The sequence below is a fragment of the Mesorhizobium sp. WSM4904 genome (assembly GCF_029674545.1).
GTDB lineage: Bacteria > Pseudomonadota > Alphaproteobacteria > Rhizobiales > Rhizobiaceae > Mesorhizobium.
The window spans coordinates 5,968,462-6,026,132 of record NZ_CP121354.1; the positions used below are offsets into that span (position 1 = coordinate 5,968,462).

At 64.7% G+C, this 57,671-nt stretch carries 51 protein-coding genes; 41 read left to right on the forward strand and 10 right to left on the reverse strand.

Going from position 1 to position 57,671, the window contains the following annotated elements:
- Window positions 1-4: 4 nt before the first annotated feature.
- Both QAZ47_RS29025 and QAZ47_RS29030 read right to left on the reverse strand, forming a co-directional pair.
- A complete protein-coding gene (locus tag QAZ47_RS29025; RefSeq protein WP_278231660.1) occupies window positions 5-682 on the reverse strand; it encodes a methyltransferase domain-containing protein in 678 nt (225 codons plus the stop codon).
- A gap of 165 nt (window positions 683-847) precedes the next feature.
- Window positions 848-1,429 (reverse strand): TetR/AcrR family transcriptional regulator, encoded by a 582-nt coding sequence (locus QAZ47_RS29030; protein ID WP_278231661.1) that lies wholly within the window; start codon window positions 1,427-1,429, stop codon window positions 848-850.
- 248 nt (window positions 1,430-1,677) lie between these two features.
- On the opposite strand from QAZ47_RS29030, the gene QAZ47_RS29035 reads away from it, so the two are divergent.
- From QAZ47_RS29035 to QAZ47_RS29075, 9 genes are all read left to right on the forward strand, one after another.
- Window positions 1,678-1,914: a hypothetical protein gene (locus QAZ47_RS29035; protein WP_278231662.1), complete on the forward strand. Its 237-nt coding sequence runs from the start codon at window positions 1,678-1,680 to the stop codon at window positions 1,912-1,914.
- Complete coding sequence (locus QAZ47_RS29040) at window positions 1,908-5,102, forward strand: multidrug efflux RND transporter permease subunit (RefSeq protein WP_278231663.1); 3,195 nt, start codon at window positions 1,908-1,910, stop codon at window positions 5,100-5,102. Before QAZ47_RS29035 ends, QAZ47_RS29040 begins: the two co-directional genes overlap by 7 nt.
- A gap of 14 nt (window positions 5,103-5,116) precedes the next feature.
- Window positions 5,117-6,271 (forward strand): efflux RND transporter periplasmic adaptor subunit, encoded by a 1,155-nt coding sequence (locus QAZ47_RS29045; protein ID WP_278231664.1) that lies wholly within the window; start codon window positions 5,117-5,119, stop codon window positions 6,269-6,271.
- Between the two features lie 156 nt (window positions 6,272-6,427).
- Window positions 6,428-7,117, forward strand: a complete 690-nt coding sequence (locus QAZ47_RS29050) for a GntR family transcriptional regulator (protein WP_278231665.1) — start codon at window positions 6,428-6,430, stop codon at window positions 7,115-7,117.
- 26 nt (window positions 7,118-7,143) lie between these two features.
- Window positions 7,144-8,247 carry a mandelate racemase/muconate lactonizing enzyme family protein gene (locus QAZ47_RS29055; protein WP_278231666.1) on the forward strand — a complete coding sequence of 368 codons (1,104 nt, stop codon included), beginning with the start codon at window positions 7,144-7,146 and terminating at the stop codon, window positions 8,245-8,247.
- A gap of 281 nt (window positions 8,248-8,528) precedes the next feature.
- The gene (locus QAZ47_RS29060; RefSeq protein WP_278231667.1) at window positions 8,529-10,193 is read left to right on the forward strand and encodes an ABC transporter substrate-binding protein; all 1,665 of its coding nucleotides are present in this window, start codon (window positions 8,529-8,531) and stop codon (window positions 10,191-10,193) included.
- 70 nt (window positions 10,194-10,263) lie between these two features.
- Window positions 10,264-11,217 (forward strand): ABC transporter permease, encoded by a 954-nt coding sequence (locus QAZ47_RS29065; RefSeq protein WP_278233906.1) that lies wholly within the window; start codon window positions 10,264-10,266, stop codon window positions 11,215-11,217.
- The gene (locus tag QAZ47_RS29070; RefSeq protein ID WP_278204373.1) at window positions 11,214-12,098 is read left to right on the forward strand and encodes an ABC transporter permease; all 885 of its coding nucleotides are present in this window, start codon (window positions 11,214-11,216) and stop codon (window positions 12,096-12,098) included. The genes QAZ47_RS29065 and QAZ47_RS29070 overlap by 4 nt, the downstream gene beginning before the upstream one ends.
- On the forward strand, window positions 12,091-14,118 hold the full coding sequence (locus QAZ47_RS29075) for an ABC transporter ATP-binding protein (RefSeq protein WP_278231668.1): 2,028 nt from the start codon (window positions 12,091-12,093) through the stop codon (window positions 14,116-14,118). Before QAZ47_RS29070 ends, QAZ47_RS29075 begins: the two co-directional genes overlap by 8 nt.
- A 47-nt stretch (window positions 14,119-14,165) precedes the next feature.
- Here QAZ47_RS29075 and QAZ47_RS29080 read toward each other — a convergent pair whose 3' ends face one another.
- Window positions 14,166-14,948 carry an SDR family oxidoreductase gene (locus tag QAZ47_RS29080; RefSeq protein WP_278231669.1) on the reverse strand — a complete coding sequence of 261 codons (783 nt, stop codon included), beginning with the start codon at window positions 14,946-14,948 and terminating at the stop codon, window positions 14,166-14,168.
- Window positions 14,945-15,268: a nuclear transport factor 2 family protein gene (locus QAZ47_RS29085; RefSeq protein ID WP_278231670.1), complete on the reverse strand. Its 324-nt coding sequence runs from the start codon at window positions 15,266-15,268 to the stop codon at window positions 14,945-14,947. The genes QAZ47_RS29080 and QAZ47_RS29085 overlap by 4 nt, the downstream gene beginning before the upstream one ends.
- Window positions 15,269-15,322: 54 nt before the next feature.
- On the opposite strand from QAZ47_RS29085, the gene QAZ47_RS29090 reads away from it, so the two are divergent.
- Entirely contained in the window at window positions 15,323-15,712 is a 390-nt protein-coding gene (locus QAZ47_RS29090) for a helix-turn-helix domain-containing protein (protein ID WP_278204377.1), read from the forward strand.
- A gap of 10 nt (window positions 15,713-15,722) precedes the next feature.
- Here the strand turns inward: QAZ47_RS29090 and QAZ47_RS29095 are convergent, their stop codons facing one another.
- On the reverse strand, window positions 15,723-16,631 hold the full coding sequence (locus QAZ47_RS29095) for a LysR family transcriptional regulator (protein WP_278231671.1): 909 nt from the start codon (window positions 16,629-16,631) through the stop codon (window positions 15,723-15,725).
- Between the two features lie 125 nt (window positions 16,632-16,756).
- Here QAZ47_RS29095 and QAZ47_RS29100 point away from each other — a divergent pair, with 125 nt between their 5' ends.
- The 5 genes from QAZ47_RS29100 (at window position 16,757) to QAZ47_RS29120 (ending at window position 23,170) form a co-directional block, all read left to right on the forward strand.
- Window positions 16,757-18,412: an ABC transporter substrate-binding protein gene (locus tag QAZ47_RS29100; protein WP_278231672.1), complete on the forward strand. Its 1,656-nt coding sequence runs from the start codon at window positions 16,757-16,759 to the stop codon at window positions 18,410-18,412.
- 2 nt (window positions 18,413-18,414) lie between these two features.
- Window positions 18,415-19,305 carry a DUF427 domain-containing protein gene (locus QAZ47_RS29105; RefSeq protein ID WP_278204380.1) on the forward strand — a complete coding sequence of 297 codons (891 nt, stop codon included), beginning with the start codon at window positions 18,415-18,417 and terminating at the stop codon, window positions 19,303-19,305.
- A 331-nt stretch (window positions 19,306-19,636) separates the two neighbouring features.
- Entirely contained in the window at window positions 19,637-20,959 is a 1,323-nt protein-coding gene (locus QAZ47_RS29110) for a homoserine dehydrogenase (RefSeq protein WP_278231673.1), read from the forward strand.
- Window positions 20,960-21,026: 67 nt separating this feature from the next.
- Window positions 21,027-22,511 carry an FGGY family carbohydrate kinase gene (locus QAZ47_RS29115; RefSeq protein WP_278231674.1) on the forward strand — a complete coding sequence of 495 codons (1,485 nt, stop codon included), beginning with the start codon at window positions 21,027-21,029 and terminating at the stop codon, window positions 22,509-22,511.
- Window positions 22,512-22,579: 68 nt separating this feature from the next.
- Window positions 22,580-23,170, forward strand: coding sequence for a hypothetical protein (locus QAZ47_RS29120; RefSeq protein WP_278231675.1), 591 nt, complete (start codon window positions 22,580-22,582; stop codon window positions 23,168-23,170).
- An 11-nt stretch (window positions 23,171-23,181) separates the two neighbouring features.
- Here QAZ47_RS29120 and QAZ47_RS29125 read toward each other — a convergent pair whose 3' ends face one another.
- Complete coding sequence (locus QAZ47_RS29125; RefSeq protein ID WP_278204383.1) at window positions 23,182-24,144, reverse strand: sugar-binding transcriptional regulator; 963 nt, start codon at window positions 24,142-24,144, stop codon at window positions 23,182-23,184.
- A gap of 308 nt (window positions 24,145-24,452) precedes the next feature.
- On the opposite strand from QAZ47_RS29125, the gene QAZ47_RS29130 reads away from it, so the two are divergent.
- The 22 genes from QAZ47_RS29130 to QAZ47_RS29235 all read left to right on the forward strand — a co-directional run bounded on the left by QAZ47_RS29130 (window position 24,453) and on the right by QAZ47_RS29235 (window position 45,014).
- Window positions 24,453-25,370, forward strand: coding sequence for an ABC transporter permease (locus QAZ47_RS29130; RefSeq protein ID WP_278233907.1), 918 nt, complete (start codon window positions 24,453-24,455; stop codon window positions 25,368-25,370).
- 113 nt (window positions 25,371-25,483) lie between these two features.
- Window positions 25,484-26,422 carry a sugar ABC transporter substrate-binding protein gene (locus tag QAZ47_RS29135; RefSeq protein WP_278204384.1) on the forward strand — a complete coding sequence of 313 codons (939 nt, stop codon included), beginning with the start codon at window positions 25,484-25,486 and terminating at the stop codon, window positions 26,420-26,422.
- A gap of 33 nt (window positions 26,423-26,455) precedes the next feature.
- Complete coding sequence (locus QAZ47_RS29140; protein WP_278204385.1) at window positions 26,456-27,964, forward strand: sugar ABC transporter ATP-binding protein; 1,509 nt, start codon at window positions 26,456-26,458, stop codon at window positions 27,962-27,964.
- Between the two features lie 133 nt (window positions 27,965-28,097).
- Window positions 28,098-28,865 (forward strand): SDR family oxidoreductase, encoded by a 768-nt coding sequence (locus QAZ47_RS29145; RefSeq protein WP_278231676.1) that lies wholly within the window; start codon window positions 28,098-28,100, stop codon window positions 28,863-28,865.
- Between the two features lie 8 nt (window positions 28,866-28,873).
- Complete coding sequence (locus QAZ47_RS29150; RefSeq protein WP_278231677.1) at window positions 28,874-29,659, forward strand: glucose 1-dehydrogenase; 786 nt, start codon at window positions 28,874-28,876, stop codon at window positions 29,657-29,659.
- Between the two features lie 212 nt (window positions 29,660-29,871).
- Window positions 29,872-30,066: a hypothetical protein gene (locus QAZ47_RS29155; RefSeq protein ID WP_278204388.1), complete on the forward strand. Its 195-nt coding sequence runs from the start codon at window positions 29,872-29,874 to the stop codon at window positions 30,064-30,066.
- 72 nt (window positions 30,067-30,138) lie between these two features.
- Window positions 30,139-30,576, forward strand: a complete 438-nt coding sequence (locus QAZ47_RS29160; protein ID WP_278204389.1) for a type II toxin-antitoxin system HicB family antitoxin — start codon at window positions 30,139-30,141, stop codon at window positions 30,574-30,576.
- Between the two features lie 145 nt (window positions 30,577-30,721).
- Complete coding sequence (locus QAZ47_RS29165) at window positions 30,722-31,444, forward strand: XRE family transcriptional regulator (RefSeq protein WP_278231678.1); 723 nt, start codon at window positions 30,722-30,724, stop codon at window positions 31,442-31,444.
- Between the two features lie 303 nt (window positions 31,445-31,747).
- A complete protein-coding gene (locus QAZ47_RS29170) occupies window positions 31,748-32,035 on the forward strand; it encodes a hypothetical protein (RefSeq protein WP_278073420.1) in 288 nt (95 codons plus the stop codon).
- A gap of 11 nt (window positions 32,036-32,046) precedes the next feature.
- The gene (locus tag QAZ47_RS29175; protein ID WP_278204391.1) at window positions 32,047-32,424 is read left to right on the forward strand and encodes a hypothetical protein; all 378 of its coding nucleotides are present in this window, start codon (window positions 32,047-32,049) and stop codon (window positions 32,422-32,424) included.
- A gap of 15 nt (window positions 32,425-32,439) precedes the next feature.
- Complete coding sequence (locus tag QAZ47_RS29180; protein ID WP_278204392.1) at window positions 32,440-32,601, forward strand: hypothetical protein; 162 nt, start codon at window positions 32,440-32,442, stop codon at window positions 32,599-32,601.
- Window positions 32,602-32,615: 14 nt separating this feature from the next.
- Entirely contained in the window at window positions 32,616-34,019 is a 1,404-nt protein-coding gene (locus QAZ47_RS29185) for an amino acid permease (protein ID WP_278204393.1), read from the forward strand.
- Between the two features lie 47 nt (window positions 34,020-34,066).
- A complete protein-coding gene (locus QAZ47_RS29190; protein ID WP_278204394.1) occupies window positions 34,067-34,756 on the forward strand; it encodes a hypothetical protein in 690 nt (229 codons plus the stop codon).
- Window positions 34,753-35,085: a hypothetical protein gene (locus QAZ47_RS29195; protein WP_278231679.1), complete on the forward strand. Its 333-nt coding sequence runs from the start codon at window positions 34,753-34,755 to the stop codon at window positions 35,083-35,085. The genes QAZ47_RS29190 and QAZ47_RS29195 overlap by 4 nt, the downstream gene beginning before the upstream one ends.
- Window positions 35,086-35,170: 85 nt before the next feature.
- Entirely contained in the window at window positions 35,171-36,067 is an 897-nt protein-coding gene (locus QAZ47_RS29200; protein ID WP_278204396.1) for a glutamine amidotransferase family protein, read from the forward strand.
- Between the two features lie 19 nt (window positions 36,068-36,086).
- Complete coding sequence (locus tag QAZ47_RS29205; RefSeq protein WP_278207979.1) at window positions 36,087-36,803, forward strand: GXGXG domain-containing protein; 717 nt, start codon at window positions 36,087-36,089, stop codon at window positions 36,801-36,803.
- Window positions 36,804-36,811: 8 nt separating this feature from the next.
- Window positions 36,812-38,140 (forward strand): FMN-binding glutamate synthase family protein, encoded by a 1,329-nt coding sequence (locus QAZ47_RS29210; protein WP_278073426.1) that lies wholly within the window; start codon window positions 36,812-36,814, stop codon window positions 38,138-38,140.
- 60 nt (window positions 38,141-38,200) lie between these two features.
- The gene (gene glnT, locus QAZ47_RS29215) at window positions 38,201-39,508 is read left to right on the forward strand and encodes a type III glutamate--ammonia ligase (protein ID WP_278204397.1); all 1,308 of its coding nucleotides are present in this window, start codon (window positions 38,201-38,203) and stop codon (window positions 39,506-39,508) included.
- 72 nt (window positions 39,509-39,580) lie between these two features.
- The gene (locus QAZ47_RS29220) at window positions 39,581-40,834 is read left to right on the forward strand and encodes a sarcosine oxidase subunit beta family protein (protein WP_278204398.1); all 1,254 of its coding nucleotides are present in this window, start codon (window positions 39,581-39,583) and stop codon (window positions 40,832-40,834) included.
- Window positions 40,835-40,899: 65 nt separating this feature from the next.
- A complete protein-coding gene (locus QAZ47_RS29225; RefSeq protein WP_278204399.1) occupies window positions 40,900-41,175 on the forward strand; it encodes a sarcosine oxidase subunit delta in 276 nt (91 codons plus the stop codon).
- Between the two features lie 241 nt (window positions 41,176-41,416).
- Window positions 41,417-44,395: a sarcosine oxidase subunit alpha gene (locus QAZ47_RS29230; RefSeq protein WP_278204400.1), complete on the forward strand. Its 2,979-nt coding sequence runs from the start codon at window positions 41,417-41,419 to the stop codon at window positions 44,393-44,395.
- Window positions 44,388-45,014, forward strand: a complete 627-nt coding sequence (locus QAZ47_RS29235; protein WP_278231680.1) for a sarcosine oxidase subunit gamma family protein — start codon at window positions 44,388-44,390, stop codon at window positions 45,012-45,014. The genes QAZ47_RS29230 and QAZ47_RS29235 overlap by 8 nt, the downstream gene beginning before the upstream one ends.
- 83 nt (window positions 45,015-45,097) lie before the next feature.
- Here QAZ47_RS29235 and QAZ47_RS29240 read toward each other — a convergent pair whose 3' ends face one another.
- The 4 genes from QAZ47_RS29240 to QAZ47_RS29255 all read right to left on the reverse strand — a co-directional run bounded on the left by QAZ47_RS29240 (window position 45,098) and on the right by QAZ47_RS29255 (window position 52,400).
- Window positions 45,098-48,247, reverse strand: a complete 3,150-nt coding sequence (locus QAZ47_RS29240; RefSeq protein WP_278231681.1) for an efflux RND transporter permease subunit — start codon at window positions 48,245-48,247, stop codon at window positions 45,098-45,100.
- Between the two features lie 248 nt (window positions 48,248-48,495).
- A complete protein-coding gene (locus tag QAZ47_RS29245; RefSeq protein WP_278231682.1) occupies window positions 48,496-49,647 on the reverse strand; it encodes an efflux RND transporter periplasmic adaptor subunit in 1,152 nt (383 codons plus the stop codon).
- 57 nt (window positions 49,648-49,704) lie between these two features.
- Window positions 49,705-50,310: a TetR family transcriptional regulator gene (locus QAZ47_RS29250; protein ID WP_278073434.1), complete on the reverse strand. Its 606-nt coding sequence runs from the start codon at window positions 50,308-50,310 to the stop codon at window positions 49,705-49,707.
- 449 nt (window positions 50,311-50,759) lie between these two features.
- Window positions 50,760-52,400: an acyl-CoA synthetase gene (locus QAZ47_RS29255; RefSeq protein WP_278231683.1), complete on the reverse strand. Its 1,641-nt coding sequence runs from the start codon at window positions 52,398-52,400 to the stop codon at window positions 50,760-50,762.
- A 204-nt stretch (window positions 52,401-52,604) separates the two neighbouring features.
- On the opposite strand from QAZ47_RS29255, the gene QAZ47_RS29260 reads away from it, so the two are divergent.
- The 4 genes from QAZ47_RS29260 (at window position 52,605) to QAZ47_RS29275 (ending at window position 57,643) form a co-directional block, all read left to right on the forward strand.
- Window positions 52,605-53,570 (forward strand): sugar-binding transcriptional regulator, encoded by a 966-nt coding sequence (locus QAZ47_RS29260; protein WP_278231684.1) that lies wholly within the window; start codon window positions 52,605-52,607, stop codon window positions 53,568-53,570.
- An 81-nt stretch (window positions 53,571-53,651) separates the two neighbouring features.
- Complete coding sequence (locus QAZ47_RS29265) at window positions 53,652-55,706, forward strand: bifunctional aldolase/short-chain dehydrogenase (protein WP_278231685.1); 2,055 nt, start codon at window positions 53,652-53,654, stop codon at window positions 55,704-55,706.
- Window positions 55,707-55,927: 221 nt separating this feature from the next.
- Window positions 55,928-56,542, forward strand: a complete 615-nt coding sequence (locus QAZ47_RS29270) for a hypothetical protein (protein WP_278231686.1) — start codon at window positions 55,928-55,930, stop codon at window positions 56,540-56,542.
- Window positions 56,543-56,566: 24 nt separating this feature from the next.
- Entirely contained in the window at window positions 56,567-57,643 is a 1,077-nt protein-coding gene (locus QAZ47_RS29275; protein ID WP_278233908.1) for a D-alanine--D-alanine ligase family protein, read from the forward strand.
- Window positions 57,644-57,671 lie beyond the last annotated feature (28 nt).

Consider the following 57,671-nt stretch of genomic DNA (forward strand, 5'->3'; position numbering starts at 1 on the left):
GCGCCTAGCCTTTGGCTGTCACCAGATTGGAGCTGAGTTCGAAAGCGACTCCCGATCCATCGGCGTGGGACTGGAGCACGGACGCACTGCCGCTCACGATGTCCTCCACGATGCGCTGGCGCTCCTGATCGGCCATTGCCTTGCCGGCGGCACTCATGCCGACCAGCGCCATCGTGTTCAATCGCAGGAGCGGCGCCCCGTCGTCAAAGCGTATCCTGCGCGAGATCGTCCTTGATCGAACGTCATGGAAGCCGGCGTCCCGCAGCAGCGCCTCGATCGGCGCCGCGTTCCCAAAGCTGTGGCGCAGGTCCACGATCGGGCCGAGGAGTCGCTCGGCGACGCGGCGGAGATCGCGAAAGAAGGGGATTTCCTCATCGGGGCGCCAAGTGGCAACTGCCAGCCGGCCGCCCCGCGACAGCGCCCGCCGCATCTCCGCCGTCGCAGCGGGCTTGTCAGGAAAGAACTGCAGCCCCTGCTGACAGACGATCACGTCGAACTGCTCTCCGTCATGGAGAGGCAGCGCGCCGGCATTGCCTACGCGCCAATCCATGTCTGGCGCCACGGCGCGCGCGACGGCGAGCATATCGGCATTGATGTCGACGCCGACGACATAGCCGGCGGCGCCGAGCCTTTCCCTGGCAACGCGGGCAACTATTCCCGTGCCACAGGCGATGTCCAGCACACGGTGGCCTAGAGAGAGCTTCAGCTCTTCGAAGGTCACTTCAGCCCAGGGGCGGAAGAGAGGCCCCACGAGCCAGCGCTCATACATCTCCGGAAAACTTGCCTGACCCATCGTCTAGCGCCCGTTTCCGGAACAGCATAACAGAATCAGGACGAGGCGAAGAGATCAGCGCGCCCTGAACGAAGCGATAAGGCTCTCGGCCATGCGCACGAACTGCGCGCTCGGGCCCTCGGCGCCGACGCTCTGCATCGAGACGCGCGCGCCTTCGAGCAGCAGCGACAGCGTGTCGGCGAGCAGCTCGGCCTGGCCGATGCCGGCGTCGCGGCACAGTGCAACCAGCTTTTCGCGCTGGGCTTCCTTCAGTTCCTTGATGACGCGCCTGGCCGGGTGATCGCTCTCGCTAAGCTCGACGGCGGCATTGGCCATATCGCAGCCGCGGCTGTCGGCGCTGAGCAGTTCCGAAGCCTTGTGAACCCAGGCATGCAGCTGGGCGAGCTTGTCGCCGGGGTGCTCGGCCTCGAACTCGTCCCATATCCTTGAAGCCTTCGCCGCGGTGGCGCGCAGGCATTCGATGATCAGCTCGTCCTTGGATTCGAAGTGACGATAGAGCGTCATCTTGTTGGTGCCGGCAGCCTCGGTGATGGCGTCGACGCCAACACCCTTGATGCCGTGCTTGTGGAACATGTCCTGCGCCGTCTCCAGAATCCGATCCCGTGGGCGGGAGCGCTCCACGACGCCGTCTGCCATCATGCTCTCCTTTCGTTTCCAAAAAACCCCGGCACACCTCTTGACTAGGGTGTTACCGATCTGTAACTTCCAGATGTTACTTACTGGTAACACCTATATCGCTCCGCGTCAACGACAAGGGTTCCACCGATAGGCCCTGCCAGAGCGAGATGGGGACAGAACTCTGCCCGTCATGCGGCTTCGGCCGGTGAAATCGAGAAAACGGTTCGTGATCATGCGATGCGAGCCGCAAGCAAGGAGCTTCTCCTATGCAAAAGCGTAAAGACCTGACGATCGACGAAGCCATCCGGGATCCGATGATCCGGCTGGCGATGAAGGCTGACGGGATCGATCCCAAAGCCTTCGAACGGATGCTGCGCTCGCGCGCGGCAGACAAGGCGCCGGACGGTGTGCCGCCGTCCTTCCTGGAAGACTCCGGCTCCGGCCGGTCCCGGCGCCTGCGCCATTTTGCAAAACCGTTCGGCGAGGCATCCGTGTCATGGTGAACTTCTTCATCCACCGCCCGATCTTCGCGTCGGCGATCGCCATCATCATGGTGCTCGCCGGCGGGATCGCCTATTTCCTGCTGCCCGTCTCGCAGTTCCCCGACATCACGCCCCCGCAAGTCGTGGTCAGCGCCCATTATCCCGGCGCCAGCGCGCAAGTCGTGGCCGATACGGTCACCACGCCGCTCGAGCAGCAGATCAACGGCGTGCAAGGCATGACCTACATGTCGTCGACGAGCTCGAATGACGGCTCCTCGACCATCACCATCACCTTCGATGTCGGCTATCCGCTGAGCACCGCGGCGGTCGACGTGCAGAACCGCGTCTCGCAGGCCGCATCCTCCCTTCCGGCGATCGTCAACCAGGGCGGCGTGACGATCAAGAAACAGAACCCCAATTTCGTTTTGATCGTCGACCTCACATCGCCGGACGGCTCCGTCGATCCGGTGGCGCTGAGCAACCTCGCCTATCTGCAGGTGGTCGACCCGCTGAAGCGGCTGCCCGGCGTCGGCGACGTGCAGATCTTCGGCGAACGCCGCTATTCGATGCGCGTCTGGCTCGACCCGGACAAATTGGCCAATCTCGGCATCACCGCGGTCGACGTGCAGAACGCCATTTCGGAGCAGAACGTGCAGGTGGCGGCCGGCAAGATCGGCCAGTCGCCGGCGCCGGCCGGCACCGCCTTCGAAATGCAGGTCAACGCGGTCGGCCGTTTGAGCGATCCGAAGGAATTCGGCGACATCGTCGTGCGCGCCAATTCGCAGAACGGCTCGCTGGTGCGGCTGCGCGACGTCGCCCGCATCGAGCTCGGCGCGCTGCAATATTCGTCGTCCGCCTTCTTCGGCAAGGACCCGACCGTGGTGCTCGCCGTCTACCAGATGCCCGGCTCCAACGCGCTCGACCTGCAGCAGCGGGTCAAGGACAAGATGCAGGAGCTTTCGCAGCGCTTCCCGAAGGGCGTCAGCTACGCCATGCATTACGACACGACGCGCTTCGTCTCGGCCTCGATGCATGACGTGCTGATCACGCTCGGCGAGGCGCTGGTGCTGGTCGTGGCGGTGGTCTTCATCTTCCTGCAGAGCTGGCGCACCACCATCATCCCGACCATCGCCATCCCCGTGTCGCTGATAGCGACGCTGGCGGTGATGTACATGCTGGGCTTCTCGCTCAACATGCTCTCGCTGCTCGGCATGGTGCTGGCGATCGGCCTCGTCGTCGACGACGCCATCGTCGTGGTCGAGAACGTCGAGAGACAGCTCGAAGCCGGCCTGGCGCCGCTCGCCGCGACGCGCGCGGCCATGGCCGAGGTGACCGGGCCGATCATCGCCACCACCGCGGTGCTCGGGGCGGTGTTCATCCCGGTCGCCTTCATTCCCGGCGTTTCGGGGCGGCTCTACAACCAGTTCGCGCTCACCGTCGCGATCTCGGTCGGCATCTCTGCCTTCAATTCGCTGACGCTGAGCCCGGCGCTGAGCGCCGCGTTCCTGCGCCATCGCGGCGAGACGCAGTTCTTCCTGTTCCGCTGGTTCAATGCCGGCTTCGACTGGCTGTCGCATGCCTATGCCCATGGCGTGCGCATCCTGATCAAGCTGCGCTGGGCCATGCTCGGCCTGTTCGCGGCCGGCCTGGTCGCGACCTATTTCGTCTGGCAGAAGCTGCCCTCGACCTTTTTGCCCGTCGAGGACCAGGGCTATTTCTTCGTCGTCATCCAGCTGCCCGACGGCGCTTCGCTGGAGCGCACGGACGCGGTTGCCCAGAAGGCGCGCGACATCCTGCAGAGCACGCCCGGCGTCGACATCGTCGGCTCGATCAGCGGCCTGAACTTCCTGACCAGCGCCGCGCAGTCGAATTCGGCGGTGGAGTTCGCCATCCTGAAGCCGTGGGACGAGCGCGGGCCAGACCAGAACGCCTCGAAGCTGGTCGAGCAGGTGCGCGGCAAGCTGTTGCAGATGCCGGAAGCCTTCGCGCTGTCCTTCGATCCGCCCTCGATCCCGGGCCTCGGCACCACCGGCGGCTTCGAGTTCCAGGTGGAAGACCTCTCGGGCCGCGGCAGCGCCGCGCTGAACGAGGTCACACAGGCGCTGATCGCCGAGGCGCGCAAGCAGCCCGAGCTCAACCCGCAGCAGCTGTTCTCGTCCTTCTCGACCTCGACGCCACAGTTCAACTACGACCTCGACCGCAACAAGGCGAAGCTTCTCGGCCTCAACCTGCCGGACGTGTTCAACACGCTGCAGATCTATCTCGGCTCGCTCTACGTCAACGACTTCAACCTGTTCGGCCGCACCTTCCGTGTGACCATCCAGGCCGACAAGGACGCGCGCGGAAATGCGAACGACATCTCGCGCCTCTATGTGCGCAACGCGTCGGGCGGCATGGTGCCGCTGAGCACGCTGGGCAAGCTGATGCCGATCGTCGGTCCGGAGACCGTACCGCACTACAACAACAATGCCTCGGCTCTCATCAATGGCGGCGCCGCTCCGGGTTTCTCGTCCGGACAGGCGGTGGCGGCGATGGAGCGGGCGGCGGCAAACGTGCTGCCGAGGGACTTCGGCTATGAGTGGACCGGCATCACCTATCAGGAGCTCAAGGCCGGCTCGATCGCCTCGGTCGTGTTCGGCCTGGCGATCGTCTTCGTCTTCCTGATCCTGGCGGCGCAATATGAAAGCTTCGCCATGCCTTTCATGGTGCTGCTTGCCGTCCCGCTCGCTCTGTTCGGCGCCTTCGTCGTGCTCCTGCTGCGCGGCATGCAGATCGACGTCTACTCGCAGATCGGCTTCGTCATGCTGATCGGCCTGGCGGCGAAGAACGCGATCCTGATCGTCGAGTTCGCCAGGCGGCGGCGCGAGGAAGGCCTGACCATCGTCGAGGCGGCGATGGAGGCCGCTCGGCTGAGGCTGCGGCCGATCCTGATGACGGCCTTCGCCTTCATCCTCGGCGTGCTGCCGCTGATGTTCGCGACGGGCGCGGGTGCTGCCAGCCGGCAGTCGATCGGCACCACCGTCTTCGGCGGCATGGTGGCGGCGACCATCCTGTCGCTGGTCTTCGTGCCGGTCTTCTACGCGGTCATCGAGAAGCTGCGCGAGCGCGGCGGCGAGAACGAACCTGCCGCGGGGCATCAGTATGCCCCGCACCAACAAGAGATTGAACCGACCGCCGAGCCAGTGCGGCTCGCCGATGCGGCCGAATAGGATTGGAGACCAACATGCGTAAATGGAAAATCGCTTTAGGAACGGCCGTCGCGCTGGGCGCGATTTCGGTGGCAAGCGTCCACCTGCTCGACATGGGCAATCTCAGCCTCAACGCCAGCACGGCAGGTGCCGCACCCGCGCCCAAGGCCTTCGTCATGCCGGTGCCGGTGGTGAACGTCGTCAAGAAGACGCTGCCGATCTATCTCGACTACGCCGCGCGCGTCGAGCCGATCCGCAGCATCACGCTGCAGGCGCGCGTGCCGGGCTATCTGCAGGAGCAGACCGCGGCGGACGGCAGCGACGTCAAGCAGGGCGACCTGCTCTACAAGATAGCACGCGAGGACTATCAGGCAGCGCTCGACCAGGCCAAGGCGCAGGTCGAGCGCGACACGGCGACGCTCGACTATGCGCGCTCCAACCTCGGCCGCGGCAGCGAGCTCGCCAAGAGCGGCTATCTCGCCAAGGACAGTTTCGACCAGCGCACCAGCACCTTGCGCGGAGCCGAAGCGGCGCTGCTGCTCGACAAGGCGGCGGTGCGAACGGCCGAGCTCAATCTCGGCTATGCCGAAATCAAGGCGCCGTTCCCGGGACGCATCGGCCGCAACCAGGCCTCGGTCGGCACGCTGGTCAGCGTCGCCGGCACAGTGCTCAACACGCTGGTGCAGCTCGACCCGATCTACGTCACCTTCAATCCGAGCGAGACCGACTTGGTCCAGATCGAGGAAGCGAAGGCGGCCGGTCCGATCGCGGTCGACGTGCTTCTGCCGGGTGAGACCGAGCCAAGCCAGAAGGGCCAGCTCACCTTCATCGACAACACGATCGACCATTCGACCGGCACGATCACCGCCCGCGCCACGATCGGCAACGCCAAGTTCAGGCTGCTGCCCGGCCAATATGTGCGCGTGCGGCTGCATGTGAAGGAGCAGCCCAACACGCTGATGGTGCCGCAGGTGGCGCTGGGCTCCAGCCAGCTCGGCAAATACCTCTACGTGCTCGGCAAGGGCAACACCGTGGACCAGAAACTGGTCTCGCTCGGGCCGACCGACGGCGACCTGATCTCCGTCACCTCCGGCATCTCCGAGAGCGACCAGGTGATCACAGGCAATTTGCAGAAGATCGGACCCGGAATGCCGGTTTCTCCCTTGCCGCAACCGAAACCGGCCAGCTGATAACCCCCATCAGTCCCGGTCCGACGGCGCCCTCGGCTCCCACGCCGAGGGCGCCGTTTTTCTTTGCGCGCCGCAATCAGCAAAAAATCGATCGCCGCCCCTTGTTGGATTGTCGACAATCTGCTTGTCTTGCAGCCGGTTCATCCGGAGGGACACATGGCGAAGCTGGATTTCAGTCCGATCGCGGATACGACGCGCAGGGCGGAGATCATCGCGCTGCTCAGGCGCGCCATCCTGACGGGCCAGCTGGAACCCGGGCAAAAGCTCAACGAGCTCAGGATTTCCGAACAGATGCGGGTGAGCCGCGCGCCGCTGCGCGAGGCGATGCGCGAGCTGGTGCAGGAAGGCATCCTGACCAGCATCCCCTATGCCGGGACCTTCGTGATCGACGTCACCGCCAAGGACATCATCGACGCCTATTCCCTCAACAAGGTGCTGGAAGAATTCGCCATCGAGCTCGCCTGGCCGCAGCGCGACCAGCGTCTCTTCGACGAGCTCGACCGTCGCCATGAAGCGGTCAAGCAGGCGACGCGGGCGCTCGACACCACGCGCCAGATCGAGACGGCGCTGCGGCTGCACGGGCTGATCTACGAGTGGGCCGACAATTCGGTGCTGCTGGAGACCTGGCAGCGGCTGACCAGCCGGCTGCAGATGTATTTCGCGCTGCATCAGCGCGCGCGCAACGAGCCAGTGCCGTCCGAGGACCTGCACGAAACCTATGTGGCGCTGCTCAAGGGCTCGGACATGCGCGCCGCCCAGCGGCATGCGCGCGAGCATATCGACGGCGATTTCGAAGAGCTTCTTGCCTATGCGCGCGGCCTCGAGAAGCGCGCCTCGAAGAACTGACCCACTCGCGGACAACGGACAGCAACGTGAAGATCAAGAGCATCAAGGCCTATCATGTCGTGCAGCCCTTCGTCGACGGCCCCTACCGCATGTCCAAAGGGCGGGTCGCCGACTGTTTCGACGCGGTGATCGTCGCCATCACCTCCGACAGCGGCGTGACCGGCTGGGGCGAGATGGCGCCGCTCGGCAATTTCTATTCGGCCGCGTTTCCGGCGGGAACGCGCGCGGGCGTGCCGGAGATCGCGCCGCATCTCATCGGCCACGATCCGCGCGGACTGGCCGGCATCGTCAGGCTGATGGACACGGTGTTCAAGGGCCACCCTTATGTGAAGGCCGCGCTCGACATGGCCTGCTGGGATCTGGCGGCGCGCGCGGCCGACGTGCCGCTGGTGACGATGCTCGGCGGCCGCGAGAGCGAGACGGCGGAACTCTACCGGGTCGTCACGCACGGCACGGTCGATCAGATGGCGGCGCTTGCCAAACGCATCGTCGCGGAAGGCTACCACCGGCTGCAGGTCAAGGTCGGCGGCAATGTGCGTGACGACATCGAGCGGGTGACCGCGGTCGCCGCGGCCGTGCCGAAAGGCACCGTGATCTTCTGCGACGCCAATGCCGGCTGGACGCCCTACCAGGCGCGCCAGTTCGCCGACGCCACACGCGGCATCGACTACACGTTCGAGCAGCCCTGCACGACGATAGAGGAGAACATGTCGGTGCGCCGCATGCTCGACAAGCCGATGGTGCTCGACGAATCCGTCACCTCGCTGCAGGAGATGCTGGAAATCCATCGCTGCGGCGCGGCCGACGGCCTGACGCTGAAGATCTCGCGGCTGGGCGGCGTGACGCAGACCCGGTTGATCCGTGACGTTGCGGTCGATCTCGGTTTCATGATCACGGTCGAGGATACCGGCGGCGCCGAGATCGACACCGCCGCCATGGCGCATCTGTCGCTGTCGACGCCGGAGGAGCGCCGGCTGCACGCCATCGCCTTCCACGAATGGGTGACGGTGCGCACCGCTTCCAACAAGCCGCCGGTGACGGGCAGCCGCATGGGCATCCCCGATGGGCCCGGCCTCGGTATCGACGTCGACCCCGACCTGCTCGGCAAGCCCTTCTTCGAGATCGGCTGAGATGAAGGCCGGCCGCATTGCACCGGGCGGACGTGAAGAAAGGAGGCGACAGACCGGGTAGATGAAGCGGCCCCGATTTCGATTGGGCCGCAAGACCGAACAAGGCATGCATCAAGAAAATCTGACCTTCCCGGTTCAAGGAGCGGATGGACCAGACCAAACTGCATGCTAGAGTTCGACCAACTGAAATTGTTGACGACGGCCGGGACAGGAGAACTCCACGGAATTCGTCAACCGGAATGCACTCGCCAACCACAAAAACTGGGGAAGGGTTTAAACCCATGAGCAAGAACTATCGCATTCTCGATCTCATCAGGCGCAACGGCACGCCGCTCGAAAATCATCTCATCGACGGCCTGGTCGACGGCCGCGTCAGCCGCCGCGATTTCGTCCGCCACGGCAGCCTGCTCGGCCTGTCGCTGCCGCTTCTCGGCCGCATCGGCATGGCGGCGGGCTTCGGCGCCGCGCCCTCGCTTGCCCGCGGGCAAGGGGCCCCCGGCGCCACCATCCGCGTCGGCAGCAACGTGCCGTCCGCCGCGATCGATCCGGTCACCATCGCCGACGCCGGCGGTCTGCTGGTGCTGCAGCAGGTCGCTGAATTCCTCTGCATCGACGGTCCCGACCTGGTGCTGAAGCCGGCGCTGGCGGAAAGCTGGAAGCCGAACGCCGACGGCACGGTTTGGACCTTCAAGCTGCGCAAGGGCGTCAAGTTCCACAGCGGCGGCGAGATGAAGGCCGACGACGTGGTGGCCAGCATCGACCGTCTCGCCGACCCCGCCAACTCGTCCAACGCGCTGTCGGTGTTCAACGGCATCCTGAAGAAGGGCGCGACCAAGAAGGTCGACGATTATACGGTCGAGTTCCACCTCGACGCACCGAACGGCAACTTCCCCTACATGGTGTCGTCCGACAACTACAACGCCGTCATCATCCCGGCGAGCTACAAGGGCGGCTACGAGCAGAGCTTCGACGGCACGGGTCCGTTCAAGCTCGAAAAATACACGGCCAAGGTCGGCGCCTCTTTCGTCCGCAACGAGGATTACTGGGGCGAGAAGGCCTTGCCGGAACGCACCGAGTTCACCTTCTTTTCCGACATGCAGGCCCAGATCCTTGCCTTGCAGGGCGGCCAGATCGACATCATCAACCAGATGCCGGTGCTGGCCGGCGTCGGCCTGCTCAACGATCCGAACGTCTCCATCATCAGCCTGAAGTCGGTGGCGCACCAGCAGCTGCACATGCAGTGCGATTCCGATCCGTTCAAGGATCCGCGCGTGCGCCGGGCGATTGCGCTCAGCATCGACCGCAAGAAGCTCGTCGCCGGCCTCATGAAGGGCCGCGCCCAGGAGGGCAACGACAGCCCGTTCGCGGGCGTCTATCCGTCGACCGACGCCAGCGTGCCGCAGCGCGAGCAGGATATCGCGCAGGCCAAGCAGCTGATGGAAGCGGCGGGCGCCGGCAAGGGCTTCAAGGTGACGCTGACCACCGAGCGCTATCTCGAAATCCCGGAATACGCGCAGCTCATCCAGAACTGGGTCAAGGAGATCGGCATCGAGCTCGAGCTCAACATCCTCGACCAGGGCGCCTATTACGGCGATGCCGTGTTCGGCAAGTCGAACTGGCTGGATTCGGTGATGGGCATCACCGACTACGGCCACCGCGGCGTGCCGAACGTCTATCTCGCCGCGCCGCTGAAGAGCGACGGCACCTGGAACGCAGCGCACTTCAAGAACAAGGACTATGACCAGCTGGCGACGAGCTATATCGCGGCTCTCGACCTCGAGGCGCAGAAAGCCACCGCCGGCAAGATCCAGAAGCTGCTGCTCGAGGAAACGCCGGTCATCTTCGGCTATTTCTACGACTACCTGACGGCGACGGCGAAAGGCGTGGCGGGCGTGCAGCCCACCGCCATGTCGCAGTTGTTCCTCGAGAAGGCTTCGAAAGCCTGACAAGAGCGAACAAGCTTATCCCTGACGGCCGGCTGTCCACGGAGAGCCGGCTCCAATAGGAGTATTCGCCATCCTCGCTTTCCTCGTCCGGCGCCTCGCCCTGTCGCTCATCACGCTGTTCCTGCTCAGCGTCATGGTGTTCCTCGGCGGCCAGGTGCTGCCCGGCAATGTCGGGCGCGCCATCCTCGGACCGTTCGCCGATCAGCGCGCCGTCGACGCGCTCGACCACTCGCTCGGCGTCGACCGGCCGCTGCTCGTCCAATACGGCAGCTGGATCTGGAATTTCCTGCATGGCGACATGGGCACGTCCTACATTTTCCGCGCGCCGGTGGCGCCCTTCGTCGTCGACGCGCTCGGCAATTCGATGAAGCTGGCGCTCGTCGCCTTCGTGCTGGTGGTGCCGATCGGCATCCTCGGCGGCGTCATCGCCGCGCTCAACCTCAACCGGCCGCTCGACCGCATCATCAGCCTCGGCGGCCTGTCGGTGACGGTGCTGCCGGAATTCGTCACCGGCATCATCCTGATCCTGATCTTCGGCGTATGGCTGCGCTGGCTGCCGATCGCCGCGGCCTGGCCGAAAAGCGCCGGCTTCTTCACCCAGCTCTATTATCTCATCCTGCCGTCGCTGCCGCTGTTTCTGGTGCTGTTCGGCTATATCGCGCGCATGGCGCGGTCCGGCATGATCGAGGCGCTCGATTCCGACTATACGCGCACCGCCGTGCTGAAGGGCCTGCCGTGGCGCACGGTGATCTGGCGGCATGTGCTGCGCAATGCGCTGCTACCGACCATCACCGTCATCGCCACGCAGACCGGCTATCTGATCGGAGGGCTGGTCGTGATCGAGACCCTGTTCCGCTACCAGGGCATCGGCTCGCTGATCTTCACCGCCGCGCGCGGCAAGGATTTCCCGATGCTCGAGGCCGGCATCCTCACCATCGGCATCGTCTATGCTGTGGCTACTTTGGTCGCCGACTTCCTCTATTCCGTGCTCAATCCGCGCATCCGGCTGGGAGCAGAGCAATGAGCGCGACGGACACTCCTGCGAACGTTCCCGCACCCGACGCCGCTTCACGGCGCGGCCCCTGGGGCGAGGTGCTGCACTCGCTGTTGCGGTCCGGCACCTTCCTGACCGGGCTCGGCATTGTCCTGTTCTGGATCGTCTGCGCGCTGTTCGGCGAGCATTTCGTGCCTTACGACCCGCTTGCCGACGACATCATCAACGCGCTGGCGCCGCCCTCGGCCGAGCACTGGTTCGGCACCGACCAGATCGGCCGCGACGTCTTCTCGCGCGTCATCGTCGGCTCGCGCGATATCCTGACCGTGGCGCCTTTGGCCACCTTGCTCGCGACCGTCGCCGGCACCGCGCTCGGCCTGCTGATCGGCTATTTCCGCGGCATCGTCGACGATATCGTCAGCCGTGTCCTCGAAGCCTTCATGGCGATCCCGGTCGTGATCATCGCGCTGCTCGCCATCGTCGCGCTGGGCACCTCGAAGATCACCGTCATCGTCGTCATCGGCCTGAGCTTCGCGCCGATCATCGCCCGCACCGTGCGCTCGGCGGTGCTCGCCGAACGCGAGCTCGACTATGTCGCGGCGGCAAAGCTGCGCCACGAGGGCGCGCTGCATACCATGTTCGTCGAGATCCTGCCCAACGTCATCCCGCCGATCCTGGTCGAGACGACGGTGCGGCTCGGCTACGCCATCTTCGCCGTCGCCACGCTCTCCTTCATGGGCTTCGGCATCCAGCCGCCCTCGCCCGACTGGGGGCTCTCGATCTCCAGCAATTACGGCATGATCGGCGGCGGCTTCTGGTGGACCGTGCTGTTCGATGCGCTGGCGATCGCCTCGCTGGTGATCGGCGTCAACCTGGTGGCCGACGGCGTCCATGGAGCGTTCAATGACTGACACGAACGCGCTCGAGCTCAACGATCTCTCGGTCGCCTATCGCGTCGGCGGCCGCAACCGGGCGGTGCTGCGCAATGTCAGCTTCACCATCGGCCGCGGCGAAGCCTACGGACTGGTCGGCGAATCCGGCTGCGGCAAATCCACCGCGGCGCTGTCGGTGGTGCGCTACCTGCCGCGCAACGGCTCGATCACCGGCGGCTCGATCGCGCTCGACGGCAAGGATGTGATGAAGCTCGACGCCGAGGCGCTGCGGCGCGCCCGCGCGGAAAGCGTGTCGATGGTCTACCAGGATCCCGGCAAGGCGTTGAACCCGTCGCTGCGCATCGGACGGCAACTGACCGAGATCTTCGAGCTTGCCGGCATCTCGGGACAGGCGGCGGGCGACAAGGCGATCGCGATGCTGAACCTTGTGCGCATCTCCGATCCGGTGAGCGTCATGCAGCGCTATCCGCACCAGTTGTCCGGCGGCATGCAGCAGCGCGTGGCGATCGCCATGGCCTTGGCCAACGACCCATCGATGCTGATCCTCGACGAGCCGACGACCGGCCTCGACGCGACGGTCGAAGCCGAAGTGCTCGACCTGATCGCCCAACTGAGAAGGGAGCTGTCGGCATCGATCCTGTTCATCAGCCACAACCTCGCCGTCGTCTCCAACATGTGCGACCGGGTCGGCGTGCTCTATGCCGGCATGCTGGTCGAGGAAGGCTCGACCAAGGACGTGTTCAACGACCCGCGCCATCCCTACACGGTGGCGCTGCTGCGCTGCCTGCCGCGCGGAGGCCAGCGCAAGGACCAGGGCCGGCTCGACACCATCCCCGGCTTCCTGCCCGGCATCGGCGCCAATATCGTCGGCTGCGCCTTCGCCGACCGCTGCGCGCTGGCAACGGAGCGCTGCCGCAGCGAGCCGCCGCCGCTTTACGATCTGGGTGAAGGCCGGCTGTCGCGCTGCCACTATCACGACAAGGCGCAGTCGCTGCCGCGCGCCACGCCCGCCGAGGTTCCTGCCGTGGCGCCCAAGCAGGCGCCACCCGTGCTGCGGGTCGAGGGGCTGAACAAGACCTATGCCAGCCATGGCCGTCCGCTGCGGGCGGTGAAGGACGTCTCGGTCAGCCTGAGGCCCGGCGAGACGCTAGGGCTGGTCGGCGAATCCGGCAGCGGCAAGACCACCTTCGCGAGGCTTTTGCTCGGCCTCGTCTCGCCGGACGACGGCGGCAGCATCGAGCTCGAAGGCAGAGAATTGGCGCCGCGGCTCGCCAGCCGCTCGGAAGACCAGGTCAAGGCGGTGCAGATCGTCTTCCAGAACCCGGACTCGGCGCTCAACCGTTCGCATTCGATCCGGCACATCCTCAGCCGCGCCTTGAAGCGGCTTGGCGGGCTCACCGGCAAGACGCTGGACACGCGGCTCGAAGAGCTTGTCCGCTCGGTGCGCCTCACCGACCGCCATCTCGCGGTCAAGCCGCGGCAGCTTTCGGGCGGGCTGAAGCAGCGCGTGGCGATCGCGCGCGCCTTCGCCGGCGATCCGCGCATCGTCGTCTGCGACGAGCCGACCTCGGCACTCGACGTCTCGGTGCAGGCGGCGATCCTCAACCTGCTCGCCGACCTGCAGTCGAAGCAGGATGTCAGCTACATCTTCATCTCGCACGACCTCGGCGTGGTGCGTTATCTGTCCGACAAGATCGCGGTGCTCTATCTCGGCCGCATCATGGAGTTCGGGCCGTCGGAAGCAGTCTTCTCCGGCCCGCATCACCCCTATACCGAGGCGCTGCTGTCGGCCGTGCCTAAACTCGACCGGACGGAGAACTCGCGCATCCGCCTCGACGGCGAAATCCCGAGCGCGGCCAACCCGCCGACAGGCTGCGTCTTCCACACGCGCTGCCCGCGCAAGATCGGCGCGATCTGCGAGACGCAGGAGCCGGAGCTGACGGAGGCCGAACCGGGGCACACGATCCGCTGCCACATTCCTTTTGCGGAATTGGCACGGCTGCAGAAGCCGAAACCGATCGCCCCCCAACCGGCGTGAGGAGCAATCGGCCAGGCTGCGGCGGGGCCGCGTGCGAGCACGATGCACTATACGGTCGGCACGGTGCCGCCATCGATGATGAATTCGGCGCCCGACACCGCTCCAGCACGCGGGGAAACCACGAAGGCAATCAAATTGGCGACCTCCGACGGTTTGGCCGGCCGGCCGAGCGGAATGCCACCCAGCGCATCCATGATGATCTGCTTGCCGCCCTCGTAATCGGTGCCTGCCTGCGTGGCCAGTCGGGTGGCCAGCGCAACCGAAGCCTCCGTCTCCACCCAACCGGGTGAAACCCGAAGCACTCGAACACCTTTCGGCGTGACCTCTTTCGACAAGCTCTTGCTGTAGGTCGAAAGAGCGGCTTTGACGGCCGCGTAGGCAGTCGTGGATTGCGGAAGCGGCAGGCGGCTTTGGATGGAGGTGACATGCACGACTACGCCGGCCCCTTGCGCCACCATGCCGGGCAGGAGCGCCCGGTCCACCCGGACGGCCGGCATCAAGTTGCGGTCCAGTTCCCTGAACCACTCCGCATCATCCAAGACGGCAAAGCCGCCCGGCGGCGCGGATGAACCGCCCACCACATGGACGATGATGTCCACGCCGCCAAACAGATCGAGCACGCCTCCAACCACCTTGGCGCAGCCTTCGGCCGTCGTCATGTCGGCGGCGATATAGTTGACATTCCGGGACGAGATTGCCGGTGCGTTGCGCGCTGTCGTCACGACGCGCGCGCCCGCCTGGTGGAGCGCGTCGACAACGGCCGCCCCAATCCCCCTTGTCCCACCGGTCACCAGAGCGCGTGTTCCGCCGAGGCCAAGATCGAAGCTCACAGCGTGATCTCCAGCCGCGCGATCTGATCCTTCTCAAGGACGAATGCGTAACGCAGATCGACCGGACTACCGGGAAAGTTCCCGCTCAGTCGTGCCGTCACCATGGTCTGACCGTTCACATCACTTACCGCAAGCGGCTCCGCGACATAGCTGTATTTCCTCGAAGCTTCCGCGCGCCACCGGCGTATGGCTTCGCGGCCCAAGTGGATTTGCCGCTCGTCCACGACGACAGCGTTTTCGGTAAAGCAAAAGGCGACATCGAAATCGTTCCGATCGGCAGCAAAATAGGCCCCGATCGGCCCAGGCAGGGCGACCGACATGGCAATTCCCCTGATCTTGTTGTGTCTCCATCTAGATCGCCCTATTCTGTCGAAATGACAAGAACCGACAGAAAAGTAAGGTACCCACCGGAAAGTAAGTCGCACGGCCATACCCGCGAAACGGCGGCGGAGGGCGTCGAGAAAGCCCTAAAGCTTCTCGAAGGCCGGTGGAAACTGACGATCCTGTTTCACCTGTTCGGAGGCCAGGTCCTGCGGTTTTCGGACCTTGAGCGCGCGATTCCCGCCGTGTCGCAGAAGATGCTGATCCAGCAGCTTCGGCAAATGGAAAGCGACGGCATCGTGCGCCGCATCGTCCACCATCAGGTGCCACCCAAAGTGGAGTATTGTCTTACGGAATGGGGGCAGGCGCTCTGCCCGGCGCTGGATGCGTTGTTGTCCTGGGCAGAGCAAACGCCCGGGCTTGCAGCAGCCAAGCCGGCGTGAGTAACAAAGATCAGGCTGACGCCCGATCCGCCATGCTGAAGGCGCGGTCGCCTTCGGCAAACCCCTGGCCCGTCGTCAGGTTCAGCGCCAAGCCTCGCAATCCTGCCAGCGCGACATTCAGCGTGTCTGACGAGGCCTGGTTCTCCGGGTATGCGAGGTAAATCGGGCGCTGGAACACCGGCGTGTCCTCGACGCGCCGCAACTCGCCGCGCTCGATGTGAGCGCTGACGGCGCTCAGCGGCAGATAGGCGGCCGCCCGTTGCGACAGCACATGCTGCAGGCCGATGAACACCAGCCCGGCCGAGATCGCCGGCTTCACCATGCCGGCGAAGGCGCGGTCGTGCTCGACGCGGAATTCCAGCCCCCAGTCCATCAGGATGTAATTCTGTGTCCACGGCCCGGCCTGCGCCGTATGCTGGACGAGCACCACCTGATCGACGGCCAATGTCTCATAGACGATGCCGGGATGAGGCTTGGGCAGATAGAGGATGCAGATGTCGAGCAGGCCCTCGGCCATCTGGTCGATCGCGAGATCCGGAAAGCTGCCTTCCAGCCTGAGCGCCACGTTCGGCCGCTTCGCCCGCATCCAGTCGATCCAGGGCGAGGTGATGCTGTCCCAGAGATAGGCGGGAGCGGTGAGCCTCAGCAGCGTCTCGTAGCCATCGGGAACCGCGATATCCTGGCGCGACTGCTCCCAGGTGCGGGTGATCGTGGAGGCATGCGGCAGGAACTGCCGGCCGGCCGGCGTCAGCGTGACGCCGTCGCTGTCGCGGACGAACAGCTTGCGCCCCAACTGCTCTTCCAGGCCGCGAATGCGCGCGCTGACGGTGGACTGGGCAAGGTTCAGCCGGTGGGCGGCGACGGTGAAACTGCCATGCTCCGCGACCTCCAGGAAACTGCGCAGATTCTCGGTATCCATGGCATTCGCTTTCGGCTCGGCGGCAATCGAAGATTCCGATGGCCTTCATCAAAAAATATCGCTTTTCGGTCGCGGTCAACAATGAACTAGATGACAAAGCCCCACGCCAGCCAAGGAATGCAACCATGCCGAAGCATTTCAGGACGATCGACGCCGCTCGCAGACATCTCAGCGCAATCGAAAATTCCGCTATCGACGAATTGCTCGCCGGCAGGATCGGGCGTCGCGAATTCCTGCGCCATGGCAGCGTGCTCGGCCTGTCGCTGCCCTTCCTCGGCGGCATCGCCTCGGCGGTCGGACTTGGCGCTCCTGAAGCGCGTGCCGAAGGCAAGCCGGGCGGCACGGTGCGTGCAGGCGTCGCCGTGCCCGGCGGCGCCATCGACCCGGTGACTTTCTATGACAGCGGCAGCTACCAGCTCGTCTTCCAGACGGCCGAATTCCTGTGCGTGACGCAGCCGGACCTCACGCTGAAACCGGTGCTGGCGGAAAGCTGGTCGCCCAATGCCGACGGCAGCGTGTGGACCTTCAAGCTGCGCAAGGGCGTGAAATTCCACAATGGCGAAGACTTCAAGGCTGACGACGTGGTGGCGACCTTCAACCGGCTCGCCGATCCGAACGGCGCATCCAATGCGCTGTCGGTATTCAAGGGCCTGCTGTCGAAGGGCAGCACGCGCAAGGTCGACGACCACACCGTCGAGTTCCATCTCGACGCGCCGAACGGCAGCTTCCCCTATTCGGTGTCGATCGACAATTACAACGCCGTCATCCTGCCGGCGAGCTACAAGGGCGACTACGAGAAGACCTTTGAAGGCACCGGCCCGTTCCGGCTCGAAAGCTATACGCCGAAGGTCGGCGCGAGCTTTGTGCGCAATCCCGATTACTGGGGCGAGAAGGCGCTGCCCGACCGGCTGGAGTTCAAATTCTACGCCGACGTGCAGCCGCGTATCCTGGCGCTGCAGGCGGGCGAGGTCGACGTGCTCGACGCCATCCCGCTCGACGTCAGCCAGGTGGTGCTCGGCAATCCGGACATCACCGTGCTTCGCGTCGCCTCGACCGCGCATCGCCAGCTCCACATGCGCTGCGACATGGCCCCCTTCACCGACAAGCGGGTGCGCCAGGCGCTGGCCTTGTGCATCGACCGCTCCAAGCTGGTCGACGGGCTCTGCCGCGGCATGGCGGCCACCGGCAATGACAGCCCGTTCGCGCCGGCCTTCCCCGCTACCGACAAGTCGGTGGCGCAGCGCACGCAGGACATCGCCAAGGCCAAGCAGCTGATCGAAGCAGCAGGCCTCGCGAACGGCTTCGACATGACGCTGACGACGCTGCGCTATTCCGACATTCCGGGCTACGCGCAGCTCTTCCAGAACTTCGCCAAGGAGATCGGCGCGCGCATCTCGCTCAACATCGAGGACCAGGACAAATATTACGGCAAGGCGGTGTTCGGCCAGTCGGACTGGCTGGATAGCCCGCTCGGCATCACCGACTACGCGCATCGCAGCGTGCCGAATGTGTTCCTGAAAAGCCCGCTGGTCAGCGACGGCCCCTGGAACGCGGCGCATTTCAAGAACACCGCCTATGACGGGCTGGTCACCGGCTATCTCAAGGCGCTCGATCTCGATTCACAGCGCAAGGCCGCGTCCGATATCCAAAAGCTGCTGCTCGACGAGACGCCGGTGATCTTTAGCTATTTCCCGGACCTCTTGGTGCCGGTGCGCAAGAATGTCGGCGGCCTGCCGCCGATCGCCGCCGGCCTGCTGCTCGACCGGGTATCGATAGGCTGATCATGATCGCGCGCAAGAGCTTGGCCGCGAACGACGAGGAAAGGACGACGACCATTCGCAAGCCTCATTTGCGCGGCCGCGGGCCGCATTTCCCGCTGCTTGACAGTATCGTGCAATATGAGTTCGAACCGGGCTATGTCGCCTTCACCATGCCCTCGCCCAAGCGGCTGCGCGTGCAGGTCGGGCCGATGATCGTCGCCGACACCACCAAAGGGCTGGTGTTTTATGAGAGCGACCATCTGCCGGTCTACTACTTCCCGATGAGCGACGTGCGCGAGGAGTTCCTGCTGCCGAGCAGGACGACGACGGAGGACCCATTCAAAGGCACCGCGACGCATTATTCGCTGAACACCGGCATCACGCTGGTCGAGGATGGCGCCTGGCGTTATCTCGATCCGGTCAAAGGCTGCCCGCCGATTGCGGACTACATATCCTTCTACTGGCCGAAGATGACGCATTGGTGGGAGGAGGACGAGGAGATCTTCGTCCATGCCCGCGATCCGTTCCGGCGCGTTGACTGCCTGCCCTCCTCGCGGCGCGTGCAGGTGATCCTCGACGGCGAGCAGGTCGCCGACTCACGGCGCGGCGTCTTCCTGTTCGAGACCGGCCATCCGGTGCGCCACTATCTGCCGATCTCGGACACGCGGCTCGATATGTTCACGCCCAGCCGCTACATCTCGCGCTGCCCCTACAAGGGCATCTCCAACTACTACCATGTGACGACGCCAAAGAAGCGGCACGAGAACCTCGTCTGGTATTATCCCGAGCCGGTGCACGAGGCCGAGCGCATCAAGGGGCTGGTGTGTTTTCATCACGAGCTGGTCGACAAGATTCTCGTCGACGGGGTGGAGATCCCGAAAGAGGCTACGGCCGCTTCGGATGGCTATTTTTGAGTCCTATTTAGCGTCCGCAGCATTCCTTCGCGCCCCCCTCTGTCCTGCCGGACATCTCCCCCACTTGGAGGTGAGATTGGCAGCTTGGGCGCTCCGCCCCTTCCTGCGCATCGAAAGATAGCGAAAGCTGCCGCGACAGCCGATCTCCCCCTTGTGGGTCCTTGTGGGGGAGATGTCCGGCGGGACCGAGGGGGCGCTGTCCCCGCCGACATCGAAGTGATTTCCCCCGGGCAGGACTCAAATGGCGGGTTGAAATATTTTTCAAATAGAAATAGGAATGTTCAAACGATGATCGCGGCGCGGCGGCGCGCCAATGAGTGGAGGAAGCGACATGTCCCATCCGCAATTCGCAGCGGAACTCCTGCAGCGTGCTGAGAAACAAGGGCCGATCACGATCGGTCTCGCCGGCGCCGGGCAGATGGGAACGGACATCGTCGTTCAGGTAGCACTTATGCCCGGCATGCGCATCGGCGCCATTTCGGAAGTCCGGCCACAGGCGGCGATCGAAGCGGCACTTCTTGCCGGCCATGACCGCTCCGACATCGTGCAGGCAAGCAACGCGGCAGCCATCGACCGCGCCATCGAGGCCGGCAAGATCGCCGTCACCGAGGACCTGCATGCGCTCGCAGCCGCCGGCCGCATCGACGTCATCATCGACGCCACCGGCAATCCCAATATCGGCACGCTGTTCGCGCTCGAAGTGATGAAGAACGGCAAGCATATCGTCATGCTCAATGTCGAGGCCGACATCACTATAGGCCGCTTCCTGAAGGAAGAGGCGCGCAAGGCCGGCGTCGTCTACACCGGTGCTGCCGGCGACGAGCCGGCTTGCACGCTGGAGATCATCGGCTTTGCCAAGAGCCTCGGCTTCAATATCGTTGCCGCCGGCAAGGGCAAGAACAATCCGCTGAACATCGACGCGGTGCCGGCCGATTACGAGAAGGAAGCGGCCGAGCGCAACATGAATGCGCGCATGCTGGTCGAGTTCGTCGACGGCTCGAAGACGGCGATCGAGATGGTGGCCATCGCCAACGCCACCGGCCTGGTGCCCGACGTGCCGGGCATGCATGGCCCGACGGCGACGCTGGAGGAACTGGCCAGCGTGCTCTGCCCGCGCGAGGACGGCGGCGTGCTGCACCGCAAGGGCGTGGTCGACTATTCGATCGGCAAGGGTGTCGCGCCCGGCGTGTTCTGCATCATCGAAACCAAGCATCCGCGGGTCCTGGAGCGCATGATCGACCTCAAGGTCGGCAAGGGCCCCTATTTCACGATCTTCCGTCCCTATCATCTCACCAGCCTCGAGGTCCCGCTGTCGGCAGCGCGGGCCGTGGTCTACAGGCGCGCCGACATGGAGCCTCTCGACCATCCGGTGGCGGAGGCGGTGGCGGTCGCCAAGACCAATCTCGGCACCGGGCAGTCGCTCGGCATGATCGGCGAGAACGACTATCGCGGCTTCGCCATGACCTGGGAAGACGCGCGCGCCAAGGGCGTGTTGCCGATCGGGCTTGCAGAACGCGCCAAGGTGGTGAAGCCGATCAAAGCCGGCGACTTCCTGACCTATGAAAATTGTGTACCCGACGATTCGATGGTGATAACCCAGATCCGCCGTCGTCTCGACCAGTCGGACGGGCGGTTCGTAACCAACGCGGCCTAAAGCGCGTTGCGCTGAAAACCGCGGCACACTTTGCGCAACATGTATTAGCATTCCGGAATCCCGCCTGATGGACGATGTCGTAATCGGGATCGACGCCTCGACGACGGCCGTGAAGGCGATCGCTTTCGCGCGCGACGGCGCGGAATCCTTCCAGGCACGCGAGACCTACCCGCTGTCCAATCCGGTGCCCGGCCATTTCGAGCAGGACGCCGAGCACTGGTGGACGGCGCTGCTGTCGGCGCTGAGGCAGGTCGCCGCCAAGGTCGGCGCGGCGCGCGTCAAGGCGATCGCGATCGCTCACCAGCGCGAGACCTTCACGCTGATCGACAGCGACGGCAAGCCGCTCATCCCCGCCATATTGTGGCTCGACGAACGCGCCCGCCGCCAGGTGGCGCGGCTTTCGGAGGAGCTCGGCCGCGAGGCGATCCGCGACTGGAGCGGCAAGCCGCCGGACCCGACGCCGGCGCTCTACGCCCTTGCCTGGCTGATGGAACACAAGCCGCAGGCGCTCACCAATGCGGCAGCGCTTGTCGACGTACAGGCCTTCTTCGTCCACCGGCTGACCGGGCGCCTCGTCACCAGCACGGCAAGTGCCGATCCGCTCGGCCTGCTCGACATCGCGCACGGCGCCTGGCATCCGCGGCTGGTCGAAGCGGCAGGCCTGCGTGCGGAGCAATTGCCGGAACTGACAGCGCCAGGCGCGGTCTGCGGCACGCTTTCCGAAAGCACGGCATCGACGACCGGTCTGGGGGCCGGCACGCCGGTCGTGGCGGGTGCTGGCGACGGCCAGGCGATGGGCCTCGGCATGGGGGTTTACGGTCCCGGCAAAAGCTATCTCTCGCTCGGTTCCGGCGTCGTCAGCGGAAACTATTCCGGCACGGTGACGACATCGGACGCGTTCCGCACGCTGGTTTCGCCGACCGGCTCGGGCTTCATGCTGGAAACGGTGCTGCGCTCCGGCATGCAGTTGGTCGACTGGATCGTGCGCACCACCGGCGCGCCTTCGGCGGCCGTGCTCGAAAAGGCGGCGATGACCGTTGCCCCCGGCAGCGACGGCCTGCTCGTCATGCCCTATTGGGCCGGCGTCATGAGCCCCTATTGGGACGGTGCCGCGCGCGGCGCGATCGTCGGCCTGTCGCTCGACCACGAGCCGAAGCACCTCTTCCGCGCGGTGCTGGAAGGCATCGCGCTGGAACAGGCCATCGCCACCGATGCGATGGAAGAGCAGACCGGCAAGGCCGGCGCGATGGTCGCGGCCGGCGGCGGCACCAATTCCACGCTGCTGATGCAGATCATGGCGAGCGTGCTCGAGCGGCCGCTCTTCGTCTCGCCGGTCAACGAGGCGGCGGCGCTGGGTGCCGCCATGCTGGCAGCCTCGGCGATCGGCTGGTTCGCCTCGCCGGAAGACGCGGCAAAGGCGATGGCGGCACAACCGGCAAGACAGGTCGATCCGGTCGAGGCGCTGGTGCCTGCCTACCGCGCCCGCAAGGCGATCTACCGCGACCTCTATCACGCGACGCGCGACATTCACGCGCGGCTAAGCTCGGCCTGAATGTGAGCAACGTCATTTGCGCGTGATCCGGCCGATGCTAGGTTGCCTGGCACGCCGGACGATTGCTCATGAAGACGGTTTTTCATCATGCTGCCTTGCCCTTGATTGCCACCCTTGCGGCGATGCCCGCTCCGGCGCTTGCCGGCGACAGGTCGGCATTCGAGCTCACGCTCGACATCGACCAGGATGGCAGGATGGACCGTGCGGCGGTGATGCAGGACGATGGCGGTCCCGCCGACCTCTACATCTATCTGGCGATGGCCGAGGAAAAGCTCGATCCCCCGCGAAAACCCGATTTCATGCGGAAGGCGCTGACCGAGGACCGAATTCTCGATCTCGAAAGCAAAGGCAGGGGTTCGCTGGCAATCACTTCCTGCTTCGGTTGCGGTGCCAGCAAATCGACGGAAGACACGTTGACCGTCGTCTATCGCAAGGGAAAGTTCCTGGTCGGCGGCTACAGCCGCAACTGGGACTGGAACATCCAGAAATCGGACGGAACCGTCGAGACGACGATCGGTGATTGCGACGTCAACTACCTCACCGGCAAGGCTACGGCTTCCAGGGATCTGGAAGACGGCAAGCCTGTCAAGGGCAGGTTCAAGCCGGTGCCGTTGAAGGACTGGTCCTACGGGCAGCGCCCCAAGATCTGCAGCTTCTGATCCAATGAATTTCAGCGGCTGAGCAGCCCCTTGGCCGCGTCCTCATCGGTGATCAGCACCGAGACCGCCGCATTGGCGAGCGCAGCGCGCATGACGGCGATCTTCTCCTGTCCGCCCGACACCAGGATGGTGGTCGGAATGTCGGAAAGGTCCTGCAGCGGATAGGCGCAGACGCGGCGATTGACCTCATGGTCGACGATGCGGCCCTCGGCGTCGATGAAGTGGCAGAGGATGTCGCCAACCGCGCCAGCCGCCTGCAATTCCTCGAGCTCGCTCGGCTTGATGAAGCCGTAATTGGCGATCGGGCTGTCGCTGGAGAAGGAACCGACGCTGAGCACGGCGATGTTGGCGCGCCGCGCCCGGAAGACGACGTCCTGGACGCTGCGCTGGCTCATGAAGGCATCGCGCTGCTCCGGCCTGTCGGCATAGACCGGCACCGGCAAAAGGTAGCATTCGGCGCCGATCTTTTCGGCGAATTCCCAGGCGCTCTCGGTCGGGTTGAGGGGCTGCGCGTGTGTGAGGCCGCCGAGCATCGAGACCACCGTGGTCCTGGCGATCGGTCGCCTGGGCAGTTCGTTGATGGCGAATTTCAGAGTGCGGCCCCAGCCCAGCGCAATGACGTCGCCGGGATTGACGTTGTCGGCCAGATAGGCGGCGGCGGCGTGGCCGATCATCAGTGGCGCATTGCTGCGATCGGCGGCCGACGGCACGACCACGGCCTGGCTGAGACCGAAGCGCTGCTTCAGGCTTTCCTCCAGTTGCACACATTCGACGACGCTGTCGCGGATGCGGAACTGGACCACGCCTTCCTCGCGCGCGGCCGACAGGATGCGATGCACCTTGATGCGACCGATGCCGAGAATCTCCGAGATCCGCTCCTGCGTCAGGCCCTCGACATAATAATGCCAGGCGGCGCGGGCCTTGAGCTCGGCATCCGGAAAGCGCGAAGCCTTCTCGTTCTCGATCACCGCCATCCTTATGCCTCCCGGGTGCGCTCGACTTTCCCTATGACAAACCGTCGGTCCGCGCAAACCGCCGCCGAATGCGTCGCAGCACTTGACAATTTTCTGATGAACGTTTTAGCTGAACAAAATTGCATATCAAAGATAAATTGTTCACAAGGGAGGATGCCTGGTGAACAAGAGCGGACGGCGAGGCACGCCAGCCCGCTGACGGAGGAGACGAAGTGGCCGTGAGCAACGAGACGAGCGAGTTGAAGGCTGGCACCGGCGCCGCGCAGGCCGCTTCCGGTGCGAAGCTTTCGGCGCTGTTTGCCGGAACGATGGGACCGCTGATCGGGCTGGTGCTTTTGTGCCTGGCGCTGGCGCTGACCACCGACACCTTCCTCACCTTTCGCAACATCTTGAACGTGCTCGACCAGGTGACCGTGCTCGGCATCATGGCGATCGGCATGACGCTGGTGATCCTGATCGGCGGCATCGACCTTTCGGTCGGCTCGGTGCTGGCGCTGGCCTCCATGGTGATGGGCTACGTCGCCTACCCCGACTATCTCAATCTCGGCGTCCCGGTAGGCATCGCGGCCGCGCTCGTCGTCGCCGCCCTCTGCGGTCTCGTCTCGGGCCTGCTGGTGACGGTGACGAAACTGCCGCCCTTCATCGCGACGCTCGCCATGATGTCGGTGGCGCGCGGCCTTGCCAACATGATCACCGACGGTTCGCAGATCGTCGGCTTTCCCGACTGGTTCACCAACCTGTCGATCGTGCGCCATTTCGGTTTCCTGTCGGTCACCGTCGGGCTGATGATCGTGCTGGCGATCATCTTCGCCATCTTCCTCAACTATCGCGCCACCGGCCGCAACCTCTACGCCATCGGCGGCAGCGCCGAGGTCGCCCGCCTCTCCGGCATCCCGGTGAAGTCGCTCACCAACTGGGTCTATGCGATCTGCGGACTGCTGGCGGGGCTCGCCGGCATCGTGCTCGCGGCCAGGCTCGATTCGGTGCAGCCAAGCTCGGGCGTCGGCTACGAGCTCGACACGATCGCCGCGGTGGTGATCGGCGGCGCCAGCCTGTCAGGCGGCATCGGCTCTATCGGCGGCACGGCGATCGGCGTGCTGATCATCGGCGTGCTGCGCAACGGGCTCAACCTGCTCGGCGTCTCGCCCTTCATCCAGCAGGTGGTGATCGGCGTTGTGATCGCGCTGGCGGTCGCCACCGATACCTGGCGGCGCCGCAGGCAATAGGGATTCGCCCGGATGTCCGGGCGAAACGGATCGGTCGATCCGAGACTGGGACTGTCCGGCCGGGGGCGCCGCGATGCGCAGGCGGACAGATTGAACACCAACGGAGGAAAAACATGCTGACCAAACGTTCACTGCTGCTTGCGGCCGCGGCCATCGTCCCGCTGCTCGGCCTGTCCGACGCCGCCTCGGCCAAGGACGCCAAGAAGCTCGGGCTGGCCGTCGCCAATCTGCAGGCGGACTTCTTCAACCAGATCAAGCAGTCGGTCGAAGCCTACGCCAAGGAGAAGGGCATCGAGGTCATCACCGTCGACGCCAAGGGCGACTCGGCAACGCAGGTCAGCCAGGTGCAGGACCTCGTCACGCAGAACATCGACGCGCTGATCTACATCCCGGCCGGCGCCACCGCAGCCACCGTGCCGACCAAGACCGCGAAGGCCGCCGGCATCCCGGTGGTCAATGTCGACCGCAACGCCGACGGCGCGCCCGGCGACACCTTCATCGCCACCGACAGCGTCAACTCCGCCAAGGGCGTGTGCGACTACATCGCCAAGCAGGCCGGCGGCAAGGGCGAGATGGTCATCATCCATGGCCAGAAGGGCACGACGCCGGAAGTCGACCGCTCCAAGGGCTGCGGCGAAGCGCTGAAGGCCTATCCGGACATCAAGGTGGTCGGCGAGCTCTGGAGCGACCAATGGCATCAGGACGAAGGCTTCAAGCTGGCGCAGGACCTGCTGCAGGCCCACCCGAACGTCTCGATCATCTTCGGCCAGGCCGATGCGTTGGCGTTGGGCGCCGCGCAGGCGGTGAAGGTCGCCAATCCGGACCACAAGGTCTGGATCGCCGGCTTCGACGGCGATGTGGCGGCATTGAAGGCGCTGAAGGATGGCGTGTTCGACGTAACCGCGACGCAGCAGACCCAGGGCATGGGCCGGCTCGCCGTCGATTCGGCGGTCAAGCTCGTGGCCGGCGACAAGCTGCCCGCCGACCAGCTGCAGGACGCGACGCTGACCACCAAGGACAATGTCGCACAGTTCATCGAGAAGCATCCCTGAGGGCTAGCTAGCCGAGACCTGAAGAGCGCCACGATGTCCCTTGATCCCCACAATGGCGGAAGCCCGCATAACGGGCTCTTCGTCAACGGACTCTGCAAAAGCTACGGACCGGTGCAGGTCCTGGCCGATGCGAGCTTCGAGGTGCGGCCGGGCGAAGTCGTGGCGCTGCTCGGCGAGAACGGCGCCGGCAAGTCGACGGTGTCCAACATCATCGCCGGCTCGACCAGGCCCGATGCCGGTACCATCATCTGGCGGGGGAAGCCCTATTCCCCCGCCAATCCCGCCGCTGCCATCGAGGCCGGGGTCGGCATGATCCATCAGGAACTGAAGCTGCTGCCGGACCTGTCGGTGGCGGAGAACGTCTATGTCGGGCGCCTGCCGATGCGCGGCGGCCGCATCGACCGCGCGACCATGAACGCCAAGGCCTCGACGCAGTTGAAGCGCCTCGGCCTCGACGTCTCGCCCGAGCGCAAGGTGCGCACGCTGCGCGTCGCCGCCCAACAGCAGGTCGAGATCGCCAAGGCGCTGACGCTGAACGCGGAGCTTTTGATCCTCGACGAGCCGACCGCGGCCCTCGGCGGCGAGGAGACGGAGCTGCTGTTCAAGCAGATCCGCAAGCTCAAGGCCGAAGGCATGTCCTTCATCTATATCAGCCACCGCCTCGACGAGATCGCGCAGATCGCCGACCGCGTGGTGGTGATGCGCGACGGCCGCATCGTCGCCCGGCACGAGCGCGCCGATATCCCGGTGCGCACCGTGGTGGAACAGATGGTCGGGCGCAGCGTCGAGCGCATGTTCCCGAAGCTCTCGCCACCCGGCGACAAGACATTGCTCGAGGTCGAGAACCTGTCGTCGCCGGAGCGCAGCTTCAACAACGTTTCCTTCGCGGTGAAATCAGGCGAGATTCTCGGCATTGCCGGGCTCATCGGCGCCGGCCGCACGGAGCTGGTGCGGGCGATCGCCGGCGCCGATCCGATCTCGTCCGGCTCGGTGCGCGTCGCCGGCCAGCCGATCCATCTCAGCGGCCCGGCGGCCGCGATCAAGGCCGGCGTCGTACTGGTGCCGGAGGACCGCAAGGCGCAAGGCGTCGTGCTGGAACAGACGATCGGCGAGAACCTCGCTATCGGCAATTTCGACCATGTCGCGCCGAAGGGCTGGGTGTTTCCGAAGGCGGTGCAGAGGTTCGCCGAGGCCGGTATCTCCAGGCTTGGCGTCAAGGGACGGCCGAACCAGGCAGTCGGCAAGCTTTCGGGTGGCAACCAGCAGAAGGTGATCATCGCCAAATGGGTGTCGCGGCCGCCCAAGGTGTTCATCCTCGACGAGCCGACGCGCGGCATCGACGTCGGCGCGCGCGCGGCGATCTACGACGTCATCGCCGACCTCGCCCGCTCTGGCATGGCGGTGGTGGTGGTGAGCTCGGACCTCGAGGAAGTGCTGGGACTCTCGCACCGCGTGCTTGTGCTGAGCCGCGGCCGCCAGCGCGGCATCCTCGATCGCGACGAAGCAAGCAATGTCGCCGTCATGGAGCTCGCCACGAGCTGAGGCACGAGAAAAAGCAACCCGCGGAATCGGAACAAAGCGCATCAGGTGATACCCTCCCAAGCACCGGACCGCGCGGGGCGCCAACAAAGAGTTGGCGCCCTTTGTTCCGGGAGAGCAGGGAGGAGAGGAACCAATGACCAAACTTTTCGATCTTCATGGCGACGTGGCGCTGGTGACCGGCGCCGGCAGCGGCATCGGCCAGGCGATCGCCATCGGGCTCGCGGAAGCCGGCGCCGACGTCGCCTGTTTCGGCCATAGCTCGAAGGGCGGACTGGAAGAGACGGCCGCCAAAATCAGGGCGCTCGGCCGCAAGGCGCTGGTGCTGACCGGCACGGTGACGTCCGAAAACGACCTGTCGGCCGCGATCGACCGCATGGAAAAGGAACTCGGCGCGCTGACGATCGCCGTCAACAATGCCGGCGTCGCGGGGGCCGACCCCGCCGAGACGCTGCCGATGGAAAAATGGCAGAAGATCTACGACGTCAATGTCAGCGGCGTCTTTCTCTCGTGCCAGGCCGAGGCGCGCGCCATGCTGCCGCGCCGCAAGGGCTCGATCATCAACATCGCCTCGATGTCCGGCTCGATCGTCAACCGCGGCCTGACGCAGGCGCATTACAATTCCTCCAAGGCAGCCGTGATCCACATGTCGAAGAGCCTCGCCATGGAGTGGGCCGATCGCGGTCTGCGCGTCAACGTGGTGAGTCCGGGCTACACGCTGACGCCGATGAACAAGCGGCCGGAGGTCGCCGAGCAGGTCAAGATCTTCGAGCGCGACACGCCGATGGGCCGCATGGCGACGCCCGAGGAGATGATCGGACCGACGGTGTTCCTGGCGAGCCGCGCCGCAAGTTTCGTCACCGGCATCGACCTGATCGTCGATGGCGGCTTCGTCTGCTGGTAGGAGAGAAAATGCAGAAGCGTTTTGAAGGAAAGACGGCGGTCGTCACGGGGGCCAGCGGCGGCATCGGCGCGGCCATGGCGAGACGCTTCGCGGCGGAAGGCGCGGCGGTCGTGGTCAGCGCCATCGATGCGCGCGTCGACGAGGTCGCGGCGGGCCTGAAGGCGTCGGGCGCCAAGGTCGCCTCGATGCGCATGGACGTGACTAAGAAGGACGAGGTGGCGGCACTCTACGATCTCGCCGAAAAGGAGTTCGGCCGCGTCGACATCTCGGTGCAGAACGCCGGCGTCATCACGATCGCGAAAATCGAGGCGATGACGGAGGCCGAGTGGGACAAGGTGATGGCGGTGAACACCAAAGGCGTGTTCCTGTGCTGCCAGGAAGCGATCGCGCGCATGCGCAAGCACGGCCAAGGCGGCCGGCTGATCAACACGGCGTCCGGCCAGGCGCGGCAGGGTTTCATCTACACGCCGCATTACGCCGCCTCGAAGTTCGGCGTCGTCGGCATCACCCAGAGCCTCGCCAAGGAAGTGGCCAAGGAAAAGATCACCGTCAACGCCATCTGCCCCGGCATCATCGACACCGACATGTGGGCCTATAACGATACCGCCTGGGGCAAGCTTCTCGGCGACTACAAGCCGGGCGAGTTGATGGCGGAATGGGTGAAGAACATCCCGATGGGCCGCGCCGGCAGCGGTGAGGATGTCTCGGGCCTGGTCAGCTTCCTCGCCAGCGACGACGCGGCCTATATCACCGGACAGACGATCAATGTCGACGGCGGCCTGATCATGTCGTGAGGGGCCACGGCCTATCTCGGTTGGCGGCAAACTCTTATGGGCGGCCGCCGACGGTGCCAATACGCTGCCTGACATTAATGGGCTTGCATCGCATCGAATTCGCTGAAAGATATCCTCTCCATTCCCTTCGTCGCTCGCACATAAGTGTGCGGACTCCTCTTGCCGATCGCACATGCATGTGCGATCTTTGTCTTGGGGAAAAGGGGGGAGGAATGAAACGCGATGCCTTTATCCGTGAGCTTCGCGCCCTTGCCAAGCAACAGGGCAAAGCCTTTGAAGTTTTCACCAACAAGGGGAAGGGATCGCATTATCGCGTGAAGTTCGGGGACAAGATCACGACGATCCAATCCGGCGAACTGACAAATTTGAGAGTACGGACCATTCGGAAGCAGCTGGAGATCGACTGATCGCTTGACCTTTAGTGTCCCAAGAAAACAAGCAATAGCGATAAAAACACACAAGGAATTTGGAGAACTCTCGTGACCAAGACCTATCAGTATCAGGCGAGATTCGAGCCTGACCCCGAAGGCGGGTTTCTGGTTACCTTTCCAGATGTGCCCGAAGCAATTACCGGCGGCGCTGACGAAGCAGAGGCGCGCGCCAACGCGACCGAGGCGCTCGGCCTTGCGCTGCGCGGCATCCTGCAGCTCGGGCGGACGCTTCCTCAACCAGCTGCGAAAGGGCGCGGCCTGGTGCCTGTCGCCATCGATCCCGAGACGGCCTTCAAGCTGGCGGTAGTAGAGGCCTTCGCCACTGCCGGCATTTCCAAGTCGGAACTCGCTCGGCGCCTCGGCAGGGGCGAGACGGAGGCGCGTCGTATCCTCGACCCGGACCACTCGACGGGCTTGCCGCTGATGAAAGCGGCGCTCGCCGTGCTCGGCAAGCAAGCTGTCGTGTCGATCATGGACGCGGCTTGACGTCCGCACAATGACCGCGCCGGCCGATTTTCGTTGCCGGACCCGTGACGTAAGAATGGCTTGCAGCCACGATTGCGCTCCTGTATCGCCAGCGAATATGTTCACCTAGAGTGAAATAAATCCGCATTTTTGGCTGGGGGGCGACATGGCGAAGAAGAATTCCAACACCAAGCCTGCCGGCCTGACTGGCAAAGGGAAGTCTCTTCCCAAAAACGTCTCGGCCGACGGGCGCACGGTCCGCGCGCAGCTCACGCAGAACCCGCATGCGATCCGCGACACGCGCGAGAAAGTGCTGGAGGTGGCGATCGGACATGAGGTGCGCGCCTTCCGCAAGAAGCTCGGCATCACGGTCGCCGATCTCGCGGCCGCCACTGACATCTCGCTCGGCATGCTGTCGAAGATCGAGAACGGCATCACCTCGCCATCGCTGACCACGCTGCAAGCGCTGTCGCGGGCGCTCGGCGTGCCGGTCACCGCCTTCTTCCGCCGCTTCGAGGAGGAACGCGCCGCCGTCTTCATCAAGGCCGGCGAAGGTGTCGACGTCGAGCGCCGCGGCACGCGCGCCGGTCACCAGTACAATCTGCTCGGCCATATCGGCGCAAACACCAGCGGCGTCGTCGTCGAACCCTATCTGATCACGCTGACCGAGGATTCGGACGTGTTCCCGACCTTCCAGCATGCGGGCATGGAGTTCCTCTACATGCTCGAGGGCGAGGTCGTGTACCGGCATGGCAGCCACCTCTATCCGATGAAGCCGGGCGACAGCCTGTTCTTCGACGCCGACGCGCCGCATGGGCCGGAAGAACTGACACAGCTACCGATGCGCTATCTCTCGATCATCTGCTATCCGCAGAACAGCACGAGCTGACCTGCCGGCAAGCCAGGCACCGGCTGCCACGTCGATCCGCATCTTGCCGCCCGCCATGGCGATGCATCTGTGTCGGCTTTTGCCGGCCGGTGCCAGCGCGCCGCCAGCTTGTGGTAATTTCCTGCAGGCAAACAGTTTTTATCCACAGGCAAAGCGGCGGACCGGCACCAAACGGTTCACTGAACGTAAAACCGGCTTGACAACGTCGCGGTTCGGGCGGAATTTATGAAAAAAATTTCACTCTGTTGAAAGAGTGGACACCCGGCCGCTTCGGGGCCGGGCGTCGAGAAAGGGGAAAAACCGATGTCCGACCTGCAGCAGCGCATCGAAGCGCTGTACCGTTCCGACGTGCGCGGATCCGTGCTCCTGATCGTCTGCCTATGGGCGACGATCCTCTTCGTCCTCCTGATGACCTGGGCCTACATCCCAGACAGCGGGATCAAGCTGGTGGTGGTGATCGCGGCCGCCGCGGTGCTGATCTTCAACACCGCCGCCATCCTGGCGATGCTCAACCACTACAAGGAAGACAAGGATTTCATCTACGGCCTCGACATCAAGAACGCCGACGCGTTCCGCAACCGCCAGTCCTGAAGGGAGAAACCATGTCCCGCTATATCCCGCCGGAGCAGAACAAGGCCGGTCAGATCTTCGACATCGCCGTCGTCGTGGTCGCCATCTTCGTGGCGCTGTGGCTGCCGCTGAAACTCGGCCTCGCCGGCGCGGCCAAGTCGATCGATGCGCTCGACACCAAGACCTGGGACGCGCTCGGCCAGAACGCGACCATGGCCGCGGTCTGGGAAAAGCTCGGCTACACGCCGGAGACGGCGCATGACGTCATCCGCAACCATTTCCACTACATCATCGACTGGCCGACGCTGATCATCATGGCGATCGTGCTGATCGCCTATTTCGTCTTCCTGTTCCGCGCCTCCGATCGCGAATATCGCGAGGTGATCAACGAAAAATTCGACGACATGTAATTCGGGGACACGATCATGTGGATGACAGTCTCTTACGCATGCTGGGGCATCTCGATCCTGCTCGCGCTGTGGATGCTCTACGACTGGTTCAAGGTCGACACGACCTATTCCGAGGATGTGCTGACCTCCTCGCGCGAAGGCGAGCTTGAAGCCGTCTCCGAGAAGCACCGGATCTGAGTGGAGCCTCACCAATGACAGTCGCGGTTGAAACGAGAGAAACGGTAATCCACGGCGACCGGGTCTCGCTGCTTCGCGTGCTCGGCCCCGCCCATGTCTGGGCGCTCGGCGTCGGCATCGTGCTTGTCGGCGAGTTCACCGGCTGGAACTTCGCCGCCGACAAGGGCGGCGCGCTGGCCGCGCTGATCGTCTGCTGGATCGTCGGCCTGCTCTACACGTCGGTCGCCATGATAGACTCCGAGGTGACCTCCACCGTCGCCGCCGCCGGCGGCCAGTACGCGCAGGCCAAGCACATCGTCGGGCCGCTGATGGCCTTCAACGTCGCGCTGTTCCTGGTCTTCGCCTACACCATGCTCGAAGTGTCGGACGCCATCCTGCTCGGCGATACCATCGTCGCCAAGGCGGGCGTCGAGGGACTGACGCACAATTCCTTCATCGCCGCGACCATCGTGGTGTTGGCATGGCTCAACTATCGCGGCGTGCTGATGACGCTCAACGTCAACTTCATCATCACCGCGATCGCCTATATCTCGATCGTCGTCCTGTTCTTCTCGGTGAGCCCGTGGACGCAAGGTGCGGTGCTGAAGCTCAACGAGCTGGTCACGCCCGGCAACGCGCTGCCCTATGGCTGGATCGGCGTGATCGCCGCCTTCCAGTTCGGCATCTGGTATTATCTCGGCATCGAAGGCACCACGCAGGCGGCCGAGGAAGTGCGCTCGCCGGCGCGCTCCCTGCCCTACGGCACGATGGCCGGCATGATCACGCTTCTGATCGCCGCGGCCATGACCTGGTATGTCTGCGCCTCGCTGATGCCGTGGGAATATCTCGGCATCACCTACTATCCGCTGTGGGACGCCGGCAAGCTGACAGGCAGCCCACTGCTCGAGAACCTGCTGTTCATCGCGACGCTGCTTGCGGCACTTGCTTCCGCCAATGGCTGCATCAACGACGCGGCGCGCGCCTGGTTCTCGCTCGGCCGCGACCGCTATCTGCCGAGCTGGTTCTCGGCCGTGCATCCGAAATACCGCACGCCCTACCGCTCGATCCTGTTCCTGCTGCCGATCGCGCTGGCCTTCGCCTTCATCGCCGACCTCAACCAGGCGATCACCTTCTCGATCCTGTCGGGCGTGCTGCAGTACACCTTCATGAGCATCAACATCATGATGTTCCGCAAGAAGTGGCCGCTAGGCTCGATCCGCCGCGGCTACACGCATCCCTTCCATCCGCTGCCGGCGATCGTCTTGTTCTGCCTGTGCGTGGTGACCTTCTTCGCCATCTTCCTCGGCTTCGGCTCGCAGCTTATCGCGATGACCATCTTCTATTTCCTGATCTCGCTGTGGTTCCACTTCTACCGCTACAAGTTCGTGCGCCGCGGCGACCAGTTCACCATGCCGTGGCCGAGGCCGCAGGGCTATTGAACGGAAAAAAACCCGCCGCCCCGGCGGCGGGTTTTTGGCGTGTCGAGATGTCCGAGTTGATGTCAGTCTTGCTTACCGGAGCGATCGCGCTTGCCGTCGTCCTCCACCTCGTCTGGCTTGCGCGCGCCAGCCGCAACAAGGCCTGGGCCGCGCTCGCCGCCGACGCGGCCGCCGTCCGCGCGGTCATCCCCGATGCCATCGACGTCTCCGACGGCACGGCCGGCGTCGCCACCTGGGCCGGTTCCTGGAACGGCGAACGCGCGCAGGTGCGCACCATCGTCGACACGCTCGCCGCCCGAAAGCTTCCGACGCGCTGGCTGAGCGTGACGATCACCGAACCGGTCGCGGTGCCGGGCGTTTTCGACATGATGATGCGGCCGGGATCGCCGACGACCTTCTCCAATTTCGATCATCTCGAGCACACGCTGCCGAAGGTAACAGCGTTCCCCGCCGAAGCAGTGCTCAGGACCGATCGCCGCGGCGTCGCTTTCCCGCAGGACTTGATCGCCGCGCATTCCGGGATCTTCGCCGAAAGCCGCGCCAAGGAACTGCTGATCACGCCGAAGGGCGTGCGCATCGTCTGGCTGCTGGCGCAGGCCGACCGGGCGCGTTACGGCGTGTTCCGCCAAGCCGCATTCGGCGACGCGAGGCTCGATCCGGCATTGCTCGAAGAACTGCTTGCGACCGCATCCTCGCTTCGCCATGCGATCAACAAGCGCGAAAGGCAGGCCGCATGACCGACGCCACCAATCCCGCCACCCGGCCTTCGAATCCCTATCTGGTGCTGGCCTCGGCGATCGTCCTGCCGGGTAGCGGGCATGTCATGCTCGGCTTGCCGGCGCGCGGCCTGCAGTTCCTGTTCTTCATGGTGATCCTCGGCTGGGTCACGACCAAGGTGGCGCCTGCCGACGCCAGCTTCATCGGCCGCCATGCCGGCGGCTTCCTCATCTATGCGCTGTCGATCCTCGATGCCTACAGGATTGCGCGCATCCGCCACGCGATATGGGCCCACAGGAGCCATCCGGACGGCAACGGCACCACAAGCGGCGCGAAAGCGGATATATAATCAGAGGAAAATTTCTTTCATACCATTGAATTCCCCCATATCATTCGGTACATCATCAGGGGAGCCATAAACGTCGGAGGCTGACATGTGCGGAATCGTCGGACTTTTCCTGAAGGACAAGACGCTGGAACCGAAGCTCGGCGCGATGCTGTCGGAGATGCTGATCTCGCTCAGCGACCGCGGTCCGGACAGCGCCGGCATCGCCATCTATGGCGCGGCAACCGGCAACGAGGCCAAGATCACCGTGCAGTCGCCGAAGGCCGATCGCGATTTCCGCGGTCTCGACGCCGAGCTCGCCAAGGCGATCGGCGCGCCGGTGAGCGTCGCGGTGAAGTCGACGCATGCGGTGATCAGGACCACGCCGGACAAGGTCGACGCGGCGCGCGAAGCGCTGCAGTCGCTTAGGCCAGACATCCGCATCATGGGTGCCGGCGAAGCGGTCGAGATCTACAAGGAAGTCGGCCTGCCGGAAGCCGTCGTCGATCGCTTCGACGTGCGCTCGATGACCGGCACGCACGGCATCGGCCATACCCGGATGGCGACGGAGTCGGCGGTCACGACGATGGGCGCGCATCCCTTCTCGACCGGCGCCGACCAGTGCCTGGTGCACAACGGCTCGCTGTCCAACCACAACAATGTCCGGCGCGAGCTGGTGCGCGAGGGCATGACGTTCGAGACCGAGAACGACACCGAGGTGGCGGCCGCCTATCTGTCCAACCGGATGGCGCATGGCAAGAATCTCGGCGAGGCGCTGGAGGGCACGCTTTTTGACCTCGATGGTTTCTTCACTTTCGTGGTCGGCACCAAGAACGGCTTCGGCGTGGTTCGCGATCCGATCGCCTGCAAGCCAGCCGTGATGGCCGAGACCGACCAGTATGTCGCCTTCGGCTCGGAATATCGCGCGCTCACCAAGCTGCCCGGCATAGACAATGCGAGGGTCTGGGAACCGGAGCCCGCAACCGTCTATTTCTGGGAGCATTGAGTTCATGCCTGCAACACCCATGCCGAAGGCGCAGCGCGAGCAAGGCCATGCGAGAGTCTTCGACCTCGGCCAACAGTCGTTGCGCGAGCTGAACCAGGCTCTTCACAATCTCGCCCCCGGCTCGAACGAGACCGCCTGGGAAGTGCTCAATCCAAAAGGCAGCCATTCCGTCGCCGTCGGGGTCGACCAGCCGGTCAGCATCGATGTGCGCGGCAGCGTCGGCTACTATTGCGCCGGCATGAATGATGGTGCCGCCATCACCGTGCATGGCTCGGCCGGGCCAGGCGTCGGCGAGAACATGATGTCGGGCTCGATCGTGGTCAAAGGCGACGCCAGCCAATATGCCGGCGCCACCGGCCGCGGCGGGCTACTGGTCATCGAAGGTAATGCTTCGTCGCGTTGCGGCATCTCGATGAAGGGCATCGACATCGTCGTGCACGGCAATATCGGCCACATGTCGGCCTTCATGGCGCAGTCCGGCAATCTGGTGGTGCTGGGCGATGCCGGCGATGCCTTGGGCGACTCCATCTACGAGGCGCGGCTCTTCGTGCGCGGCAAGGTCGAGAGCCTTGGCGCCGACTGCATCGCCAAGGAGATGCGGCCCGAGCATATCGAACTCTTGCAGGGCCTGCTCGACCGCGCGGGCATCACCGGCGTGAAGCCATCGGAATTCAAGCGCTACGGCTCGGCGCGCAAGCTTTACAATTTCAACATCGACAACGCCGACGCGTATTGAGGACAGAAATGGCCTATCACAATCCTCCCACGACGCCGCGCAGATCCGCGACCTTCGACGACTACACGCTTTCCGAAATCCGCCGCGCGGCCGCCACCGGCATCTATGACATCCGCGGCGGCGGCGCCAAGCGCAAGGTTCCGCATTTCGACGACCTTCTGTTCCTCGGCGCTTCGATCTCGCGCTATCCGCTCGAAGGCTATCGCGAGCGTTGCGACACCAACGTGGTGCTCGGGTCGCGCCACGCCAAGAAGCCGATCGAGCTCAAGATTCCGATCACAATCGCCGGCATGAGTTTCGGCTCGCTCTCCGGTCCGGCCAAGGAAGCCTTAGGACGCGGTGCGACGCTTTCCGGCACCTCGACCACCACCGGCGACGGCGGCATGACCGAGGAAGAGCGCGGCCATTCGAAGACGCTGGTCTATCAGTACCTGCCGTCGCGCTACGGCATGAACCCGCGCGATCTGCGCCGCGCCGACGCGATCGAAGTCGTCGTCGGTCAAGGCGCCAAGCCAGGCGGCGGCGGCATGCTGCTCGGCCAGAAGATTTCCGATCGCGTCGCCGAGATGCGCACCCTGCCCAAAGGCATCGACCAGCGCTCGGCCTCGCGCCATCCCGACTGGACCGGGCCGGACGATCTCGAGATCAAGATCCTCGAGCTACGCGAGATCACCGACTGGGAAAAGCCGATCTACGTCAAGGTCGGCGGCGCCCGCCCCTATTACGACACAGCGCTTGCGGTGAAGGCCGGCGCCGACGTGGTGGTGGTCGACGGCATGCAGGGCGGCACAGCTGCAACCCAGGAAGTCTTCATCGAGAATGTCGGCCAGCCGACGCTCGCCTGCATCAGGCCAGCGGTGCAGGCGCTGCAGGACCTCGGCATGCACCGCAAAGTGCAGTTGATCGTCTCGGGCGGCATCCGCAACGGCGCCGATGTCGCCAAGGCGCTGGCGCTTGGCGTCGATGCCGTCTCCATCGGCACGGCGGCACTCGTCGCGCTCGGCGACAACGATCCGCGCTGGGAGGCGGATTACAACGCGCTCGGCACCACCGCCGGCGCCTATGACGACTGGCACGAAGGCAAGGACCCGGCGGGCATCACCACACAGGACCCCGAGCTGATGAAGCGGGTCGACCCGATCGCCGCGGGGCGTCGGCTCGCGAATTATTTGAAGGTCATGACACTCGAAGCGCAGACGATCGCGCGCGCGTGCGGCAAGAACAGCCTGCACAATCTCGAACCGGAGGACCTCGTCTCGCTCACCATCGAAGCGGCCGCCATGGCGGGCGTGCCGCTTGCCGGCACCAACTGGATACCAGGAAAGAACGGCTTCTGATCAATGAAGGGCCGAAACCCATATGCCGTGGGCCATGGCCGACAAAAATGGGGAACTGGTGTGACTAAAGATCTTGCAGAATTCGCGAGGGCGAAAAACGTCAAATATTTCATGATCTCCTACACCGACCTGTTCGGCGGGCAGCGTGCCAAGCTGGTGCCGGCACAGGCGATCGCCGACATGCAGAAGGACGGCGCGGGATTCGCCGGCTTCGCCACGTGGCTCGATCTCACGCCGGCGCATCCCGACATGCTGGCGGTGCCGGATCCGGATTCGGTCATCCAGTTGCCGTGGAAGCCCGACGTCGCCTGGGTGGCGGCCACCTGCGTGATGGACGACAAGCTTGTCGATCAAGCGCCGCGCAACACGCTGAAGCGGGTGATCGAAGAGGCCGCTCGCGACGGCATGCATGTCAAGACCGGCGTCGAGGCCGAGTTCTTCCTGATCTCGCCGGACGGCAGCGCCATTTCCGACCAGTACGACACGGCATCCAAGCCTTGCTACGACCAGCAGGCGGTGATGCGCCGCTACGATGTCATCGCCGAGATCTGCGACCATATGTTGGCGCTGGGCTGGGGCCCGTATCAGAACGACCATGAGGACGCCAACGGCCAGTTCGAGATGAACTGGAACTTCGACCATGCGCTGGCGACCGCCGACAAGCACTCCTTCTTCAAGTTCATGGTCAAGTCGATCGCCGAAAAGCACGGCCTGCGCGCGACCTTCATGCCAAAGCCTTTCCAGGGCCTGACCGGCAATGGCTGCCACGCCCATATCTCGGTATGGGACAAGGCCGGCACGACCAATGTCTTCGCCGATAATTCGGCGGAACTCGGCCTGTCCGCCAAAGGCAGGAACTTCCTCGGCGGCATCATGAAGCACGCCTCGGCGCTTGCCGCGATCACCAACCCGACGGTCAATTCCTACAAGCGCATCAACGCGCCGCGCACTATTTCGGGTGCGACCTGGGCGCCGAACACCGTGACCTGGACCGGCAACAACCGCACCCACATGGTGCGCGTGCCGGGACCGGGACGCTTCGAGCTGCGCCTGCCCGACGGCGCGGCCAACCCCTACCTGCTGCAGGCGGTGATCATCGCGGCCGGTCTCGACGGCATCCGTTCGAAAGCCGATCCCGGCGAGCGCTACGACATCGACATGTACCAGTTCGGCCATACCGTGAAGGGCGCGCCGAAACTGCCGCTCAACCTGCTCGACGCGCTGCGCGAGTTCGACAATGATGAATCGCTGAAGACGGCGCTGGGTGAGGAATTTTCGTCGGCATATCTAAAGCTGAAGCAGCAGGAATGGAATTCCTATGCTTCGCACTTCACGCAGTGGGAGCGCGACCACACGCTGGACATCTAGAGCATCGGACCCTGATGAATCCGACGCGTACGGCAGGTTCCGGCTTGGGGCGAGCGGCCTCGGAATGATTTTATGAAATACTCGATCTTCTCGCTCGCCCGCGCCGCTCTCTCCGGCCACAGGAACTGGAAGCCAACATGGCGGGACGCGCCGCCCAAGGATCGCTACGACGTGGTGATCATCGGCGGCGGCGGCCACGGGCTGGCGACGGCCTGGTTCCTCGCCAGCGAGTTCGGCATCCGCAATGTCGCAGTGCTGGAGAAGGGCTGGATCGGTTCCGGCAATGCCGGCCGCAACACCACCATCATCCGCTCCAATTACGGCCTGCCCGGCAACACCGGCTTCTACGAATTGTCGATGAAGCTGTGGGAGCGGATGGAGCAGGACCTGAACTACAACGCGATGGTCAGCCAGCGCGGGGTGATCAACCTCTATCATTCCGACGCGCAGCGCGATGCCTTCGCCCGGCGCGGCAACACCATGCGCATCAACGGCATCGACGCGGAACTGCTCGACCAGGCGGCGCTCAAGAAGATGATGCCGTTCCTCAACTTCGACAATGCGCGCTTCCCCGTTCAGGGCGGCCTGCTGCAGCGGCGCGGCGGCACGGCGCGGCATGACGCCGTGGTGTGGGGCTACGCGCATGCGGCTAGCGAGCTCGGCGTCGACATCATCCAGAACTGCGAGGTCACCGGCTTCGTGCGCGACGCCAGCGGCAAGGTGACCGGCGTCGAGACCTCGCGCGGCCGCATCGGCGCCGGCAAGGTCGGCATGGCAGTGGCCGGCTCCTCGTCGCGCATCGCGGCGATGGCGGGACTGCGGCTGCCGATCGAAAGCCATGTGCTGCAGGCCTTCGTCTCCGAAGCGATCAAGCCGCTCTTGCCCAACGTCATGACCTTCGGCGCCGGACATTTCTATGTCAGCCAGTCCGATAAGGGCGGGCTGGTCTTCGGCGGCGACATCGACGGCTACAATTCCTACGCCCAGCGCGGCAATCTGCCGGTCATGGAGGATGTCTGCGAAGGCGGCATGGCGCTGATCCCAATGATCGGCCGCGTGCGGCTGCTGCGCCAGTGGGGCGGCATCATGGACATGTCGATGGACGGCTCGCCGATCATCGACAAGAGCCCGGTCGACGGCCTCTACATCAATGCCGGCTGGTGCTATGGCGGCTTCAAGGCGACGCCGGGCTCAGGCCTCGTCTTTGCCCATCTGATCGCCCGCGATCAATCGCACAAGGAAGCGGCGCTGTTCCGCCTCGACCGCTTCCAGCGCGGCGCCATGATCGACGAGAAGGGCCAAGGCGCCCAACCGAACCTCCATTAGGGAGAGCATGATGTTATCCAAAAACCGCTTCACACTTTTTGGCATCATGCTCTGAAGACCCAGCCATGCGCATAGTCTGTCCCTTCTGCGGCGAACGCGAACTCGGCGAGTTCACCTATCTCGGCGACGCCAAGCCGCAACGTCCCTCCGCGGACGCCGGCGAGGACGCCGTCTACGACTACGTCTACCTGCGCGACAACATCGCCGGAGTGATGAGCGAGCACTGGTACCATGGCGGCGGCTGCCGGGCCTGGCTGAAGGTCACCCGCAACACGCTGACGCACGAGATTTCTTTGGTTGAGGCGGCCGCGGGTGCCGGGGCGAGGCAGGTTGCGAAATGAGTTTTCCTGTCGAAGTCAGCGCCGCCCCTCACCTGCCTGCCGGCATCCTCTCCCCGTACAGTGACGGGGAGAGGGGCGCTGTCACCGACGGTTTCGCCAATCACCGGCGTCGCAAGAAGAGAGCCGACTTCGCGGCCAGCCACCTTCTCCCCGTCTCTATACGGGGAGAAGGTGCCGGCAGGCGGATGAGGGGCAGCGCCGCCCTTCGCTATGAGATCGAATCGACGAGAGGCCGGCCGTCGTGACCTCTCAACCCAATCGCCTCTCGGCAGCCGGCCTCATCGACCGCTCGGACGAGCTCAGCTTCCGCTTCGACGGCAAGACTTTTTCGGGCTTCAGAGGCGACACGCTCGCCTCCGCGCTGGTCGCCAACGGCGTCAAGCTCGTCGGGCGCTCGTTCAAATACCACCGGCCGCGCGGCATCCTGACGGCGGGCTCGGAAGAACCGAACGCGCTGGTCGAATTGCGCAGCGGCGCCAGGCGCGAGCCGAACACCAAGGCGACGACCGCAGAGCTTTATGACGGCCTCGAAGCCGCCAGCCAGAACCGCTGGCCGTCGCTCAGCTTCGACATCATGTCGGTCAACCAGCTCTTCGCGCCGATCTTCGTCGCAGGCTTCTACTACAAGACCTTCATGTGGCCGGCGAAGTTCTGGGAAGCGATCTATGAGCCGGCGATCCGCCGTGCCGCCGGCCTCGGGCGCGCGGCGGGTGTCCCCGATCCCGATCACTATGACAAGGCCTGGGCGCATTGCGACGTGGTGATCGCCGGCTCCGGCCCGGCTGGGCTGGCTGCGGCTTTGGCTGCCGGCCGCAGTGGCGCGCGCGTCATCCTGTGCGAGGAGGATTTTGTCCTCGGCGGACGGCTGCTTGCCGATGGCGGCACGATCGACGGGCTGCCGGCAGCCGAATGGATCGCGCGCACGGTTGCCGAGCTCGCGGCCATGCCCGATGTGCGCGTCATGACGCGCACGACGCTGTTCGGCGTCTATGACGGCGGCACCTATGGCGCGATCGAACGCGTCAACGACCATCTTCCTGTACCGCCGGAGCATCAGGTGCGGCAGCGGCTGTGGCGGATCGTCGCCAAGCGCTGCGTCGTCGCGGCCGGCGCGCTCGAACGTCCCATCGTCTTTGCCGGCAACGACACGCCGGGCGTGATGATGGCGTCCGCCATGCGCAGCTACATCAACCGCTATGCCGCGAAACCGGCACGGCGTATCGCACTCTTCACCAACAATGAGGATGGCTGGCGCACGATCGAAACAGCGATCGCCGCCGGGCTGCAGGTCGCGGCAGTGATCGACGCGCGAGCCGAGGCTTCGCCTGTGCATCGCTCGCTCGCCTCCAAGGGCGGCTTCCCGGTTCTGAACGGCTCCGTCAGCGGCGTCGATGGCGGCAAGGACGGCGTGCGCAAGATTTCGGTTTCGCTTGCCGGTGGGACGCGCGCCGAGGTCGAAGCCGATGGGCTTGCGATCTCCGGCGGCTGGAACCCGGCGGTCGGCCTCACCTCCTTTCATCGCGGCCGGCCGAAATGGCGCGACGACATCGCCGCCTTCGTGCCGGATGGCGCCCCGCCCGGCATGGTGGCCGCAGGCGCCGCCAATGGAGCCTTCGGGCTTGGGGCATGTTTGCGCGAAGGGTTCGAGGCGGGTGCTGCCGCGGCGCGCGATACGGGGAACAGCGGAAATGTCGGCTCGATGCCGGCTGCCGACGACGAGGCCTTTTCGCTCACGCCGCTCTGGCATGTCGCCGGCAAAGGCAAGGCCTTTGTCGACCAGCAGCACGACGTCACCGCTTCCGACGTCGAGCTGGCGCAGCGCGAAGGTTTCGAGTCGGTCGAGCATCTGAAGCGCTACACCACGCTCGGCATGGCGACCGACCAGGGCAAGACCTCCAACGTCGCCGGCCTCGCCATCATGGCGGCGGTCACCGGCAAGTCCATCCCCGAGACGGGCACCACGATCTACCGGCCGCCCTACGTACCTGTCGCCATCGGCGCCTTCGCCGGCCATCACCGCGACGAGAATTTCCATGCGACGCGGCTGACGCCGTCGCACCATTGGGCGGCCGAACAGGGCGCCGTCTTCGTCGACACCGGCCTGTGGAAGCGCGCGCAATGGTACCCGCGCGCCGGCGAGAAGGACTGGCTGGAATCGGTGACCCGCGAGGTCAAGGCGGTGCGAAGCGGCGTCGGCTTCTGCGATGTCTCGACGCTCGGCAAGATCGACGTGCACGGCCCAGATGCCGGCGCCTTCCTCGACCGCGTCTACATCAACGCCTTCTCCAGCCTCGCCGTCGGCAAGGCGCGTTACGGGCTGATGCTGCGCGAGGACGGCATCGTCTATGACGACGGCACGACCTCGCGGCTGGCGGAGGACCATTATTTCCTCACTACCACGACGGCCAAGGCCGGGCCGGTGATGCAGCATCTTGAATTCTGCCGCCAGGTGCTGTTCCCCGAACTCGATGTGCAGCTGACCTCTGTCTCCGATCAGTGGGCGCAGTTCTCGATCGCCGGACCGAAGACACGGGACCTTTTGAGGGAAATCGTCGATCCGGCCGAGGACTTGTCGAACGAGGGTTTCCCGTTCATGGGCGCGCGCGAGGTCAAGCTGCGCGGAGGCATCAAGGCCAGGCTGTTCCGCATCTCCTTCTCCGGCGAGATGGCGTTCGAGATTTCGGTGCCGGCGCGCTACGGCGAAGCGCTGGCGCGCAACGTGATGATCGCCGGCAAGCCTTTCGGCGTGACGCCTTACGGCACGGAGGCGCTTGGCGTGATGCGCATCGAGAAAGGTCACGTCGCCGGGCCTGAGCTCAACGGCACGACCACCGCAGCCGATCTCGGCCTCGGCAAGATGATGTCGACCAAGAAGGATTTCGTCGGCCGCGTCATGGCCGGCCGCGAGGCGTTGGTTTCGCCGAACCGGCAGGTGGTCGTCGGCATCAAGCCGACCGACAAGGCGCGTCGCCTGCGCTCCGGCGCGCATATCATTCCGAAGGGCGAGACGCCCGGCCCCGACAACGACCAGGGCTATATCACCTCGGTCTGCTTCTCGCCGGTGCTCGACCAGTGGATCGGGCTGGGGTTGGTCGAGCGCGGCCGCGAGCGCATCGGCGAGATCGTGCGGGCGCATGATCCGCTGCGCGGCGAGGAGTACGATGTCGAGCTCTGCAATTCCGTCTTCTACGATCCGGATGGGGGGCGCCAGCGTGGCTGAGTTTTCCTGGGATGTCCGCAGCCCGCTGGACCGCGCGCTCGTCGTGGGGCCGTATGGCGCGCAGGGCGAAGCCGGCGTGTCGCTGACCGAAATCCGCAATTTCGGCCTGATCCAAGTGATGGCGCGGCGCGGCAAGGCGGCCGAGACGGGCAAGGCCGCAAAAGCCCGCTTCGGCGTCACCGCGCCGGAAACACCGAGTGCAGTCAGCACGGCCGACGCCACGCTGATCTGGTCGGGGCCGGACCAATTCCTCGTGCTGTCGAGAGACGGCAGTCACACGATGGAGACGCTTGCCCCGGCGTTTGCCGGTTCGGCCTCGCTTTCGGACCAGTCGCATGCGCGGGCGCTGATCAGCGTTTCCGGCGCCGAGGCTCGCACGATGCTGGCCAAGCTGTCGTCGATCGACCTGCATCCCGATGTGTTTCCCATCGGCGGGGCTGCCGCGACCTCGATGGACCATACCAGCGTCACTCTGTGGCGCGGCAAGGATCGGGCTGACGGCCAGGCCGTCTTCGACCTGCTGGTGTTCGCGACTTTCGCCGAGACCTTGTGGCACACCATGCTCGACGCGGCCGCCGAATACGGCGTGGCGATCGCGCATTCCGAAGACCTCGGCTGACAGCCGATCTCCTCGCTACCCCAAAAGCGCATCATCCGCCACCGGCTTTCGCCGATGGCGGATGATTTGAGGTTGCCACCTTCTTATTCCGCAGCCAAAGCCAGTTGCGGTCTTTCGATGCCTTCGATCTGTTCCGGCTTCGCCGCCGGCTCGTCGGTCTTGGCCTTCTTGGGTTCGCGGGCGAAGAACAGGGCATAGCCCGCCGGCAGCACTAGGATGGTGAGCACCGTGGCGACGAGGATGCCGCCCATCATCGCGTAGGCGAGCGGGCCCCAGAAGACGGCGCGCGAGATCGGGATCAGCGCCAGCACGGCAGTCAGCGCCGTCAGCATGATGGGCCGGAAGCGGCGCACGGCGGCGCCGACGATTGCTTCCGATCGTTCCATGCCCGCCGCGATATCCTGGTCGATCTGATCGACCAGGATGATCGAGTTGCGCATGATGATGCCGAGCAGCGCGATGACGCCGAGGATGGCGACGAAGCCGAACGGCGCGCCGCTGATCAGAAGCGCCGCGGCGGCGCCGATGATGCCCAGCGGACCGGTGGCCAGCACCAGCATCGACTTGCCGAAGTGCTGCAGCTGGACCATCAGCAATATGACGATGATGGCGAGCATGATCGGGGCCTTGGCCGCGATCGAGGCCTGGCTTTCGGCCGAGTCCTCTGCGCCGCCCTGGATCTCGATCTTGTAGCCGGGCGCAAGGCCGGCGCGCAGATCCTTCATGTCGTTGTACATCTTGGTGACGACGTCGTTCGACTGCACGCCGTCCGGCAGCGTGCCGCGCACGCTGATCGTCGGCAGACGGTCACGCCGCCACTCTATGCCTTGCTCCATGACGGGCACGACCTTGGCCACCTGCGACAGCGGCACCGAACCGCCGAAGTCGGTCGGGATGTAGACCGAGTCGACCGAGGAGAGCAGATGACGGCTCGCTTCCGGCTCGCGGGCGACGATCGAGACCGTCTCCTCGCCGTCGCGGAAATCGTCAAGCGGCGCGCCGGACATAGTGGCCTGCAGCATCTGGCGGATGCGCTGCGAGGTGACGCCGAGCGCACGGGCGCGGTCCTGGTCGATTACCAGCTTCATCGCCGGAACCGGCTCCAGCCAGTCGTCATGGACGGCGCCGAGCAGCGGGTTCGCCTGGAACCTCGCCTTCACCTCGTCGGCGATGCGGCGCACCTCCTTGCGGTCCGGACCCATGACGCGCATCTGCACCGGCCAGCCAGTCGGCGGACCGAGGAAGAGACGATCGACCTTGGCGCGGATCGAGGGGAAGTCCTTGGCGAGGATGCTGCGCAGCTTGACGATTAGCCGCTCGCGCGCCGGCTCGTCCTTGGCCATCACCAGGAGCTGGGCGAAGTTCGGATTCCTGAGCTGCTGGTCGAGCGGCAGGAAGAAGCGCGGCGCGCCTTCGCCGATATAGGTGGCGATGAAGCGCTTGTCCTGATCGTCCATCATTCTTGATTCCAGCGCCTTAGCCTGGGTCTCGACCTCCTTGATCGAGGTGCCTTCCGGTAGCCAGAGATCGACCAGGATTTCCGGACGCGAAGACTGCGGGAAGAAGTTCTGCGGAATGAACTGGAAGGCCCACAGGCTGGTGCCGAAGGTGACCAGCGTCATCACCAGCACGATGATGCGATGACGCACGGCCCAGGTGACCGTCGCGCGCAGGCGCCGATAAAAGCGCGTGTCGAAGACGTCGTGATGGGTGCCGGCGTGCTTGCGCTGCTTCAGGATCATGTAACCCAGCCACGGCGTGAAATAGACCGCGACGAACCACGACACGACGAGCGCGATGCCGACCACGTAGAACAGCGTACGCACATATTCGCCGGCGGTGGAGGCCGCAAAGCCGACCGGGATGAAGCCGGCGGTGGTGATCAGCGTGCCGGTGAGCATCGGGAAGGCGGTCGAGGTGTAGGCGAAGCTTGCCGCCTCGATCTTGACCAACCCCTCCTCCAGCTTTCGCTCCATCATCTCGACGACGATCATGGCGTCGTCGACCAAAAGACCAAGCGCGATGATCAGCGCGCCGAGCGAGATGCGCTGCAGGTCGATGCCGATCTCGTACATGATGGCGAAGGTGGCGGCCAGAACCAGCGGAATGGCGATCGCTATCACCAGGCCGGAGCGCCAGCCGATCGACAGGAACGACACGACGAGCACGATGAGCAGCGCTTCACCGAGCGCTTCCATGAACTCGTTGACGGCATCCTTGACGACCTCGGGCTGGTCGGAAATCTGGTCGACCGCGACACCGTAAGGCAGCCCTTCCTCGAAGCGCTTGTAGGTCGCCTCGACATCCTTGCCGACGTCCCTGACGTTGAAACCCTTGGCCATGACGACGCCGACCTGGACGCTCTCGTGGCCGTTGAAGCGGTATTTGCGCTGGTAGGGATCCTCGAGGCCCGAGGTGACGGTGGCGATGTCGCCGAGACGCGTCACCTGGTTGCCGGCGCGCAACCTCAGCTCACGGATGTCGGCCGCCCTGGTGACGTCGCCTTCGACCGAGATGCGGACCGAGCGCAGGCCGGTGTCGACCGAGCCCGCCGGATCGACGGCGTTCTGCCCCTTCACCGCGTTTTGCAGGTCGACGATGGTCAGGCCGCGCTCGGCGAGCGCCTTGGACGAGACGTCGATGTAGATCTTCTCGGGCTGGTCGCCGATGATGACGGCCTTCTCGACGCCGGGCGTCGTCAGCAGCATGTCGCGCGCCTGGATGGCGAACTTCTTCAGCTCCGGATAGGTGAAGCCGTCGCCGCTGATCGAATGCAGCGTGATGAAGGTATCGCCGAACTCGTCGTTGAAATAGGGGCCGAGCAGGCCTTGCGGCAGCTCATTGGCGATGTCGCCGACCTTCTTGCGCACCTGGTAGAAGGCGTCCTTGACCTGTTCAGGGTTGGTGTCGCCCTTGACCTGCAGGGTGATGATGGCGCTGCCGGCGCGCGTGTAGGAGCGGACGAAATCGAGATGCGGCGTTTCCTGCAGCTTGCGCTCGATCTTGTTGACGACCTGGTCCTCCATGTCCTGGATCGAGGCGCCCGGCCAGACGGCCTGCACCACCATGACGCGGAAGGTGAAATCCGGGTCTTCCTTCTGGCCCATCCGCATCAGCCCGAGCGCGCCGGCCAGGATAATCAGGCCGAACAGGAAGCGCGCGATGCTCGGATGTCCGATCGCCCAGCGCGAGAGGTTGAAAGGCCGCTTTTCGGTGCTGCTGTCGGTGGTCATGGCGCAAGTCCAGTCCAATTGGTCGGCAAAGCACGCTTGCCATCTATTCGTGAATTCTCGGTCGGGCTTCCGGGCGGCGAGCACCTCAAGCGGAGAGAGACTCGCAATCGCGCTGGACGCGGCCTTGGTGCGGGGGATACCAAAGGCCAGCGTCTCGTCGATCGGGCGCGTTCGCCGCCCGGAACCCATGCCCTCCCCGGCTCGCGGCTCGCGCAGCGAGTGCGGGAAAGGCGTTCGTGTGCCTCGCCTTAGCGAAGACTGCTGGTAGCAGCGACGTCGTCCTCCGCCGAAGCGGATTGCTGGGCGATGTCGCCGGAAAGCTTGACCTTCAGGTTCTCGGTCATGAATTGCGTGCCGGCGGCTACCACCACGTCGCCCTGCTTCAGGCCATCGGCCACGGCGACACCGTCGGCGGTGAAATTGGCAATCTTGATCGGCCGCGGATGGACCGTGTCCGAGGTGCGGTCGACCGTCCAGACGATATGCTTGCCGTCCTTCTCAGCCATCGCGGTCAGCGGGATCGACACCAACTGCGCCTTGCTGCCGACGGTCGCCTCGACATTGGCGGTCATGCCGAGCAGCACGCGCGGATCGTTGGGCAGCGAAACCCGGACCGCGAAGGTGCGCGACTGCGGATCGGCGCTTCCCGCTACCTCACGGACCTTGCCATCGAGGGTCAGGCCCTCGTCCGACCAGAAGCTCGCCTTGACCTCCTTGCCCGGGCGGAAGCCCGCGATGTCCATTTCGGGCACGGCGATCAGCACTTCCTTCTCGCCATCGACGGCAACGGTCATCACCGGCGTGCCGGCGCCGACCACCTGGCCGATGTCGGCGGAGATGGCGGTGACGATGCCGTCCTCGCTTGCCTTGAGATCGGTGTAGTGGACCTGGTTCTGCGCCTGGGCGAGAGTAGAACGGGCGGCATCGCGCGTCGCCACCGCCTGATCGTAGCTCAGCGTCGCCTGATCGAGCTGCGACTTCGGCGCGAAGTTCTTGGCGTAGAGCTGCTCGGCGCGCTTCCTGGCGAGATCGACCGTCTCGACCTGCCGCTCGGCGGCGTCGAGGCTTGCCTGGGCGCTCTTCACCGACAGCTCGTAGTCGGAGGGGTCGACGCGGGCGAGCACGTCGCCGCTGTTCACATGCTGGCCGATGTCGACGAGGCGCTCGGTCACCTTGCCGGCGATGCGGAAGCCGAGGTTCATCTCGGTGCGGGCCCGCACCGAACCGGAATAATCGAGCCGGCGGGTGGATTGCGCCTCGCCGATCTCGACCACCTTCACCGGACGAATGACTTCCTGGACGACCGCAGCCTTTTCCTGGCTGCAGCCGGCGAGGCCGAGCGCCGCGACAACGAGAGCTGCGGCTGGCAACCTGCGGAGGATGGAATTGGACAAAGACACCTTAGCACTCCCGAACTGGAAATGAATTGTCGAGACCGGCACCCCGGTGGGCGGCGGCTATTTCAAGGCTCTGATAGCGTAGTCGATGAGATCGTCCGGCATCGCCCGGTTGGTCTTTGCCAGACACTGCGCAACCATCTGCGGATGGCAGAGGATGACGGTGGAGGCGCCGAAGCAACGCGAGGCGATGACCGGATCCTGCTTCCTGAACTCGCCGGCCTCGATGCCCTGGCGGATGACTTCGGCGAACAGGTCGTGGATACGGTCGACATGCTTGTCGATGACGCCCCAGTCGCGCTCGAGCGCGACGATGACCATCTCATGCACCTTCTGGTCGTCGAGCATGACTTCCAGCGTCATCTTGTACTGGGCGTGAACGTAGCGGCGCAGCCGCTCCTCCGCGCTGAGCGGCAGGCGCGAAATCTCATAGGCCATCGCGTAGCTGGCGCCGAGCATGCGGCCGCAGACGGCCTGGTGGATTTCCACTTTCGAGGCGAAGAAGCGATAGATGTTGGCCGGCGACATGCCGAGCTCGCGGGCGATGTCGGCGACGTTGGTCTTGCCGTAGCCGTAGTGCCGGAACAGGCGCTCGGCGCAGTCGAGAATGCGCGTCACATTCTCCTGTCTGGCGGGGTCGGCCACGATGTTGGCGGCTTCTGACATGGTTCTTTCGTTTGACGAGTGACGAATTTCAATTTTCGTCACTCGTAAATCGAAAGAGACGGAGAGTCAACGCTGAATCGACGTACGCGTACAAAATGGTGACAGATGGTGACAGCGGGCGTGGCCTTCAATCGGCGCCTGCGATTAGCAGGCGCGCTGATGAGGTCGTCATCCTAGGGCGGAGCAAGGAGCGAAGCGACGCGGCGCAGACCCGAGGATCCTGTGCCGTTACGCCCGCCCAAGAATGCAACTGTATCAAGAAGTTACGCTGATAGGCGTCGCAAATCCGCTGACGGCTAATCTCAACCGCCGGAGTGCTGCCGCGAGGTAACGGCATGGATCCTAGGGTTTCCGCGACGTCGCTTCGCGACTGCTCCACCCTAGGATGACGAAGTCGCGGGCGCTGGCGCAAACTGTCGACTTCCCGGCATGCTGCTCGGAGGAGCGAACTACGCCCCCTTCGCCATTTCCCTCAGCCGAAACTTCTGGATCTTCCCCGTGGAAGTCTTCGGAATCTCGGCAAACACCACCGCCTTCGGCACCTTGAAGCGGGCGAGTAACCCTCGGCAGTGTTCGATGATCTCCGCCTCGGTCGCCGTCTTGCCGGGCTTCAGCTCGACATAGGCGACCGGCACCTCGCCCCATTTCTCGTCGGCGCGGGCGACGACGCCGCAGGAGGCGACGGATGGGTGCTTGTAGAGCGCGTCCTCGACCTCGATGGACGAGATGTTCTCGCCACCCGAGATGATGATGTCCTTGGAGCGATCCTTGAGCTGGATGTAGCCGTCCGGGTGCATGACGCCGAGATCGCCGGAATGGAACCAGCCGCCGGCGAAAGCCTCGTCGGTCGCCTTGCGGTTCTTGAGGTACCCCTTCATGACGATGTTGCCGCGGAACATGACCTCGCCGATGGTCTCGCCGTCGGCCGGCGTCTCCGTCATCGTCTCGGGGTTCATCACCGTCAACCCCTCGAGCGCGGCATAGCGCACACCCTGGCGCGCCTTCCTCGCCGTCCTCGGTCCTTTCTCCAACGCGTCCCACTCATTGTGCCATTCGTTGACGACGGCCGGGCCGTAGGTCTCGGTCAGCCCGTAGAGATGGGTGACGGCAAAGCCGGCGTCGGCCATGCCGGAGAGCACCGCCTCCGGCGGCGGCGCGGCCGCCGTGTTGAAGGTGACGGTCTGAGGGAACTGGCGCTTGTCCTCGTCCTTCGCGTTGATCAGCACCGACATGACGATCGGCGCGCCGCAGAGGTGGGTGACGCCGTGGTCGGCAATCGCGTCGTATATCGGCTTTGCCCGCACCCAACGCAGGCAGACATGGGTGCCGGCCTGCACGGCGAGCGTCCAGGGGAAGCACCAGCCGTTGCAGTGGAACATCGGCAGGGTCCAGAGATAGACCGCGTGCTTGGCCATGCCGGCATGGATGGTGTTGGTGTAGGCCATCAGGGCGGCGCCGCGATGGTGATAGACGACGCCCTTCGGATTGCCGGTGGTGCCGGAGGTGTAGTTGAGCGAGATGGCGGCCCACTCGTCATCGGGCATCGCCCAGGCGAAAGCCTCGTCGCCCGCGGCGACGAAGTCCTCGTAGTCGAGCACGCCGATCCGCTCGCCCTTCGGATAGGGCGCGTCGGCGGCATAGTCGGGGTCGTCGTAGTCGATGACCAATGGCTTGGCCTTGGCCAATGCCAGCGCTTCCTTGACCACGCCCGAGAATTCGCGGTCGACGATCAGCACCTTGGAGCCGGCATGGTCGAGCTGGAAGGCGATGACGGCGGCGTCGAGGCGGGTGTTCAGCGAGTGCAGCACCGCCTTCATCATCGGCACGCCGAAATGCGCCTCCAGCATCGGCGGCGTGTTTGACAGCATCACCGTCACCGTGTCGCCCTTGCCGATGCCGTGCTTCGACAGCGCCGAGGCGAGCTTCAGCGAGCGGCGCCAGAAATCGCGATAGCAGATGCGCCGGCTGCCATGGATGATGGCGACATGGTCGGGATAGGTCTTGGCCGCCCGCTCCAGATAGGTGAGCGGCGTCAGCGGCTGGTGGTTGGCGGCGTTCCGGTCGAGATCCTGTTCGTAGGGATTGGCCATCCCATCCTCCCAAAAAAGTCTTTTCGAGCTTTCTAACCACTGGTCTGCGATCATGCCATCCCCCCGAACGATCGGGAAATGCTATGATATGAGCGCTCGGTAGAATGGCTGTCTCGATTCGGCCGTGCCGGTAGGCGATTGCACTCAACCACCCAGATTTGACTTTTGTCGAGAGCCGTGACTAATGTCAGCCGAGGAGGCGGCATGGCGATCCGACCGGCAGAACAACTCATCCATAAGGCCGCCTGGCTTTACTATGCGCATGGCCTTCGCCAGGACGAAGTGGCGAACCAGCTCAAGATCTCGCGCGCATCGGTGGCCATGTATCTGCGCAAGGCGCGCGAGACGGGCATCGTCAACATCTCGACCTCGACGCAGCTCTTCACCGACGACGTCATGGCGCGCCGGCTGGAGGACGCCTTCAGGCTCGACGCCGTCTGGATCGCGCCGGAAAACGCCTATGTCGCCGATCCGTCGACCGACATCGCGGTGCTGGCGGCGAGCGTCTTCCTCGAATTGGTGAAGAAGGGCGACCGCATCGGCGTCGCCTGGGGCCGCACCGTCTACACCATCGCCGACATCATGTCCTACGCCGACCTGCAGGACGTCACCGTGGTGCAGCTCTGCGGCAATCTCGGCGCGCCCTATTCCTATCGTCCCGACCAATGCACGATGGAGATCGCGCGGCGGCTGAACGCCAAGGGGCTGAATTTCTACGCGCCTTTGGTATTGTCGACCGAGGAACTCGCTCGCGGCCTGCGCGCCGAGCCGGTAATCCGCGACCAGCTTGCCGGCATCGGCGACTGCGATCTGGCGCTCTATTCGGTCGGCGCGGTCGACGCCGACAGCCATCTGGTGAAATGCGGCGCGCTGACGCCGGCCGAAATGACGGCGCTGCGCAAGCAAGGTGCAGCCGGCGTTATCGCCGGGCAAGTCATCGACGCCAAGGGCGAAGTGCTCGACTGCAGCTACAACCGGCGGGTCATTTCCGCCGAGCTCGCGTCGCTGCGCGCCATCGGGAAGCGATTGATGGTGGTGCAGGAAGACAGCAAGTTCGAGCCGCTGCTGGCCGCGATCGCCGGCGGGCTCTGCACGCATCTGGTGGTCGGCTCACACATGGCCGGGCGTCTTCTGGACCACGCCGGGGCGGCAAGCAAAAAGCCCCTCTAGAAACAACCCTGCCGCGACTGTCATCAAAGCGTCGCGGCTTCCTGTTCATGAGCAGCAAAAGACGGAATCGGACGGAACGACATGAAGAACCTTTGGAACGACGCCGACGCGGAAAAGATGGTTGCCGACTATGCCAAGAAAGGCGTCGGCGGCGACCTCGCGCTGCGCGTCTACACGACCCGCCTGCTCGGCGGCGAGCCGCGGCTTGTGCTGCATGGCGGCGGCAACACCTCCTGCAAGACCAAGGCCACCGATCTCGTCGGCGACGAATGGGACGTGCTCTGCGTCAAGGGCAGTGGCTGGGACATGGCGGTGATCGAGCCGCAAGGCTTGCCTGCGGTGAAGATGGGCGCGCTCATCAAGGCGCGCGCGCTTGCCGCGCTGTCCGATGAGGACATGGTGGCGCTGCAGCGCTCCAACCTCATCGATCCCGCCTCCCCCAACCCGTCGGTCGAAACACTTCTGCACGCCTTCCTGCCGCACAAATTCGTCGACCATACGCATTCGACCGCGATCCTCGCCATCGTCGACCAGGAAGACAGCAAGGCTCTGGTGGCAAAGGTATTCGGCAGCAAAATGGGTTACGTGCCCTACATCAAGCCGGGCTTCGACCTCGCCAAGGTGGCCGCGGAAATTTTCGACGCCGACCCGAGCGTCGAAGGCCTGATCCTCGACAAGCACGGCATCTTCACCTTTGGCGACGACGCCCGGCAGGCCTATGACCGGATGATCCACTATGTGAACGTCGCCGAGGAGTATGTCGCGAAGAACGGCAGGCCGCAGGCGCCCAAGGCGGCGCTGCCGGCGAAGCTCGCCAGGCCAAGCGACATCGCGCCGATGCTGCGCGGCGCGGTGGCGGTGGCGCGCGGCGAAGGCCGCTTCGACCGCATGATCAGCGACTTCCGCACGTCGAACGCGATCGTCGATTTCATCAATTCGGCAAAGATCGCCGACTATGCCGGGCGCGGCGTGTCGACGCCCGATCTTTCGATCCGCATCAAGACCGGCCCGATGGCGGTGCCGGCGCCCGACGCCGACAAGCTCGACGACTACAAGGCCGTCATCCGCGACCATGTCGACGCCTTCGCCAAGGACTACCGTGCCTATTTCGAGACCAATGACGCGCTGGACGACGTCAAGCGCACCATGCTCGACCCGATGCCGCGGCTGACGCTGGTTCCCGGTCTCGGCATGTTCGGCCATGGCCGCACGCTGAAGGACGCCAAGATCGCCTCCGATGTCGGCGAGATGTGGATCGAGGCGGTGCGCGGCGCGGAAGCCATCGGCAATTTCCAGCCGCTCTCCAAGGCCGACCTCTTCCCGCTCGAATACTGGTCGCTGGAGCAGGCGAAGCTTGCCTCGAACAAGCCGAAGCCGCTGACCGGCCAGGTGGTGCTGATCACCGGCGGCGCCGGCGCGATCGGCGCCGCGACGGCGAAGCTCTTCGCCGCCAATGGCGCGCATGCGGTCATCGTCGACCTCGATCCGGCCAAGGCCGCTGACGCGGCGAAAGCAGCCGGCAACAATTCGATCGGCGTCGGCGCCGATATCACCAACCCGGCCGAGATGCGCGCCGCCTTCGACAAGGCGGTCGCGGTCTATGGCGGCGTCGACATACTGGTCTCCAACGCAGGCGCGGCCTGGGAAGGCCGGATCGGCGAGCTCGACGATGCGCTTCTGCGCAAGAGCTTCGAGCTCAACTTCTTCGCCCACCAGTCGGCGGCGCAGAACGCGGTCCGCATCATGCTGGAACAGGGCACCGGCGGCGTGCTCCTGTTCAACACCTCCAAGCAGGCGGTCAATCCCGGGCCGAAATTCGGCGCCTATGGCCTGCCCAAGGCGGCGACGCTGTTCCTGTCGCGGCAATACGCGCTGGACTATGGCGCCCATGGCATCCGCTCCAACGCGGTCAACGCCGACCGCATCCGCTCGGGGCTTCTGACCGACGCGATGATCGCCAGCCGCTCCGGCGCGCGCGGCGTCTCGGAGAAGGAATACATGTCCGGCAACCTGCTTGGCCAGGAGGTGACGGCCGACGACGTGGCGCAGGCCTTCCTGCACCAGGCGCTCGCCGAACGCACCACCGCCGACGTGACGACGGTGGACGGCGGCAACATCGCGGCGGCGCTGCGCTGAAGAAGTGAAAGCCATCCCCAGATTGGTTCGTCGTTTTACGAGAACGACGAACCCCTCTCTCTCTTTGTCCTGACGCGGTTCTCGGACGGAAGCCCGTTTCGCACTTCTGCTAGAAAACTGCTCCAAGCGGTCAAAATCCGCTCAAATCCTTCGCTTATTGCTCGAACAGCTTTAAGGGGTGCCTTGCGCCTCGTCTACGAGACACAAGAGCTGGAGCCCGTATGCAAGCCAGGGAAGTGCCTTATTTCAGCCAGTGGGAATCGCCCGGCATGACTTTGCCGCTTCTGGCGGAGGGGCCATCGGCGCTCTATCGCGATCCGCTATGGCGCAATTCCGGCGCGGAAACGGTTGAGGATTATGCGCGCCGGGCCGTCAATGTCTGCGGCATGGCCTGCCTGAAGATGATCCTTGCCGCACGCGGCGAAATTCATCCGACGCTCGAGCTCGCCCGCGCCTGCACGGCCTATGGCGGCTATGTCGTCAATGAGATCGACGGCTCAATCAAAGGATTGATCTACGAGCCCTTCGTCAGGTTCGTCCGCGAGCGATTCGACCTGCTTGCGGAGACGATGACGAATGTCGACATGGCCGCGGTGCCCGGACTGTTTTCACGGTGGCGCTACTTCATCGCCTCGGTGCACCCCGGCATCCGCTGGCCCGAACGCGAGCCGCCGTCCAAGGGCGGCCATCTGGTGTTGGTAACGGCGGCGTCGCCAGGCGAAATCCGCTTCCACAACCCATCCGGCCACGACCGGCAGAGCCAGGCGGATGTCACGCTGCCGCTCGCCAGCTTCGGCCGCTTTTTCGCCCGGCGCGGCATCGCCGTCGCGTTCTGATCCTGCAACTTGACCATTCCGGAGATATCAATGGCCGAGAAAAGACTGCGTATCGGTGTGCTCTTTGGCGGCCGCTCCGCCGAGCACGAGGTGTCGCTGCTTTCGGCGGCCAATGTCATGCACGCGCTGGATCCGGCGAAATACGATGCCGTTCCGATCTTCGTTACCCGCCAAGGGCAATGGCTGCTGAGCAGCTTCCGGGACGGTGCGCTGGCGACACCGTCAAGCGGGACCGAGATCTGCCTGGTGCCGGGCGGGCATGGACGGATGCTGGCCATTCCGGCCGGCGGGCCACCGCATGAACTGCCCGCCATCGATGTCCTGTTCCCGGTCCTGCACGGTCTCCATGGCGAGGACGGCGCCGCCCAGGGGCTGGCCGAAGTAGCGCAAGTGCCGCTCGCCGGCTGCGGCATCCTGGGTTCGGCCACGGCGCTTGACAAGGATATCGCCCAGCGGCTGCTGAAGGCGGCCGGAGTGCCTGTCGCGCGTTCGGTGACGATCGACAGGGGCACAGCACCTTCCCTCGCCGTGCTGGAAGATCAGCTTGGCCTGCCGCTGTTCATCAAGCCGGCACGGCAAGGCTCGTCGGTCGGCGTCGCAAAGGTCAATGCCAGCCAGGAATTCGATCGGGCGATCGAGGAAGCCTTCCGGCACGATCGCAAGCTGCTGGCGGAGGAATTCGTTCGTGGCCGCGAGATCGAGTACAGCGTGCTGGAAGATCCCGAAGGCGAACTCTTCGTCTCACGACCGGGGGAGATCGTGCCCGCCGAAAGTCACGGCTTCTACAACTACAATGCCAAGTATATCGACGAAAACGGCGCGGCATTGATCGTGCCTGCGGAACTGCCGCCGGAGGTCGAGCAAGGCATGCGCGACATGGCCGCCAAGGCCTTCAGGGCCGTCGGTTGCGACGGCATGGCGCGTGTCGACTTTTTCCTGATGCCGGACATGACGTTCCTGGTCAACGAACTCAACACCATTCCCGGCTTCACCAACATCAGCATGTACGCCAAGGCGATGGCAGCAAGCGGCATCAGCTACCCGGAGGTCATCGACCGCCTGGTGGCGCATGGGCTGGCGCGTGCTGCGCGATCGGCCTGAGAGGCAAAAAGGGAGCGACCTGAGCCGA

What these genes read in the sequence shown, in the direction of transcription:
- QAZ47_RS29030 (WP_278231661.1), bottom strand. Translation starts at nt 1,429, where the DNA reads ATGGCAGACGGCGTCGTGGAGCGCTCCCGCCCACGGGATCGGATTCTG.
- QAZ47_RS29035 (WP_278231662.1), top strand. Translation starts at nt 1,678, where the DNA reads ATGCAAAAGCGTAAAGACCTGACGATCGACGAAGCCATCCGGGATCCG.
- QAZ47_RS29040 (WP_278231663.1), top strand. Translation starts at nt 1,908, where the DNA reads ATGGTGAACTTCTTCATCCACCGCCCGATCTTCGCGTCGGCGATCGCC.
- QAZ47_RS29045 (WP_278231664.1), top strand. Translation starts at nt 5,117, where the DNA reads ATGCGTAAATGGAAAATCGCTTTAGGAACGGCCGTCGCGCTGGGCGCG.
- QAZ47_RS29050 (WP_278231665.1), top strand. Translation starts at nt 6,428, where the DNA reads ATGGCGAAGCTGGATTTCAGTCCGATCGCGGATACGACGCGCAGGGCG.
- QAZ47_RS29060 (WP_278231667.1), top strand. Translation starts at nt 8,529, where the DNA reads ATGAGCAAGAACTATCGCATTCTCGATCTCATCAGGCGCAACGGCACG.
- QAZ47_RS29070 (WP_278204373.1), top strand. Translation starts at nt 11,214, where the DNA reads ATGAGCGCGACGGACACTCCTGCGAACGTTCCCGCACCCGACGCCGCT.
- QAZ47_RS29075 (WP_278231668.1), top strand. Translation starts at nt 12,091, where the DNA reads ATGACTGACACGAACGCGCTCGAGCTCAACGATCTCTCGGTCGCCTAT.
- QAZ47_RS29085 (WP_278231670.1), bottom strand. Translation starts at nt 15,268, where the DNA reads ATGTCGGTCGCCCTGCCTGGGCCGATCGGGGCCTATTTTGCTGCCGAT.
- QAZ47_RS29090 (WP_278204377.1), top strand. Translation starts at nt 15,323, where the DNA reads ATGACAAGAACCGACAGAAAAGTAAGGTACCCACCGGAAAGTAAGTCG.
- QAZ47_RS29095 (WP_278231671.1), bottom strand. Translation starts at nt 16,631, where the DNA reads ATGGATACCGAGAATCTGCGCAGTTTCCTGGAGGTCGCGGAGCATGGC.
- QAZ47_RS29100 (WP_278231672.1), top strand. Translation starts at nt 16,757, where the DNA reads ATGCCGAAGCATTTCAGGACGATCGACGCCGCTCGCAGACATCTCAGC.
- QAZ47_RS29105 (WP_278204380.1), top strand. Translation starts at nt 18,415, where the DNA reads ATGATCGCGCGCAAGAGCTTGGCCGCGAACGACGAGGAAAGGACGACG.
- QAZ47_RS29110 (WP_278231673.1), top strand. Translation starts at nt 19,637, where the DNA reads ATGTCCCATCCGCAATTCGCAGCGGAACTCCTGCAGCGTGCTGAGAAA.
- QAZ47_RS29115 (WP_278231674.1), top strand. Translation starts at nt 21,027, where the DNA reads ATGGACGATGTCGTAATCGGGATCGACGCCTCGACGACGGCCGTGAAG.
- QAZ47_RS29120 (WP_278231675.1), top strand. Translation starts at nt 22,580, where the DNA reads ATGAAGACGGTTTTTCATCATGCTGCCTTGCCCTTGATTGCCACCCTT.
- QAZ47_RS29125 (WP_278204383.1), bottom strand. Translation starts at nt 24,144, where the DNA reads ATGGCGGTGATCGAGAACGAGAAGGCTTCGCGCTTTCCGGATGCCGAG.
- QAZ47_RS29130 (WP_278233907.1), top strand. Translation starts at nt 24,453, where the DNA reads ATGGGACCGCTGATCGGGCTGGTGCTTTTGTGCCTGGCGCTGGCGCTG.
- QAZ47_RS29135 (WP_278204384.1), top strand. Translation starts at nt 25,484, where the DNA reads ATGCTGACCAAACGTTCACTGCTGCTTGCGGCCGCGGCCATCGTCCCG.
- QAZ47_RS29140 (WP_278204385.1), top strand. Translation starts at nt 26,456, where the DNA reads ATGTCCCTTGATCCCCACAATGGCGGAAGCCCGCATAACGGGCTCTTC.
- QAZ47_RS29145 (WP_278231676.1), top strand. Translation starts at nt 28,098, where the DNA reads ATGACCAAACTTTTCGATCTTCATGGCGACGTGGCGCTGGTGACCGGC.
- QAZ47_RS29150 (WP_278231677.1), top strand. Translation starts at nt 28,874, where the DNA reads ATGCAGAAGCGTTTTGAAGGAAAGACGGCGGTCGTCACGGGGGCCAGC.
- QAZ47_RS29155 (WP_278204388.1), top strand. Translation starts at nt 29,872, where the DNA reads ATGAAACGCGATGCCTTTATCCGTGAGCTTCGCGCCCTTGCCAAGCAA.
- QAZ47_RS29165 (WP_278231678.1), top strand. Translation starts at nt 30,722, where the DNA reads ATGGCGAAGAAGAATTCCAACACCAAGCCTGCCGGCCTGACTGGCAAA.
- QAZ47_RS29170 (WP_278073420.1), top strand. Translation starts at nt 31,748, where the DNA reads ATGTCCGACCTGCAGCAGCGCATCGAAGCGCTGTACCGTTCCGACGTG.
- QAZ47_RS29175 (WP_278204391.1), top strand. Translation starts at nt 32,047, where the DNA reads ATGTCCCGCTATATCCCGCCGGAGCAGAACAAGGCCGGTCAGATCTTC.
- QAZ47_RS29180 (WP_278204392.1), top strand. Translation starts at nt 32,440, where the DNA reads ATGTGGATGACAGTCTCTTACGCATGCTGGGGCATCTCGATCCTGCTC.
- QAZ47_RS29185 (WP_278204393.1), top strand. Translation starts at nt 32,616, where the DNA reads ATGACAGTCGCGGTTGAAACGAGAGAAACGGTAATCCACGGCGACCGG.
- QAZ47_RS29190 (WP_278204394.1), top strand. Translation starts at nt 34,067, where the DNA reads ATGTCCGAGTTGATGTCAGTCTTGCTTACCGGAGCGATCGCGCTTGCC.
- QAZ47_RS29195 (WP_278231679.1), top strand. Translation starts at nt 34,753, where the DNA reads ATGACCGACGCCACCAATCCCGCCACCCGGCCTTCGAATCCCTATCTG.
- QAZ47_RS29200 (WP_278204396.1), top strand. Translation starts at nt 35,171, where the DNA reads ATGTGCGGAATCGTCGGACTTTTCCTGAAGGACAAGACGCTGGAACCG.
- QAZ47_RS29205 (WP_278207979.1), top strand. Translation starts at nt 36,087, where the DNA reads ATGCCGAAGGCGCAGCGCGAGCAAGGCCATGCGAGAGTCTTCGACCTC.
- QAZ47_RS29210 (WP_278073426.1), top strand. Translation starts at nt 36,812, where the DNA reads ATGGCCTATCACAATCCTCCCACGACGCCGCGCAGATCCGCGACCTTC.
- QAZ47_RS29220 (WP_278204398.1), top strand. Translation starts at nt 39,581, where the DNA reads ATGAAATACTCGATCTTCTCGCTCGCCCGCGCCGCTCTCTCCGGCCAC.
- QAZ47_RS29225 (WP_278204399.1), top strand. Translation starts at nt 40,900, where the DNA reads ATGCGCATAGTCTGTCCCTTCTGCGGCGAACGCGAACTCGGCGAGTTC.
- QAZ47_RS29240 (WP_278231681.1), bottom strand. Translation starts at nt 48,247, where the DNA reads ATGACCACCGACAGCAGCACCGAAAAGCGGCCTTTCAACCTCTCGCGC.
- QAZ47_RS29250 (WP_278073434.1), bottom strand. Translation starts at nt 50,310, where the DNA reads ATGTCAGAAGCCGCCAACATCGTGGCCGACCCCGCCAGACAGGAGAAT.
- QAZ47_RS29255 (WP_278231683.1), bottom strand. Translation starts at nt 52,400, where the DNA reads ATGGCCAATCCCTACGAACAGGATCTCGACCGGAACGCCGCCAACCAC.
- QAZ47_RS29260 (WP_278231684.1), top strand. Translation starts at nt 52,605, where the DNA reads ATGGCGATCCGACCGGCAGAACAACTCATCCATAAGGCCGCCTGGCTT.
- QAZ47_RS29265 (WP_278231685.1), top strand. Translation starts at nt 53,652, where the DNA reads ATGAAGAACCTTTGGAACGACGCCGACGCGGAAAAGATGGTTGCCGAC.
- QAZ47_RS29270 (WP_278231686.1), top strand. Translation starts at nt 55,928, where the DNA reads ATGCAAGCCAGGGAAGTGCCTTATTTCAGCCAGTGGGAATCGCCCGGC.